The organism is Rhizobium croatiense, from assembly GCF_019793465.1.
GTDB lineage: Bacteria > Pseudomonadota > Alphaproteobacteria > Rhizobiales > Rhizobiaceae > Rhizobium > Rhizobium croatiense.
Genome location: NZ_JAILYJ010000020.1, coordinates 56916 through 107876, shown reverse-complemented (window position 1 = coordinate 107876; position 50961 = coordinate 56916). Strand labels below are relative to the sequence as shown.

The following is a 50961-nucleotide window of genomic DNA, read 5'->3' as shown; positions in this document are numbered from 1 at the left end:
AACCGGCTCCAACGCTGCGCATGATGAAAGCTTCGCGTTTCCGCCGGTTGCTCACACCGCGCCATTTGGCGTATCCAAAACTGCCGAGGCTCTAATCGTCGCCGGATGAAAGTTCAGTGGCAGGTCATAGGCTCAACGAAAAGTCGGCCGGTTCGCATTTGAGCGGCTGTTGCAGCTTGATGCTGTATCACTTCGGCGACACCGCCCACGCTGGTCGAAGGCAAAATCGGCAGGTCCTCAGCTCCAGTTTCCTTTTGTCGGCCTCTACCGCCGCCCCTACAAAAGAGGGGTTTGCAGAAAAGCGACTTTTTAGTCCACGATTCACCGTTTACGCTTGCCCGCCGGCCAATGTGGGCCCATTCTTAGGTTGGATCCTGGCGTGCGGTAAGCGAGAGGTCAGGCCAACGCTCAATCCCGACCTCCAAACACCTAGCGTGGCGCCTTTTCTCGGCTGATCCCCGAGCGAGGAGATGTCCATGTCCACGCGCTATGCCGACCATCCGCTACAACCGGGCGACCCGGTCCCGAACGTTGTGTTTGACGCGATCTCGCGCGAGGGGAAGATCGCACTTGATGATTTTCGTGGCCACAGCCCATTGTTGATCGGTTTGTTTCGAGGCCTGCATTGTCCGTTCTGCCGGCGCCATGTCGCGGCCATGGCCTATCTCAACCCGATGCTGCGCGAGAAAGGCGTCCAGTCCCTGGCTGTTGTAAACACCCCGGTTGAACGCGCGCGGCTCTATTTCCGTTACCATCCGATACCCGATCTTCTTGCGGCTTCCGACCCGGTAAAGGCTTCACACCGAGCCTTCGGCTTACCCGAGGTCGGCATCGACACGGTGATGGCGATACGGATCGATCTTCCGGGCGAGTTGCCCGAGCCCATGAACCCGATAGCAATGGATGAATTTATCAACGAGAAGGAAGGATATCCAATTACCGAGGCCGATCGGCAGATGATGACGGCCGACAAGGGGCAACTTGTCGGTCAGTTCCTCATCGACCGGGAGGGCATCGTACGCTGGAGCTTCACGGAAGTTCTGGAGCCTGGGGTCCAGACGTTCAAGGCGCCGAATTCCCAGGAATTGATATCGGTCGCTTCCCAGGTCGCACTTTAAGCTGTCATTGTCATAGCAGCAGTCGGTGGGGCCTTTTGCGGTAGAACACTCGGCATCACCCGTCTATAACGGTGATGCTGCGTTGGCTTTTTTAGCGGTAACCGATGCCCCATTCTCCCGAATCCACAGGTGAAAGCGTTAGCGGTTCGAGCTCGGGTCGCAATCAGATACTGGATCCGGCAGCGCCAGCGGCCACCTCGGATTCACCAGGAACCAGCCAAAGCGACGACCCGCACCCGCCCCATGGATCATTCGATCAAACCAGGCAGGCCGCCAGAACTCTGTTCCGTGCGATACGCCAAGATTTGCAGGCAAATTCTGCCTTGGCGAAGATCAAGACCGCCGTATTGTCTTGGAGCGCGAAGCTGAGGAGGTCGACGCGGCCTGGAATCGCCTCGGCTCCCCGCACATGGATGACGACTGCCTTGGTCAAGGCGGGGCGCGGCTTTCGCGATCGGCGTTCAAAGCCGCGTGAAAGTCGACAGAGCGGATGGCTCATCGCGGGCTGGCGGAAATTCGCGGTGGGGTTCGCCCTTCTTGTTTGCCTCCTCGTCGGCAGCGTGCTGGTGTGGGCATTGAAAGACGTGCCCTGGAGCGAAATCCGCGATGGAACGTTAAAGCCGGTCGTCGTTCTGGAAACCGCCGATGGTGCGCCGTTGGTAAGGCAGGGACCTTATCAGGGTCCATATGCCCGTTACGAGCAGTTTCCGCCCCATTTGATCGATGCCGTCCTTTCGATCGAGGATCGCCGGTTCATGGATCATTTCGGCGTCGACCCCAGGGGCATCGCGAGGGCGCTTCTGCGAAATTTGGAGGCTGGCTCGGTGGTGGAGGGTGGCAGCACGATCACCCAGCAGCTCATCAAGCTGCAATACCTCGACAGCGACCGAACCATAAAACGAAAGATCCAGGAGGTCGTCATCGCGTTCTGGCTGGAGTGGAAGCTCGGCAAGGAGGAAATCCTGACGCGCTATCTCAACAGCGTCTATCTTGGCGCCGGCGCCACCGGCATGCCTGCCGCCGCGCGCATCTATTTCAACAAGGACATCGGCGCCCTCAACCTGCCGGAGTCGGCGATGCTGGCGGGATTGCTGCGGGCGCCGAGCCAATGGAATCCCATCGACAATTTCGAAGGCGCCCGGCAGCGCACCATGGTCGTCCTCGACGCCATGGCGGCCAATGGCAAGATCACTGCGCCACAGGCGGCGGAGGCCAAGACGAGCTTTACCAGCCTGCACCCAACGACGCCGACGCCGCGCTCCGGAAGCTGGTTTGCCGACTGGATTTCGCCGCAGGCAAGCGAAATCGCCGGCGCCTCGCCAGGTTCGACTTCGGTGCGCACCACGCTGGTGCCGCAGTTGCAGCAGATCGCCGAACGGGTCGTAACAAGAGCCCTGGACGGTGAGGGAAAGACGGTCGGCGCGTCGCAAGCCGCCTTGGTAGCAATGACGCCGGACGGGGCGGTCGTAGCGATGGTAGGCGGGCGCGACTACAAGGCGAGCCAGTTCAACCGTGCCGTCACGGCGATGCGCCAGCCGGGTTCCACCTTCAAGCTGTTCGTCTATTACGCAGCGTTGAAGGCTGGGCTCACTCTGTCTGACTCGGTTCTGGACGCGCCAATAGACATCGACGGCTGGTCGCCGGAAAATTCCGGCGGCGACTTTCGCGGTTGGGTAACGCTTGCCGAAGCCTTCGCGCGATCTCTCAATGCCGCGTCAGTGGCGCTTGCCGAAGAGGTCGGTGTGGACAATGTGATTGCCGCAGCGCGCGAACTCGGCATCGATGCGCCACTGGCCAACACGCCGTCTTTGGCACTCGGCACCTCCGAAGTCAATCTGCTCAACCTCACCAGCGCCTATGCCTCCGTCCAACTCGGCAGGGCACCCGTCAAGCCCTGGGGCATCATCGACTTCCAGGCGGCAGGGCAGCCGAACACGTTTCGTGTTGGCCAACAATCAAAGCCGAATGTCGATCTTTCACCCTACCAGTCCGACCTTCTCGGCCTCCTGCAGTTGGTGGTCGAGCACGGCACTGGACGTGGCGCAGATCCCGGCACCTTTGCGGCCGGTAAGACCGGCACGAGCCAGGACAATCGTGATGCCTGGTTCGTCGGCTTCACGGACGCGCTCGTCGTCGGTGTCTGGGTTGGCAATGATGATGACGCGCCGATGAAGGGAGTGACGGGCGGCAGCCTGCCAGCGCATATTTGGCGGGACTTCATGCGTGAAGCGGCGAGCGAACGGACGCTGAACGGCGTGCGATCGACCGAAGCAGTGGTCGACGGTCAAGGCGCGCCGCAGTCCTGTAACATCACCGCCTGCTCGCGCAGTTACCGCTCCTTCCGGCCATCCGATTGTACCTATCAGCCATATTCCGGCAGCCGACGGCTTTGCGAAAAGTGATGTGGCTCGGCAGAGATCGAGCACCGGCCATCCTCGCCTCACGCGCGCTGTTTCCGATCCGCCGCAACGAACTGCCGCCTGGGCACGCCGCCACTTATCCATAAAATGGCATTATCTTATGCATTTCATCCGTCTATAACCATCGTTCCTGTTTCGATAGTCTTCTCACCGTCGAGGCAGGGCAATCGGCCTGGACAACCCGCCCTCCTTGTAAAGACGCCTGCCGTCCTCTTCGGCGGCGAAGCAACAGGAAAGGATGAAAGCCATGTCTACAGACACCAAGCCGTTGATCGCGGTTACCGGTGCAACGAGCAAACAGGGGCGCAGCGTCGTTGCGACTCTTCTTGAAAGCCAGCGCTTCCGCGTCCGTGCTTTCACGCGCAGACAGGATTCGCCGGAAGCTTTACGTCTGAAAAAACTCGGCGCTGAGATCGCCGCCGTGCCTCTCGAACTCGGCCGTCAGGAGGATCTCGTTGCCGCCTTCAAGGGCGCGGATGGCGCGTTTGTGATGACGCCGCCGATCGCCGCGCCGGAGGCAATCGAGGCGCCTCTCGGCCGGCAATTGGCGGATGCGGCCGTGGAGGCCGGCGTCGGGCATATTGTGTTCAGCACGCTCGAGAATGTCGACAAGATCACCGGTGGGACGAAATATGCCCCGCATTTTACCGATAAGGCCAGCGTTGCAGATCACATTCGCGGCCTGCCGGTCTCGCATTCCTTCATCATGCTGGCATTCTTCTACACCAACCTAATCGAATATTATGCGCCGCGCATGGAAGGCGACACCCTGCTGTTGCCGATTTATCTTCCTGAAGATTTCGCCGCACCTTTTGTCGATCCGCTGACGGCGACCGGGCCTGTTGTCCTCGAGATCTTCTCAAACCCCGAGCGCTACAACGGCAAAACGCTGCCGGTCGTCGGCGAGATCATTTCTCCGCGGCAGATGGTCGAAACCTTTCAGCGCGTGACCGGCCGCAAGGCCGAGTATCGGAACGCTTTCGAGAGGGAGGGCTTGCTCAACTATTTTCCGGAGTTTGCCGCCAACGAATTTTTCGTGCGAGAGCTTCTCGGGATGGTCGAATATGCCGTCGAGTATGGCTATTTCGGCAAGGAGCACGATCTCGAATGGAGCCGGCGCCTGGCTCCCGAGACGCTCAACTGGGAGCAGTTTCTGCGGACGTCGGGGTGGCGCGGCGACAAGCGATCTTTCGCAGCTTGAAGCCCTTCTCGCGATAACGACATGCTTGAAAACAAAGACTTACGATGGCCGGATGCCCGGCAGCTTGGCGATCTCGGCGGCAAGAAAGTCGACGAGGAGCCGAACGCGGGCAATGGCTGCACGCTCCGGCACAATCAGCAAGCTCACCGGAACCGGCGAAGGCCGATAGTCTCCAAGCACGACCTCGAGCCGGCCATCGTCCAGAAGATCGTGAATCAGCCAGAGATGTGTAGGACCAATGCCGCGTCCGGCGGCAAGGGCTTCGCGTGCCGCAAGCCCGTGATCGACGCGCAACCGACCACTGACCGGGATCATCAGGCTGGTGCCATCGGGAGAAAAAAGGTGGAGCTGGTTGCTGCCCGCGACGTTGGACATCACCACGGTTTCGTAGCGTGACAGATCGGCCGGACGCTCCGGCCGTCCCCGGGCGGACAAATAAGCCGGAGCGCCGACCAGCAGCCGCTGGCTCTCTCCGACCGCATGAAGTTTCATTGAGCTGTCGGCGAGCGGTCCAAGACGGAGCGCGACGTCAACGCCTTCGCGAACAAGGTCGATACGCTCGTCGGTCAGGTTGAGGTCGATGCGGATATCAGGATGCCTGTCCTGGAAGGCAAAGATCATTCGCGTGACATGCATGACGCCGAGCGCTGCCGTACATGAAAGGCGAACGGCGCCGGCCGGCGCCTGACGCGCATCTCTGGCTTCTTCGGCAGCCTGTTCGACCAGGCGCAATATCTGAAGGCAGTTGGCATAATAGCGACTGCCTTCCTCCGTCAGGGTGACGCGACGCGTGGTGCGGCTGAGGAGGGCCACGCCAACAGCCTCCTCCAGCTCTTTGAGGTGCCGCGTCACGGTGGATTGGCCGACGCCCAGCTCCTTTGCGACCATCGACAGGTTGGCGCGCTCGGCGACGCGAACAAAGGTGCGCATTCTGTCAAAAGACACGCCTGCCTTATCCATTTATCAGCACAGTGATCGTCATTTTGTCCATATAAGGAATATTCGGAACGATGCCTAGGCTGGCTTCAGCAAGGCTCGGGCTCCACGCCTATTGTCGCGTTGCCTTAACAGATTACCGTGTCGAGCCGCGCGGGATGATCGAAAAGCCGCAATCGACCCTGTCTTTGTCAGGCGGTTCGTCGCGGATGGCGCGCAGCAGCATGTCGGCGACGCGGTAACCGATGTCCTGGCGCGGGATGTACACCGTCGTCAGCGACGGCTCGATGAAGGCGGAGAATTCCAGATCGTTGAAGCCGCAGATGCCGACCTCCTCCGGCACGCGGATGCCGCGCGCCTTGCATTCGATAAGGACGCCGAGCGCCAGTTCGTCGCTCTGGGCAAAGACGGCATCGACATCGGGCACGCGTTCGATCAGCCGGGCAAACAGTTCCCGACCGAGGCCGGTGCGGCTTGTCGCATCGCCGCCGATAATGAGAGCGGGGTCGAAACGCCCGGCTTCGCGCATCACCGCCTCATAGCCTTCTATCCGCCGGCGCGAGCGGACATCGGCGCCGCGGCCGAAGAAGGCGATCCTCTTGTAGCCCCTCGACAACAGGAAGCGGGTGGGTTCGGCGCCTGCCGTATAATGATCGAGGCCGACGACCAGCTTCTGCGGCTCCTGGCTGAGATCGGTGACATGGGCGATGGGACAGGCGGCATTGTCGATCAGCGGCAGAAGATCTCGGTAGGATTCGGCGCCGGCAATGATGACGCCGGCCGGCTTCTGCGTCAGGAAGGATTTCAACAGGCCGGCCTCGCCCTCGGCATGGCGCAACGTATTGGAATATTGCACGGTGAGATCGGTGTCGCGGAAACGATCCTCGATACCGACCATCAGGCTGGTAAAGCCGTATTGGTGCAAGGCGGGCGTGATGACGGCGACGATGCCGTTGTGGCGGCCGGCCAGCGCCCGGGCGGCGAGATTGGGAATATAGCCCATCTCCTCGACCGCGCGCAGGATCTCCTCGCGCAGATCCTCCGAGACGATTTCGGGATTGCGCAGCGCGCGCGAGATGGTGATCGGGCTGACACCCACCTTCTTCGCCACATCGCTAAGCTTCACAGGCGCGCCGCGCCTCGGCTTCCTCCCCCGCTCCACCGACTTGCTCATCGCCTCCCCGTCTGCCGCTGCGGACTCGGCGATTCTCCGCCTTTACTTTCTGAAGAAGAATTAATTTAGAGTCTACTAACATCTTATGGTGGCGACATATTCCGGGCAGGCGGCCGGATGGTCTGCCGGCAATAAGCCTATTGTTTTCGATGGAAATCCGAGCGGAAGCGATGACGCCGGATAGAAACCAGCCGGCCTTTGCCGATGCGCCGCAGCCGCCTTGAGCAGCAGACGGAAATGAAGGTTAAACCCAAGTGAAACCTTACAAATCGGCAATATAAACATGATCAATATTTAATTTGTAAATCGGTTCGACGGGATCATTATCGATAAGCGAGCGCGAATTCTTCCATTCGCCAGGCCGCCGCCCCCGACGACTGCGCGTGTCCCCAAGAATTGGCGCCATACGCCATCCGACGCCAGGTCCCATGACGGGGAACCACGACGCCAACACAAGCCAATCTTCTTCCAAAGGGCGACCGCCCAAGGGATTACCGCCATGTCACATATCCTCCGCCAACACCGCACCGCAGCGCTCGTCGGAGCCGCCATCATCGCCGGCGCGGCTTGCCTGCCCTTTGCGATCAATAGCTCGACCGCGCTGGCCGCCCCTTCGGATACGGGCGGCATTCTCGCCGCAGGCGGCTCGTTCGCGGCGATCGTCGAGGCTGACAAGCCGGCCGTCGTCACCATCACCACGACGATGAGGACGACCGATGTCAGCGCCGATCAGCAATCGCCAATGGACGAGCAGTTCCGCCAGTTCTTCGAGGATCAGGGCATCCCCCTGCCCCGGCGGGCGCCGCACAATCAGCCCTCGCAGCATGCGATGGCGCTCGGCTCCGGTTTCATCATCAGCCCCGACGGCGTCATCGTCACCAACAACCATGTCATCGACAATGCCCTCGACATCAAGGTGACGCTCGACGACGGCACCGAACTGCCGGCCAAGCTGATCGGCACCGATCCGAAATCCGATGTCGCGGTCCTGAAGATCGCGGCCGGCAAGCCGGTGCAGACCATCGCCTGGGGCGATTCCGACCGGCTGAAGCTCGGCGACCAGATCCTGGCGATCGGCAATCCCTTCGGCATCGGCACGACGGTGACGGCGGGCATCGTCTCGGCGCGCGGCCGCGACCTGCACAGCGGACCCTATGACGATTTCATCCAGATCGACGCGCCGATCAACCACGGCAACTCCGGCGGCCCGCTCGTCGACCGCGACGGCAAGGTGGTCGGCATCAACACCGCCATCTATTCGCCGAACGGCGGCAGCGTCGGCGTCGGCTTCGCCATTCCCTCCGATGAGGCCAAGGCGGTCGTCGCCAAGCTTGAGAAAAACGGCTCGATCGATCACGGCTATCTCGGCGTGCAGATCCAGCCGGTCACCAAGGACGTCGCCGATGCCGTCGGCCTCGACAAAACCGGCGGCGCGCTGGTGGCCGCCGTTTCCGCCGATACGCCGGCCGCAGAGGCCGGCCTGAAACCCGGTGACATCGTCACCTCGGTCGGCGGCGAGGCCGTCAAGACGCCGAAGGACCTGTCGCGGCTCGTCGCCGATCTGTCGCCGGGCACGCGGGAATCGCTCGTTGTCTGGCGCGACGGCAAGACGATCGATCTCAACGTCACCGTCGGCGCCAATGCCGACGGCCAGAAACAGGCCGCGGCGACAAGCCCGGAAGCGCAGGGCCAGGCCTCCGGCCAGCCGAGCCTCGGCATCGGCCTTGCCGACCTGACGCCCGAAGTGCGCCAGCAGCTCGACCTGCCGCGGTCGTTGAGCGGCGCCGTGGTCGCCAGCGTCAAGCCGGACAAGTCGGCGGCCGCCGCCGGCATCCAGTCGGGCGACGTCATCGTCTCGGTCAACGACCGGCCGGTGCACAATCCCCGCGATGTCAAGGCCGCGATCGCCGAAGCCGGCAAGGCCGGCCGCAAATCGGTGCTGCTGCTCGTCGAGCGCGACGGCAACAAGACCTTCGTCGCCGTGCCCTTTGCCGCGGCCTGAAGCGGCTGCGCGTTGCGACATCCGAAATTGGAGATGGGAAGCCCGTGAGACGGGCTTTTCCTGTCTCCGTCCCGCTCCGGCACAAGGCTGCGGCCTCCGGGCCATTCCTGCCGCCGCGCATGGTAAATTTCGATACTTCCGGGCAAAATCCGGCGAGACCGGCGGTTTTTCGTGCCGGAAAGCGACAGGGAAACAAGAGGTTGCGCCATTGCCTGACAGGCGGGCAGACTGTGACCGGCTGCCGCCGGACGAATTAACCCTACCAGCTTACCTTAATATCAGCATCAGCTTGAATGCGTGCCGCCCTATGCCATCGTATTTTCACGATTACTAATTGTCCGGGATGGCTCACCGGACCCGCAGCCCCTCTTTCCCTGGGAAGACCGGCTTCATGCATCAAGGGCGTAACATTTCAAACGGAGAGTATGCCATGAGCAATGTCGTGGAATTTCGTGCCAAATGCCCGCATGTCAAAACCCTGTCCGACTGCCGCGAGGCGCTTGAACCGCATGTGATGAAGATTGTCGCCGAGGCTGTCGGCTGGGGCTTTCCGCCGGCGGAAGCGGCCATGGTGGTCGCCGATATTGCCGATGATTACATTCTGATGCTGTCGCGCGAGCTGCGGCATTAAAGGCGTGGCGCGCGGGCACCCGCACGCCACCGTCAGCCAGGAATTACTATATGTCTCAGTGGGCCGCGCAGCGCCTGCAGGGGTAGCAGGGGTACACAGGAGACGAAAACCTGCCACGCGGCCCTGCGATCAAAACACTGGCTCGTGCCGGAAGTTCCCGGCGGAGATACTTGAACGACGGAGTATTTCCTAACTTATTTCTCGATGCGGAAATATTCCGTTACCGATAGTCGCGCGCTCCGAGTAAACCTTCGTCGCACAATCTATTCTGGCCGTCTTTTCTGCTTCCGCCTTCGGAAATCAGACAGCTCGGCCGCATGCATTCACCGCCATTTCGGCTGGCGCGGCGGCGCATTGGCCTGGATCTCATGCAACGGCGCGTGAGACCCGAGCAGCTTCTTCAGCTTCTTCTCCTCCGCCGGCCCAATTCCAAACTTGCGGCAATGCTCTGCAACATCATGCTCCCGCGGACCGGGAACGCGAACTTGGCGATTGTTCATGCTCTTCATGTCTGTTTCCTCCTGAGAGGGATAACAAACAGGCGCCGGTTTGGTTCGTTAGCAAAGTCTAAAATTTAGAGAGCTTATCTAGTCCGTGATGGCGCCAATATATCAGGCGGAGTTTGCCTGGAATTGCTGTCGATCGGCGCCCCACGTCAACTGATCTTCAACCAATGCCTGAGCGCCGCCACCGCCCCGTCGCTGGCATAGGCGATGATGCCGCCGGTCGTCAGCCCGGCAAAGGCGATCAGCCCTGAAATCCCGTAGCCGATCGATTTCATCCGTTTCCACTCCTCGAGCGCCGGGCCGACCGTCTCCTGGTTCTTCTCGACGGTTTCCTTGAGCGTCCTGAACTCGGCGCGGATCTGCGCATCGGCGCCGCCGCTGATCGCCACTCTCGTATCGAGATGGGCGATCTGCCTTGTCTGCTCGTCGAGGCGCTTGTGGATCACCGCGCTGAAATCATGGGCATTGGCCTTTTCGTCGCTCATCTCCTGGCGCAGCAGCGCGACATTTTCCTCGATGCCGGTCAGCCTTCCCTCCACGCGCCCGAGAGCGCGCAGGATATCGTCATTCGATGTCATATCGGCACCCTATTACGAATTGAATTTCAGCTTTTCGGATTGCGGAATGCCGCCGGCAATGCGGTCGATCATGATGGGTTGCGGGTGAATGAAGGACACCGGCGAAAGCTCTCCGACCGTCGGCGCCGGACGCACCACCGAGCCGACCGGCAGGATCGCGGCGCTCGCCCCCTGGTAGGTGATGACGTTGCCGGCGATGCTGCCGACGACCTGGGTGCTGAGGCGAGCGACGCCATCCGGACCCGAATATATGTGCAGCGTCTGCTCCGGCCTGAAGAGGCTGGCATCGGCGACGACGATCGTGTTGTAGGTGGTCACGCCATCCGTTCCGGCCTGCGCGGTCAACGTCGTGCTCGGAAGCTCCAGCATGCCGGGCCAGACGCCGCCTCTGGATGGCGAGACCCACGCTCCATAGGTGTCGATCGCCGCGTCGCAGCAGGCCGATGTCTGCGCCATGATATCATCGTGCAGCCGCCATTTGCCCGAAGCGTCCGTCCCGTCCGAGGGCCAGGTGTTGTTGGCGCCATAGACCTGATATTCGGCCCGCAAGCCGAGATCGCTGCAGGTAATGGATCCGGTTGCCGGCGACGTGCCGCCGGCGAACTCGTAGGTGAAGGTATTCGCACCGGTGACGGTGATCACATAGTTCCCGTTGTAGGCCGTCGGAGTTGCGTTTGAAATACTGACCGTCTGCCCCGTAGCGAGCCCGTTCAGCCCGCTGGATATCGTCGCGGTCGCAGTGGTTCCGACCGACGTCAGCGTAACGTTGCGCGTGATGGTCGTGCGGCCGAGCGGCGGGAAGGCCACGATCCTGACGCCGGCATACTCCGTGCGCAGGCGCCCGACCAGGCCCCGGTAATTGGTGTTGAACCAGGTGCTGTAGGATGTCGAGGTATCGTTCTGTCCCATCTGGTTGGCGATGACGGTGAAGGGCAGCTTGTTGCCGTTGAACGTCTTGATCTCGCGGACGATATCCCTTCGCCGGGTTGCGATGGATGACCCGGATCCGGTGTATTCGCGCACCGATCCGGCACCGGGCATGCCGATCAGGCAATGCGGAATTCGTCCGGCGCCGCCGTCCTTGTCGAGCCAGCGGCGAAACCAGCCGAGATTGCCGCGGCTGTCGGCGGCGGAAGAATATTCCTGGCGCGCCTCGCCGATGCTGTCGACAAAACCGAGGGCGACCGGCCTTCCGTCCCAATCGCCCTTGGCGACCATGAAATCGGCCCCCCAATATTGCGGCTGCGCCTGCTGGCCATAACTCACATCGAGGGCGGCGGTGCTGTCAGCGAGCGGCGTGTCCTTGAAAGCAAGCAGAGTGGCGTGATCGCTCGCACCCCACACGCGTTCGCCGCGATGCTTCTGGATGCGGTAGACCGGCCAGATCTTGTCGCCGACGGCCGTGTGATAAAACAGCCAGATTTCGATTTCGCTTTCCGGCGCGACGTCGGGAATGGTCAATTCATCCGTCCAGGCGCCGTTCGTCTGGTCGGCGACCGTCACCGTGTTCGAGCCGGCGAAGCTGCATTGATAGAAGATGCCGGCGACGCGGATGAACATGGCATCGGCAATCACCGAATTGCCTGAGGTGCCGATCGTGCCGGTGACGATGGTTTCCTGCGGCGAGTTTCCGCCCTCCGTCGAGGCGAAGCCGGAAAGGTGGAAGCGGAAGGTCCGCGTCTTATATTGCGGCGTGTTGACGACGATCTTGCTGCAGACATAATTGGTGCCGGACGCGGCGGTGACGATGCCGCCCGACGGCATGCGGTTGCGGGTCGCGAAGAACATATAGCGGTCTGGATCTCCGGCACTGCCGCCCCTCCCGCTCAGCAGCGGATTGGCAAGGGCAAGCGAAATGGCATTCATCATCGGCGTGTTCCATATCGGCTGGTGAGGTCGTCGTAGAATTCTACCGTGCGCCCCTGGCGGGCGTTGGCGCGGTCGAGCGCCTGGCGCTCGCGGGCAAGGATCGCGATCAGCGGCTCGCCTTCGAGGACAGGCGCATGCGCTTCCTGTCTTCTGAGGTCGTCGGGCAGCGGCGGCAGCACGATGCCGGCCGCCGCCTGCCCTTTGGCGCTGGCTGCCCTGTCCAGCCGCTCAGTGGCGGAGCAGCCACTGACGATCAGCAGCAGTGACAGCGCAAGCGCGGTTCTTTTGCGAAAGCTCGAGTTCATAGGATCGGATCTCGTTTTCCAATGTGTCCCTGGCGGCCTGCTCGGCGGCCTTGGCCGCCTCCAGCCGCTTGCGATGCTCTTCGCCGGCGTGGGCCGCCGCATCGCGCTGGCGCTCCATCTCGGCCGCCTTGGCGTCGGCCGCAGCCTTCTCGGCCAGCACCACATAACCGGCGCGCGCCTGGCGCTCTGCGGAGGGATAGCCGATCGCAACGGCATAGAGGTGATAGAAAAGCAGCCCGGCGGCGATGCCGGCGCCCATCTTCAGCGTATCGAGGAGGGAGAACATCAGTTGCTCTCCAGGCAGAAGGCGCGTTCCTTCTGCCGGCGGCGCGTCAGGCCAGGAAAGGTGATGCCGGCGGCGCGGTTCCACTTCAACAGCGCCTCGCAGCCCTCGGCCGTCCTGCCCTGATTGATCAGCCGGATCGCGCTCGACCCGCAGGCCGCCTTGACGCCGACATTGTAGGCAAACGAGGTCAGCGCCACGAAACGCGCATCCGGCAAGGGCACGCGCACACAGCTTTCGATGCCACGCGCATAGGTCTGAAGCTCCAGCGCCAGCAGCGCCTTGCACTGCTCCACCGTCCTGCGATCCCCAGGCTTGACCCCATTGGTGCTGCCATAACAGATGGTCCAGGGCGGCCCTTTTGTGGCTGGATCGGGATAGGCATTCTGCCGCAGCCCCTCGAAACTGCCGACGAGCGCCACGGCCATGGCGGCCGCAGCGCTACCCCTCTGAAGGCGGTTTGCCATTCAGTTCTCCTGAGATTTGCTGTTGAAAGACGATGCGCGCGACGATCGCCGCAACGGCGAAGAGGCCGGTGATCGCCGACATGGCGAGCTGGATGTAGATGTTGCGGGGCACCCAGGTGGCGGCGACGAAGCTGTAGATGGGCTCGACTATGATGAGGAGCAGCGCCAGCGCCATAAGGCGGACGCTCCAGGCGCGCCTCAGCACCGCGCGCCAGTTGTGGACGAGCATGGGAGGCTCCGGGGTGTGTGGACATAGCGAAGCACCCGCCTCCTGGGTGGAGACGGGGGCGAGCCGAAATTTCAATGTTGCGGGGTAATGTTCCGCCTCAACCTAGAGGACGGGAAATGCCGTCAAATACCGCTCTTGCATTGACGAGGCTGAGGTCGCCTAGGCACCGCTTGAAGCCGCCCGGCAATCGCCAGTCTTAGATATAGCAAGACAGCTGCCCCTCTAGAGGCGGCGTCTGTTGCGAGCCGGTCCTTTCGATGTTGCCGTCTACGGACCAGCATAAAAGTTTCCATATATTTCCTCGCCATAGCGATCACCTGTTTCACCGTCAGACTTGGTGCGCAGATAGATTGCCCTGTATTCTCTATGCCAACCAGATCTGGCAATCATCGCGTCATTGATGCCCCGCACGGCCATGGATCTGATAATCCCCTGCAATACGAAGGAGAGGTAGATGTTCAGATGTGATTTCCTGCACAGATAGCACTTCTCATCGGTGACCATGAAAACGCACAGGTCTGTTCTGTTTGTGTAAATATACTTATAGATCGCCGGTATTATCTGCGAATAATTGAGGTTGGTGAAGTCATCGAACACCGCGATTCCTTCTGGCGACAGAAGCTCGTCACACAGCCTCATTTCGCTATAGGTATCCCGATACGAATGGCTCGTATCGACGTGAACCAGACGGCTTTTCTTCCTTATGCTGCGGAAATCCGGGTATTTGCGCCGAAACTCCCTGGACGCGCATTGGACGAAATCGACGCCAGGATTGATCGCGCGAATAGCCTGCAGATCAAGATAATCGGCGATATCGACCAGAATGAATTTTTCATCCGGTGCGACCCGGTTTGCAAGGATTGCGGCCGACCGACCCTTGTACGTTCCGAACTCGACAACTGCGCCTTTCGCCTTCTGGAGCGAAAGCAAGCTATCCATGGCCGCCATTGAGAATGTCGACAACATACCATCAATGTTTTCGGCGGCGCGCTGGGACCTGGAAAATACCGCTGCGTCGGCTGCAAGACCCTCATCGTTCCACGGTGTCAAATTCGAAGGACTTGGGCCTAATCTCTTTGAGATTATCCGCTTCACGAATTGGGGCGTGATACTCTTAGCCACCGAAATTACCCCAGCCATCCCTGAATTTCCCCCGCTTACGATTACTTTCCGCAGGGGTATACAGCATGGACGATGCTCGCATAAAGCATAAACTGCTGCTTGATAACTGCGATCCGAGTGCCGGTATTGGTGTATCAATTCGTTGAGCGGATTTCACGACGACCGGGCGGTACGATTAGGCTTCCGACGCCAAGAGTTCGTCTGCGCGTTGGAGACAGGCAGCTCGTAAGCGTGCCCCGCAGCCCAATGAGGACCATTCGACTCCAGACAGGATGCGGCATTATAGATCGCCAGCGAGCAAGCACCCCGCTTCCATGGCTGACGTCACCGTTTCCGCTTCTGTGGGGGTCATGCAATTTCAACGGGGTATTTGACTACTTTCTACATCGCCGCCATCTGCAATAGCGGCCTAGTGCCAGTTCGTGCCGAGTGTCGCGGTTGCGGTCAAGGTCACGATCGCGTCGCCGGATCGGGATAGGCGTTCTGGCGCAACCCCTCCAACGATCCGACGAGCGCCACAGCCATGGCCGCGGCGGCATCACCCTTCTGCAGGCGGTTTGCCATTCAGTTCTCCTGAGATTTGCTGTTGAAAGACGATACGGGCGACGATCGCCGCCGCGGCGAATAGGCCCGACGCCACCGACATGGCGAGCTGGATGTAATGGTTGCGGGGCACCCAGGCGGCGGCGACGAAATTGGTGACGGGCTCAAGGACAATGAAAAGCAGCGCCAACGCCATAAGGCGGACGCTCCAGGCGCGCCTCAGCACCGCGCGCCAGTTATGGACGAGCATGAGGTCGGCTCCGGGGTGTCTGGGGGGTGCGGCTCACGCATGGGAGACGCGGCGCGAGTTGGGGTGTCCTGTCCAACGAAAAAGGACACTAGAGGGCGTGCGTTGAACGCGGAACGGCTTGAAGATTCCGTTTTTACGCGACTTCTGATCCCATTGCCTCCGTTGGCGATTTCGTCGGAGGTAATATGACCCGCGCTTTTAGCGATAATCTTCGCAGTCGCGTTCTAGCTGCGTCACATGATGGAATGTCAGCGCGATTGGACGAGCCGTGTCTGACGGCTATTCGCGATATTTGACAACCCTTGCCGGCGAACCGACAGCGATTGCATATTCCGGGATGTCGCTTATCACAACGGCGTTCGCTCCAATCACGGCGCCATTGCCGATTTTGACGTTCATCAGGATCTTCGCTCCGGCGCCTATCCAGACATCGTTACCGATCTCAACTGCACCGATCTCAGCCTTCTGAAGCCTGATCGGCGTATCGCGCCTCATGCCGTGACCGTGATCGATGATCTGGACATCGGAGCCGATCAAGACATCGTTGCCGATTGATATCCGGTTCTTCGCTGTGATGATGTTGCGCCGGCCGATTACGGTGTTGTTGCCGATGAAGACTTTGGGCTCTGGCATTGTAAGTTGAAAGAACGACTGATCTTGGATGGTGACGTTATCGCCGACCTCAAGGACGGCATGACCGACCAGGCGGAACTCAGCGCTGCGCTTCACCACGAGATTTTCGCCGGCTGCGGTGAAGTAGCGGAAGCGCTTATAAACAGTGACGAGCCGCTGGATTACGCCGCCTCGATTGCGATATGATGCCTTATCGACCTGTGCCATTTCTACTCCCGGCGTGATGGCAGCATGTCAAACACAGGTGTGGAGCTTATTCAAGAGATCCTTCCGCAAGGGAAATGGAAGCCATCGTTCCAGATCCAGATGCTGCCGGTAGAGCCGCCCAATGCCATGCGAATTTGCCGACTTGTATTTGTCCATATCTCCTGCGATCCCACTGCGAAACCGCTCGCTACCTGGATAGTGCCGACGTTGGCGCCATCGCTGCCGGCGCCGGCAACAAGCGCACCTTGTGCAGGGTCGGATAGCAGAGCTGCGTTAGTCGTTGCCGACGATGTAAACTCGAAACGCAGCTTCGCTTTGACTTTCATCCCATTTGGCACGGTCAGCGCCAGAAGCGTCGAGGTTGTAGAGATAGCGGCACCGACAGCATCCTTGACCGGCGTCACGAAGGTATATTCGTCCCTCGGATACATCACGAACTGCCGGATTAGCGAACTTCCATCCGTCAGCACCACGCCGATGCATTTGACGACGGTATAGCCGCTGAGCAGCGTTGTGGTGATGCCGCCGATCGTCGCCGAGCTCGAGAGCACTACATCGAAAGACAGGTCGGCGTCCTTGCGCAAAGCATAGGCGAAGTATGTCGCATTTGCTGCGACGGCACCGGCATCGAGGCCGCCCGCGCCTGTTCCTGCCGCAAATGTTCCCGTCACCCGCTTTGTGAATGAGGCGACGCTGGCAACGAAGCTCGCACCCGATCTGGCGGAGCCTGCGGCGAAATCGACGTGGGTGTTTGGGCTGCTGGCGTTATTGGAAAGGACGAGCCCGACGACGAAATCGCCGACGGCCGAACTATCCGCTTTGCTCTGGATCCTGGCGAAGAGCTTGTTGGTGAAGAAGGCGGCGCCGGAACAGATGATTTCGACGCTGTAGCCGTTCTTGAGGACAAGTGTGGCCGCGCCGTCGATTGTCTCCAACCCGTTCGGGTCAATCGTCACATCGCCGCCATCGGCGATGACGCAATAGTGCCAGTTTGCGCCGAGCGTGGCCGCTGTGGTCAGGGTGAGCGTGGCGGCCGCGGTGAAGCGGTGGACGGCGTTGTCGTCGGATGCGAGCGCGGTGTAATCGCCTGACTTCGCCGTATAGGCCGACGCTTTATCGAAAACGATGTCGATGCCGTTCTGGGTGAAACCCAGCTGTCCGCCGCCCTTGAGATAGATCCCGGTCTGCGGGTTCGAGGCGAAGCCGACGCCCGGCGCCGAAACCGTGCCGGTTGCCGCCTTGAGCGGCGCGGCCATCGGCGCCGAACCGTCGCGCGGCAGCGAATTGGTGATTTCGTTGCCAAGGTCGGTGGTCAGCGCGTTCCACGGGGCCGGATCGATGACCTGGCCGACGGATGGTGTCGTTCCGGCGGGTTTCGAATAGACGCCGGTTGATGGGTTTCTGGGCATTGTTTTCTCCAAAAAGGCCCCACGAATTGCGATGCCTTGAATCGTATAGTATCGGTTGCGGCATGCAGACCGATCATCAGCCGCACAAGCCTTCGAACAAAGCGATCAAGATCGCCGCAATACTCGCCGCCGTCGTGGCGCTTGCCTCATGGTCACCGCTCAAGAAAGGTCCCGTCGAGTGGGTGCTTGGTCAATTTCCGACCGAGTTGACCATCTTTCTTGCCGGCGTTTTGACGGCAGGACCGATCTGTTTCTTGATCGGACGATGGGATGCGCTTGGCATGTTCCGGCCATCCGAACTTTCGATCGGCCGGAGTCAAAACGATGTTCCGGGCGCTTTAAAACATGTCGCCCACATCCTTGTCAGGGCGCCGCTCGCGGTATTCCTGCTGCCGATCCGTGGATGGAAGCAGGCGCGAGCGAACGGCGAGGGAATCGTCTTCAGCGTCATCAACTGCCTCTTGGGCGGCGCGCTCGGTTTGATGATCACGCTCGCAACATTGCTGCTGGTCGCCATACCGATCCAGATCGCCTTTGAGGGTGGCTGATATCGTTCAGCGGATCCTGCCGGCAGAAGCGAGAAGCCGCCTTTCCGGTACTGCGGCAAGAGGTCCCGAGTCACCGCGAGCTCATCGGGCCGGACATCCCTCACGACATGGTTGCAGGACCTTCTCCACACCGCAACGGCCAAAGCGCAGCGTTCCTAACGTCCGCGTACTTTAAGAAGCGCGCGCGCAAGAGCCTTGGCGCCAGCTTTACGACCAGCTTCGGCGCCTGCTTCCACCGGCATCATACCGAGCCCGGTCAAAGCCTCCACCACAGCGTCATGAACGGCCTGCTCGGCTCGGTTCCCTAAACCACCTTCCCCATCGCCGAAACCTTCAACAGCACCCATTCCCAGATTTGAGGCAATGGTTGCAGCAATACGAGCCGGCAGTCCCTTGCCAACGTTGCCAAGCACGACCTTGCCAATGCCTGGCGCACTCCTTTGCAAGGCAAGGGTAGAGGCCACCTCTCCAACGCCCTGCAGCCCTTCGGAGATATAGGGGTGCTGCTCATCAAACGCCTCATCCATGCCGCGCTGCATAGCAAGCGAGGTATTATATCGCTCTTCATAGGTGTCGCCGGGCAGTCTCCAGCTGTCAGGCAGTAACGGATTGATGGCTGGAGCTATCGCCGCATTTGTCGCCGCGTTCATCTCATCGAGGTAGGGACCTACCCCGAGCACACCGCGGCCGATAGAGCGCACGACATTGTTGATCGAGAGATCACCCGACTGCCCCGCATGGGGGGCAGCGCCAAGGCGCGACATCTTCGGCGCTGCGGCAACGGGCGTTCCATCATAATTTGGCATCAAAGCCTCCTGTAGACTTGTGGGAATCGGGTTGGGATAAGGACTTGTGGACAACAGCTCGCGGACGCCTGCCTGAGGCACGAGGACGAGCCGATTGCGCAGGAACGGCGGGGTTACTGCATGCCTTCTCAGTCCGGAGCCCTCTCAGAAGGAGTTTCCCCGGCTGTAAGCGGGATGCTTCCCGCGGGCGCTAGTAGCTAGCTACGCCTGGTTCATGGAGCATTGTTCCTACGGCCGAACAACAACGGCAGGAAAGCCCGGAGACTTCGCCGGCGGAGTTGAAGACGTCGGCGCGGTGCGAGCCTGAGGAGTTCCCGCCTGCTGCTCCTGATCCGCTCGCCTCATCGCCAGTCCACCCATCAGGGCCTGCGCCAGCCGCGCCGCGCCCTGCCATGGCGACTGCACCGGACTCATATCCATACCCTGCTGCAGCATGGCGTAAGCCAGCCGCTTGCGCTGGTCGTTGACGCTCTGCGTCTTGCCGGTGTCGCCGCCGAAAATATATGCCATCAGCCCACCGCCCTTTGGTAATCGACGCGGTCGAAGCCGTCGGCATGTTCGAACACCGCGTCCGGATGCGTCTTGCGCACATCGTCGGACATCAGGCCGAGCTGCATCGAGCCGCCCTCTTTGTAGCGGAAGGCGTAGACCGGCAGGCCATTGTCAAGCGTGCCGACGCATCTGATGTCTTCCTTCAGCCGCCGGTCGGATTTCGCCCAGCCGCCAAGGAGTGTTCCGCCGAGGCCGAAGAGGCCGCCCATGGCGGCGTTGGATTGTGCGAGCTGCTGGTTGTAGATGCCCATTTTCTGATTGAAGTTTTCGTTGATCAGCCCGGCTTGGTCGACATTCGGCAGCTGCGTCGTCGGCGTGTTGACGTAGTTCGGCTGGTGCACCTGCGAGCCCGACATCAGCGCCGAAATCTCGTTCAGCGGTTGGTTGCGCTCGGTCAGGATCGAATTCTGCGCATTCGAATACATGTCGCCGAGATATTGGTCGGAGGCGGCCTGCTTGCGGGTGGAAAAATCGCGCATGGCGTTGTCGTATGCCGCCGAGCCCATCGAGATGCCCTTGTCGGCCAAGCTCTGCTCGAGGCTCGCCTGGTCGCGGTCCCACTGGTTGTTGAAGCCGGACTGCCAGTGATTGTTGACATATTTGTCGACATTGCCGGCGCTGAGATCGACATTGGTTCCGAGGATGCCGGAGATCTTGCCGGTCTGGTCGTTGGCGAGCCTGGCAAGGCCGAGCTGCGTCTGCTGCGTCTGGTCGTAGATCGCCTGGTTCTCGGGCGAATAGGTCTGATAGGCCGAATAGGTCGGCAGCTGGTAGCTCTTGCCGTTCTGATCCTTCATCGTCTGGTAGCCGGTGACCTTGTATTCCAGCGAACCATCCGGCGTGTATTGGTTGGTGTGGCTAAGCCCCGCATTGGCGATGGCGGTGTCGACGTTGGTGGCCGTCTGCGCCGCTGCGGTCTGGGTCGGATCAGGCGCCTTCGGGGCCTTTGGCGTGGAGACCATAGGGAAAATCCTCTTTGATGATTCCGTAAAGCAGGCCGTCGCAATCGCCGAAATAGCCGCGCTGGCGGCCTTCCGGCTCAGCGCCGAGCTTGGCGAGCAGCCTCTGCGCGTTGCTGTTGTCGGCGCGGGTGCGGCAGGTGACGCGGCGGCAGCCGAGCTGGCGGGTGACATAGTCGAACACCGCCCGCAGCAGCGTCAGCGACAGCCGGTCGGCGGCGAGCGAGATCTCGACATCGTGGCCGGTCCAGACATTGAAGACGAAGCCGGCGATGATCCGGCCGCGGTCGACATGGGCCAATGCGGTATAGGGCGGGTGGAATTCCACGCCGATCCTGGCCCCGAGCCAGGCGGCGATCTCGGCGCTCGGTTCGCTGACGATCAAATCGGCGCGCCCCTCTCGTAAAGCACCGAGCCTCCGACGACCGCGGCTTCCGAGACGGAGCCTGACGAGCCGGAGATCAGCGCCCGGATCGTCGGCGCTAAGGCCGAACCGGCGCCGCCGGCGGAGGCGAATTTGCGCACCAGCGAAATGCCGGGGAATTTCGCGACACCCCAGACCGCCGTTCCCCATTTCGCCGCCGCATTGTTCTCGACTGATGACAGCAGCGCCGTCGGCACCTTGGTCTGGTAGTCGACCGAAATGCCGCCATACATCAGCGTCGAAACGCCGATCTGCGCCGTCACCCCGATCAGCTTCGAGAGCTTGGTCGAAAGCCCGTCGCCGAAGCGGCTCCAGGCGCCGACCATCAGCGCGTCGATTGCCGCGCCATTGTCGTTCGCCCCGACCTCCGCCTCGTAGAGGGTGCCGTCGGCCGCGCCGAAGAACAGCCGGTCCTGCCACGTCGCCCAGCAGGAGGCCGGCATGCCGACGAAGCGGCACCAGGCGCCGGTTTCGGTGTTCATCACATATTGATAGGGGCCGTAGGAGGACGGCAGGTTGACGATCGCCATCTGCCGCGCCGGGAAGCTCGAAAGCTGCCATTCCTGCGAGCTCGTGCCGGCCGCCGCCACCGTCTCGCGCCAGGTCGGGCCGATTCTTGCGGTGATCGCCCCGAGGCTGGTGGCGCCGCGATCGAGCTGCACCGCCTTGGTGATCGGCACGATCCCGTCGGTCGTCATGATCGCCAGATCGGCGCCGACCGACAGCAGGCAGCGGTCGCTGCCGAGCGGCCGGCCGAGCTTGAAGGTGCCGATCAGGCCCCAATTCGCCGCGCTCGAGGGGTCGGATCCTTGGAAGACGATCACCTCGCCTTCCGAGGAGATCAGCACCAGGCATTGCTGCAGGCCTGTCGCAACCGGGATCGTCCAGACATTGATCGCCACCAGCGTGCCGCCATATTTCATGTTGCCGCCGACCGGCAGAACGGTGGCCGCGCCGCTGACGGCGTCGGTCGCGAGGTACCAGACATTGGTCGAGTTCTTCTCGATGAACCACAGGCGCGAGCGATAGGCGGTGACGGCGGCAAGCAGCGAGGCGTCCGATATGCCTGTTATCATCGTCGAGGCGACATAGGGCGTGGCCGCCGCGCCCTTTTCGAGCTGCGCATTGGTGACCGTTCCCGTCACCGTGACGACAAGCGTGCCGGCGGCCGGCGTGAAGGCGAGCGACACGCGGTTGCCGGCGCCGGTGCCGTTCAGCGTGCCCGAGAAGGCGCCCGAAAGCGTGACCGAGCCGGTGCCGAAGAAGCTCAGCGTGTAGGCCGTGTTGCGCACGGCGACATTCTGGGTGGCGAGCGCCGCCGTGCCCACCAGGAAATTATTCGTCCACGAGGTGCCGTTGAAGATCAGCGGCGTATCGAGGCCGTTGACGAGGCGCAGGAATTCCTGGCCGGCCGGGTTGGTATATTGCTGCACCGACCAATGGGCACTCGCCAGGCCCGAGACGACGGGCGCGCCGGCAGCACCGCCGACCGTGACGTCGAAGATCTTGTCGCCGGCGGCGGCAAACAGCCGGTTGGTCACGCCGGAATAGGGAATGACCGTCTGCACGTCGGCGCCGAGCCCGGTTGAAAAGGCGAGAAAACCATAGCGGGCGCGCACCCGGTTTGCCTCGGGAAAGAAGTTGTCGAGCTGGAAGGCCGCATCTTCGGGCATATCGGCCATCTCGACATCGGTTCGCCAGCCGCCGATCGGCGCGATCCAGTCCTTGCCTGGCGAAACGCGGCGGGTGCGGCCGTTCGGGGGAAAAGCTGTGCGGGTCATGGGGTCTCAACCGTGATCGTGCCGGGCCAATAAGTCTCGAGCGCCTCCCCCCGCGCCGGCAGCGAGAGATCGACAGGGCTTGCGGCGCGATCGGCGCCGATGGCGGCTTCCTTGGTTCGTTCGAAGCTGGCGAGCTCCTCGCCATAGTCGAGGCCCTTGGCCCGCTTCCAGCGCCAGATCAGCGACAATTCGAGAAGCTCTTCGGGAAAGCGGGCGGTGTCGGTGTCGTTGGCCCAGTTGCCGGCGGTGGTGGCGCCGCCATTCACCGCCACCCAGAAGCCGGAGATATAGGCGTATTCCATCGTCTCGCCGGCAACGTTCGGGTAGATGTCGAGCTTGCCGCCGGCCATGCGCCAGATCTGCGGCACCGGGTTGGCATTGAGGATCTGATGGCGCTGCCAGATCTGCGGCTCCACCGGGCCGTTCAGCGACCAGAGGCGCGAGACGTTCCAGATCCTGGCATTGGCGGCGAAGCGGTCCCAGTCGCCGGGCGGCTCGTCCAGCTCCGGGTTGGCGCCGGTCGCCTGGAATTGCCGCCGCACCATCAGCGCCGACCAGTCATGCGCCCGCATCAGGTCGCGGCCGGCGCGGGTGGAAAGGATGCGCAGCTGCATGATCTGCGGATCCGCCGAGGACATGACGGCCGTCGGCGGATCGAGGTCGATCTCCGCGCAGACGTTCTGAATGATGGTCAGGAGCGACATGCGGGGGATCTCCGGTTCAGGGTCAGGTGAATTTGCGTGAGGGTTGTGCCGTGTGGCCCCCTCATCCGCCCTACGGGCACCTTCTCCCCGAGGGGAGAAGGGGTTATGCCGCGAGGTCTCGATTCCCTCTTCTCCCCAGCGGGGGTCCGAAGGACGGGTTGAGACCCGTGGCTCAACCCCGGTCGGTGCCCGTAGGGCGGATGAGGGGGCGGCTTGCGTCAGGCCTTCTTTAGGCCGCCGGCCGGCTGCGGCTCTTGCCGCTTTCGCTTTCGAGCGCCTCGAACCGCGCAGCCATCTCCTTCATCTGCGCCTGCAGGCGGCTCACCTCGTCCTTCAGCCGCTCGTTTTCGGCGGCGAAGGCGGAAGCGGCGCTGGAGTTTTCGGCGGTCGCCAGATAGGCCCGGGCGGCGGCGGTAAGCTCGTTGGCACCCATGCCGATCTTCTGCTTGGCGGTATCGGAGAGCGCCGCCAGCTGCTCGACGGTATAGATATTGACCGCCTCCAGCTCCTTGATCTGGCTGGGCTTCAGATAGGGCCATTGCGAAAGCGGCGTGCCGGTCAGCTGCTCGCGGGCAGCAGCTCCCTCCTTGAAGCGCTTATAGGCGTCGGCGAAGCGGATTTTGTCGTTGTCGGTCACCTCGCGATAGACTTCGGTGTGCTTGTCGCCTGCGATGAAGATGCGGACGAATTCCTTGTCGGCAAAAATCGGCCGACCCTCCTTCTCGGTCAGAAAGGTCTGTTCGACCGGTTCGAGGCTGAAGGAGGCATAGATTCCGGTGTTGTCGGGCATTTGCTGGTCTCGCTGTTGATGGCGGGGAGATGAGGAATGGGCGTGGGAAACATCTCCTCTCGTCATCCTCGGCCTTGTGCCGAGGATCTGCTACGCATCGACCGGCAGCAGATGCTCGGTACAAGCCCGAGCATGACGGAAGAGAAGTTTGCAAGCGTTGAAAGTAGGCATAGCGGGCGCCGAAACGCCCGTTGATTTTTTGGCTTAGTTCACCTTCGACAGAAACGGCCGCATCAGCGTCGCTTCGAGCACGCCCGTCGCCGTGATGGTGACGCCGGTGCCGTTGGCCGTCGCATTGGCCGACAGCGTGATGCTCTGCACGACGCCGTTCGGGCTGTAGGTGATGCCTGCAATCGTCGTGCCGCCTGATATACCCGTGCCGGAAACGGCCGCGCCGATGAACGGGCCGGAACCGGCATTCAGACCGGCGAGACCAGTCAACAGGCTGGAGCCGTTGACGGTGGTGGCCGTAAACGTCTGGTTGGCGGCGGCGAAGTTGACGTTGGCGATCGCCTTGGTGCCGACGGTCGCCGAGGCAGGCGCACTTGCCTGGCCTGCCGTCGTGGTGGTTTCGGCAACGACGAGAGCCGCCGTTGCGCTCGTCACCTGCGACGGCGCCTGGCCGTTGCGCTGCAGCCAGATATAATAGGTGCCGGCGGCAAGGGTGATGGCACTGAGCGGGCCGCCGGTCAGCGTCGGCGGCTGGGCGGCACCGGAAAAGACGCCGCAGCGCTGGCCGACGACGGCGCCCGCCGTGGTCAGCAGCGAGGCGACATAGTCCCTGGTCCACTGGAACCACTGGCCGGGCTGAAGGGTCGTCTGCGCGGCCAGCACCAGCTGGCAATAGACCCATTCGGATTCACGATCGCCGCCGGCGACCGCCCCGAGGGCGAAGTTCGGTCCGGGAATGCCGGAGCCGGAGACGATCGGGCCTTCGACGACGAACGGGTTCGCGCCAAGACGATCGGACTGGATGGTTGCGATCGACATTTGCTTGTTCCTTTCGTTCGATCAGGCGAACAGCACGCCCTGCAGGAAGGCGTTGTTCATGGTGAGGTTGCCGGCAAAGCCCATCAGCTGCACGAAGGCATCCTGATTGGTGTTCATGCGCTCGTCGCCGATCGGCGCCATGTCGCGGTCGCGGTGCGGGCGGTAGAACAGGTATTTCGTGTTCAGGAAGAACATCTGGTTGGAAGGCGCGCCGCCGCCGAAGCCGCCGTCGAAGATCACGTCGGCGCCCATGTATTGCAGCGACTGGAAGCCGGCCATGCCCTTATCCGCCGAGGTGATGCGCTGGATCGCCTGCAGCGATTCCCAGTAGAGGCGGAAGAAGTTGTTGTCGGCAACGACGAGATCGGGGGCGTCGGAGCCGCGCACGCAGGACATATAGAGCCGGTTCATATAGCTCTGGATGTTGGCATTGGTGGCCGCCGCGCCGCCATCGGCCGAGGCCGAGAATTTCTGGTTGCGCCAGAAACCCCAGGTGGCGCGCGAGATGCCGCCGACGGTGCCCGAGGTCGGCGAGGTCGAGATCAACAGCTGCAGGCCGCCGATCTGACGACCGCCATCGGCTGTGCCGTCGGAATAGCAGTCGAGCGCGATATTGTTCTTCAGCGTCGTCTCGGCATTCTCGATGCGCTGCTCCAGCAGGTCGAGGATCGCATCCTCGCCGGAGTTCTGCAGCTGTTCGAGGCCGGACATCGAGACGGCGACCGCCGCCTGCTTCAGGTCGTATTCGGCGGCGGTGATGACGTCGGAGGGCTGCACGTTCAGGATGTCATAGCCGGAATAGCGCTTGAAGGTGCTGTTCTCCTGGTACTGCAGTTCCTGGACGATGGTGCGGCCGCCGGAGACGGGCTTCTTGCGGCCGCGGCTGTTGAGACGGGTGAGAAGACCGTTGTTCTTCGTCACGTCGTCGGCGACCGTGCCGCTGCGGTTGCGCAGCGTCGTGGTGACGATTTCAGAGAGATTGGGCGAAATGGGCATCGATCGTTCCTTTGATCAGACTTGGCCTTTGATCAGACTTGGCTGCGCGAAAAACGCATGGCGTCGCGCAGCGAGTCGCGGATGGAGGTGGGCTGGCCTCTTGCCGCATCGCGGGTCGGGCCCGGCGCGGAAGAGCCAGAGATGGATCGCGAGGCGCGGCGGGCTTGATCTGCCGCTGCGGCCCTCTGGGCATGCTGTTCTCGGACGAAGGCCGGCGCAGTCTGGCTGATCAACTGCTGGCGAATGTCCGGTCGCATCCAACATGCGGCGTCGTAGGCGTCCTGAAGTGTCGATGCCCGCCCCGCATTGATAAGGGCGACCATGTCGTCGAGAACGTCTTCGGCATGCGCATTGGCCGGATCGGAAAGAAAGGCATCGACTTGAGTTTCGGTGTCCCTCTTGCGCAAAACATGTTCGACCGTGGCCTCGACATTGATCGGGCCGGTCTGGCGTTGAGGCTCACGCCCTGCCTGCTGGCGCTGCAGGGCCTCTCCCGCCTGCCCATTGACCAGGGCGTGAAGATTGACCCCGGCCACCTTGGCGACGTGAAGGACGGTGTTGACGGGATCGCGGATCAGCGCGTTTTCCCAGTCGATCGCCCGGCGCATGACATCGGCATGGGTCATGCCGGCCCGGCGGACGATCGGGGTGAATTCCTCCAGCCCCTTGTAATCCTGCAGCACGCGGAAGCCGCGATCGACCTCCTGCTCACGCTTGGCGATCGCCGCCTGCACTTCGCTCGGCAGGCTCGTGAAATGCGCCTTGGCCTCCGCCGACCAGCCGGGCGGAACCCGGTTGCCGACGGCGGCCGGCTGTTCGCCGCCCTGCTCCCGGCTCTGCGCCTGCGGCGTCTGCTGGGCGACGGCCTGCTCCTGCCCTTTGGCCAGGAAGCGGCCGTTTTCGCCGTCGCGCGGCCGGGCCGGGATATCGTCCGGCCCTGTGCCTTCGACGGTGTCGATCGCCGCCTTCAGGCTGTCGCGGATGCTGACCGGCTTCTCGCCGGACACATCAAAATCGTCGCTGCCGTTGCCGGCCTCGTTGAAGTCTTCCATATCCATGGGGAAAGTTCCTATTTCGGGGATTGATGCCCGTTTAAGCCTTTGTGCATGTCGTTGTCCCGGAACCGCTGCACACTTCCGGGCGACATGCGTCAGGCATTGTATTCGGCGTAGACCCGCCGCAATTCGTTGCGGATCGCCTTCCGGTCCGCCTTGGGTTTTTCGATCGGCTGCGGCTTCTCATTGCCGATCTCGATCACCCCGGCTGCCCGGTAAGCGGAACGAAGCTTGGCTTTCGAAGTGTAATGCCGGCCGTCATGCATCGACTGGATCTCGATGCTGTCGCTGACGAAATGCGGCGCCGGCAGATCCGACCGGGCCAGGTTCTGCGCCGGCATGCAGTTGTGCGGCCATTTGTCGAGTGCGTGCCAGCCGCCGCAGACGCGGCAATAACGTTCTCTCATGCCTCAACCCCGTTCATTGATAGCCCGGCTGCGCTTGGATCTGCTGCAAAGCCTGCGCTGCCATCTCGCCGCGCGCCTGTTCGACCACGGCGCGATGCTCGATCTCGGCCTGCGCCACGCCGAGTTCGGCCTTGCGCTGTTCGGCGCCGGCCTTCACCTCGGCCGTCTTCAGCTTGAGCATCTCGGCCGGCGAAGGCTGCGGCTCCGGTTTTGGCGCGCTGGCAGCCTGGGAGAGCTGGCCCCCCACCTGCTCCAACATGCTTTCCAGCTGACGGCCGGCCCTGAAGCCGCGGGCGGCAAAGAGCAGCGTCTCGACCATAACGGGCACCAGCATCGGGCTCTGCTGCGCCATGGCGCCGGCCTGCTGCATGAAGCCGCCGACCATCTGCACGAATTCCATGCGGCGCTGCTTTTCGGCGTCCTCGTCCGGCTCGATCGTCGAATCCGTTTCGATCTCGATCTGGAAGCCGCGAATGCTGTCATTGCGCAGGAGCTGCACCACCTCGTCGATCGTCGGCTGCCCCATCATCTGCTGCAGCTGCGGCGGCAATTCGGGCGGCGCCATTTCGGGGGACGACTGGGCCGGCTGGCCCATCTGCTCGGCCCGCATCGCCGTCTGCTGCGCCGCCATCTGCATCTGCTGCATCTGCATTTCGACCTGCTGCTTCTGAGCCATCGTCGGCAGCTTGATGCCGCTGACCAGCATCAGCGTCTCCGGCTGGAACTGGTCGCAGATGATTTCGCCGGCAAGCCGGATGATGTCACGGGCAAAGCGGGCCAGCTCGGCCTGGCGGTCGCGGATGCGGATCGAGCCCCACTGGCTCTTGATGCGCTGCGCCGTCGCCGTCTCCGACGCCTGCGTATCGCCGCGCACGATGTCAGAAATGCCGGTGATCTGGTAGACGTCCTCGATCAGCTGCTTGCGCGCCGCCATGCAGGCGACGATGACCTTCTGCACCTCGTCGATCGGCAATGTCACGACCGCTTTCGAGCCGCCCTTGTCGGTGAAAGCCGCCCATTCCGGGATCGGCACCATGACCATGTCGTTTTCAGGCCGCATCGCCTTCTCGATCGCCGGCGAGATCGCGCCGTCGCCGGAGGGATAAAAGACCTTCAGCCGCAGCTGATCGGTCAGCTTGTTGATGCGCTTGGTCAGAAGATCGATCTCGTCGCATTGCTGCTGGTAATAGACATAGTCGGGAACCGGGATCAGCGAGCTGGTCGAGACCGTGCCATAGGCCGGGCGCGGACAAGGCCAGAAATGCGCCAGCTCCAGCGGTGGCTCGGAGACTTCGAGCGCCACGGGCGAACCCTCGGCGATCCAGACGGTATAGTTCTCGCCCTTGCACCAGATTTCCCAGACATGGGTCTTGCCTTCGTTCTCGGCGCGCTCGGACTGGCTGGCGCCTCTGCCGCTCGCCGCCGCTTGCGCCGCCCCCGAGGCCATCGCCTCACGGCCGAAGCGTTTTTCCATCTCCTCGTCGGTCATCGGCACGCGCCGCGCCACCCAGGTGACATCCTTCCAGCGGCGCGCCGGCGAATGCAGGAAATCCGACCAGTGGACGTAATCGATGCAGACGCGCTCGTCGGCGATCACCTCCAGCGACGGGCCGCCGATCTCGCCGGACAGGCCATCCGCCCGCGGATCCGAGGGCGCCACACCCATGTCGAGCGGCTCGAAATCGGCCTCGTAGCGCAGCCAGACCGTGCCGCGGGCGCAGAGCAGGAAATCGTCGCGCACCGCCCGCATGATCGAATCGAGATCGGCCTCGTCGCCGGCATAGGCGAGATTGCGCTCGACGAGCTCGGAGGCGATGCGCGCCACCGGATCGGCATCCTTGAAGCGGCGCTCGACGACCGGCTGCGGCACGCGGGCATAGACGGCCGGCTGCAGCACCGCGGTATTGGCCCAGAGCATCGGAAAGCGGCGCTTGGCCGCGCTCGTCTGGTCCGATTGCTGGTCGAGATAGATCTTCTCGATCTTGACGCAGCGGTCATGCCAGGATTTGAAATAGCGCTGAGCGCGTTCGAGCTCCTGCTGCCAATGGGCGCCGACCTTCGCCGGATCCCAGCGCTGCTCGCCCTCAAAAGCCGTTATCTCGTCTTCCATCAAACACGCTCGCTGGATCTGGGGGTGGCATCGGCAAATTCGTTGAAGGTCATCGTCTGGAACGTCGGCAGCCGCTTGGGCTCGGGCTTCAGCGGTTCGGGCGCCAGGCCGGTGAAGATGATCGCCAGACCGCCGAAAGCATCCGCCCCATGCGAGGCCCAGTTGTGCAGCGGCTCGTTGCGGAAGACGCCGAGATCCTCGTCCCAATCCTTGCGGTAATTGCGCAGGCATTTGATGCCGTCGGCGCAGCCGGCCTGGTCGAACTCGACCTTTGCCAATATGCGCCGGGTGCCGTTGATGCGGTCATGGACATAGGCGCGCTCGACCTTGCGCACCGTGCCGAGACCGCGCGCCCTCACCTCTTTCAGCATGATTTCGATGCGGGTCATGCCGCCGCGCGTCCATTCCCGCACCTTGATGTCGTGCGGCATGTTGTGGACGCCATAGACATAGCCATTGTCGGCCGCGCGCCGCTCGAGCTCGTCGAGCATGCCGTCCATGCCGGTGCCGGTATGCTCGAAATAGCCGATCATCCTCACACGGCCGGGCAGCACCTGGAACAGCCAGACGCTGTTGGCATCGTCCATGCCGATATCGGAGATGGTGTGGACCGGATATCCGTCGACATGCGGGAAAACCCCGATGCGCTCCTCAGCGTCCGCCACCGCCATCTGATCGGCGTAATAGGCGCCTTCGACGCTTGCTTCGAAGGCTTCGGCCGGCGTCGAGGGATATTCGCGCTTCATGTCGCCGAGCTGGATCTCGGCCTTCTTGACGTACCAGGCCTTCTGGCCCTCCGTCAGTTCGATGCCCTGCTCGGCAAGCTCACGGAAATATTTGGCGAAACCGTCGCTGATGATGACGCCCTCGGGCGCGATCGCATAGTGCGGCTCCTTCCACCAGGGGAAGAAATGGAACTTGAAGTCGAGCTCGGTCAGCTTCGCCGCCTGGCGATGCTTGACCTGGGCATCCTCGCAGAGCGAGTAAAAATGCCCCTCCTGGCCTTCCGCCGTGCTCTCGACGAAGACCAGCTGGCCGGCCTGCACCGTATTCAGCGCGCCAGTCCTAACTTCCCGCGCCTTGTCGGGATATTTGGCGCAGAGCTTTCCATATTCCGAAATGTGAAGGTACTGCAGCGTTCCCGAGCGCAGCGAAGTGCCAACGCGGATGCTCGAATTGTTGGCGAGCAGCAGTTCGGTCTGGTTGGTCCTGACAACAGGCACGGCATTGCGGATGCCTTCCGGCAGATTGTCATAGGGATATTTGATCTTGTCCCGGAAAATCGTCTGCACGTCGCCGAGCGTATGGGCGATGGTGCCCGCCCTGATGTCCCGGTTGAAGACGCAGGCATCGAGCATGAAGATCTGGATGAAGGTGGTCAGACCCAGCTGGCGGGCCTTCAGGAGCACGTTGAGATAATGCATCTCCTCGAAAAAGGTCATCTGCATCAGGTTCATTTCGAACCGGACGCGTTTGCCCGCCTTGTCGGTGATCCAGTAGAGATTGTTCAGCCGCCAGCGCCAGTCGGAAAACCGGTCAACCGCCGTTTGGAAGTCCGCGCGTCTTGCCATTGATATCTTCCAGCAGTTGCGAGACTTCGCCAGTGACACCCTGTTCGGGCTCGATCTTGGCGCCGTATTTCTTCGGCCGCAGCTTCTCGGCAACCCACTGGCGGGTGGCGATGCGCAGCTGCGAGCGCCTTATCGCCTCGCCATTCTCCTGCCAGCCGGTGGTTTCGCCGCTCGCATTCTTCTTCTCGATCCAGTCATCGCTGCTGTTGTCGGCAATCTCGACCAGTTCATCGACGAAGCCGTCGGCGAGGATCTCGCGGGCCAGCGCATAACGCGCCCGAAACGCCGCCTTGTCCTCGTCCGCCAGCCAGGAGAGCACCGTCGATTTCGCCGGCATAGCCTCATCCCGGCAGATCGACCGCAGGCTTTCCCGGTCGGCAATGCGATCGCAGATCTTCTCGGCCAGCGCCTGGCTGAACTTGATCGGTCTGCCCATGGGATCCGCGTCTGAACGTTCAGAACAGCGCGACGATATTGGACGCCGTCGTCCCGGTCAGCGCCACGATCGCCGCATGAACCGGCAGGATCGTCCCGGCCGGCACGCTCTTGAAGATGACAGGATCCATGTCGCGGCGCGGCGCAATCGCCACATCGCCCGCCGTGCCGATATAAAGCGCACGCGCACCGACAATCGCACCGTCATTCGGTGTGACCACCGCTGCCCGCGAGGCCGGAGCAATCGAGGCGTCCATTGCAGTTCTCCTTGTGAGGGTGTCCATGCCGATGCGGCTCGATCCCGATATGATCGAACATGGGGGCTCAGGCGGACAAATATGGCGGGATCAACGATGATCTGAAGAGGCGCGAGACCGAAAGTCGACGCCGACTTGAGCGTCGACATCACCTCTCGATTAAAATTTCGCAGCTTGGATTTACGGCAGTGATAAATGATCTGCCGGGGGGTGATCAAGCGCTGATTGTCGGTCTCGCGCCAGGGTGAAATCGAGCCTTCTCGACCAGGTGGACGCCAGAATTCCATGGGCTGCGCCGGCTGCGGATTTGGTGAAACGCCACCCTACCCTCCGTCATCCTCGGCCTTGTGCCGAGGATCCATGCCCGGTTCTGATGGGGGCCAACGTGGATCCTCGGGTCAAGCCCGAGGATGACGGAGCAAGGGGTGAGCTCTGTGGCAAACCCACTGTGGTGGCTCAATGACGCTGGCCGCCTCGCAAGCCTTGACGAAAGGCGCCTTCGACCGGAGGACGACAAATCTCGCAGCCTGGATTTACAGTAGTGTTAACTGACCTGCTTGGGGGTGATCAAGCGCTTTCAAGCGCGGAATTCGCCTCGATATTACTTCAAAACCGGTGTAGTCACGCACCAGTGTAAAATCGAGCCTTCTCGACCAAGCGGACGCCAGAATTCCACCCCCTGCTCCGGCTGCGGATTTGGTGAAATGCTCCCCCACCCTCCGTCATCCCAGGCCTTGAGCCTGGGATCCATACCCGCTCCTGATGGAGGCCAACGTGGATCCTCGGGTCAAGCCCGAGGAGGACGGAGCAAGGGGTGAGCTCTGAGGCAAATCCGGGTGGTGTATGATGGCGCTGGCCAGAAAGTCTTGGCGAATGACTCATGCGATCGAAGAGCGATACCGACTGATCGCCGATATCACCTCTGGATTCAATATTCGCAGCTTGGATTTACGGTAGTGATAAATGATCTCTCAGGGGGTGATCAAGCGTTGATTATCGGTCTCACGCCAGTGTAAAATCGAGCCTTCTCGACCCAGGTGGACGCCAGATTCCACCCGTTGCTCCGGCAGGTTTGGCAAAACGCCACCGCCCCACTCTCCGTCATCCCAGGCCTTGAGCCTGGGATCTATGCCCAGTCCTGATGGAGACCAACGTGGATCCTCGGACGGCAACCGATACCATCCATGGTCATCGAGGATTATATTAGCAGCAGGCCGTCGATAACACGGGTGGAGGAGCCTGTGAAAACCGCGAGACTTTTTCTGAGCTTCTTCACTTTTCTTGGCGTCACGCTGGCTGAAAAGCCGGCTGATGCCGAGGAATTGGTGCGGTTCGAAAGCGTGCCGGTGAAGCTGAGCCCGTTTCGAATCCGCAAAGCCCGGGAACTGGGGGAAATTCTCCCTCAGCCGCAAGGCACGCCGCTGCTCGGATATTTGACCCGGCCTCGGGGCGATGGTCCCTTCCCGGCGATCGTCGTCATGCATGGATGCGATCACCTGCGTTCGAGCGTCAGGGAGCTTTGGCCGAAACGGCTGGTCTCATGGGGTTACGTGGTGCTGATTGTCGACAGCTTCACCAGCCGCAACATCAAGGACGCGTGTCGAAGCCATGTTCCCGATCGCGTTTTCGACGCCTATGGCGCTTTGGAATTCCTGTCGGAAACAGGCTTTGTCGATGCCCGACGCGTAGCCTTGATGGGCTTTTCGGCGGGCGGCACGGCAACGCTGGATGCCACGAAAATCGACGGATACGAGCAGCTTGTGGAGCGCAAATTCCGGGCGGCGATTGCCTATTATCCCGCCTGTGACGCAGACCGGGGCGATGCGACGGTGCCGACCCTGATTTTAACAGGCGAACGGGACAATTGGAGCCGGCCCGAACGATGCCAGAAGAGGCTCGCCGGCCTGAGCGACAATGGCCCGCCGATCGAGCTCAATATCTACAAGGGCAGGTATCACGGTTTCGATGCCCCGGAGTTCACCGGGGGAAAGCGGGTATTGGGCCATATCGAAAAATACGATCGTGACGCCGCAGGAAAATCCATCCGCACGGTGTACACGTTTCTTCGCAAGCACTTGGGAAAGTAGAGCTCTTGGCGTGTCAGGGCAGACCAAGGCCGGTCGCCCGATGTCATGTTCGCATCCGGCGGTGTCTGGCACCCACGCCACCCCACCTTCCGTTATCCCAGGCCTTGAGCTGGGATCCATACCCAGTGGCCTGGGAGACGTGCTTGGATCCTCGGGTCAAGCCCGAGGAAGACGGAGCGTGGGGCGACCTGTACGGCAAATTCAGCGACGCATGAGGGAAAACTCGCCCTCGCCGTGCTCAGCCCGCATCTTCCCGACGGCTCTAGGTCATGTTCGCGTCCCGACCGTGTCTGCCACCCACGCCCCCCACCCTCCGTCATCCCAGGCCTTGAGCCTGGGATCCATGCCCAACGGCGGTGGAGACGTGCTTGGGTTCTCAGGTCAAGCCCGAGGAAGACGGAGCGCGAAGCGATCGCTGCGGTTCAAACCTGAGAGATGGTGGCGATCTCGCAAGGGCGTTTCAGCGATGCCCGCGGGACGGCCGAATGAAAGCGCCTAGACGCCGCTCGGCCGCCCGGAACTTGTCGCATGGCTCGCCGAAGACAGGAACGCTTCCTCTTCGCTCGGCACCTTCCCTTCCGGCGTCAGATCGTCGACGGCCTTGGGCAGATCGCGGCGCAGCCGGCCGAGGATCTCCTCGTGCGACAGGCCGGTATTCCTGGCGATCTCGTTCAAAACTTCCGGACCGAGCGCTTCGGCAAGCTCGCCGTCATTGATGTCGGCATTCTGGCCGGGGCGGACCCAGGATTCCATCTTGTCGCCGTGGCCGTTCTGCTGAAACGTCTTCAGGAGATCGCCGAGACCGCCGCTGACGATGCCGCCGGAGGTCAGGCCGCCGAGAAGGCCACCCAAGCCGCCGGAACCGCCGAGCCTGCCGAGAATACCGCCGAGCCCGCCCGGCTGCTGGCCTCCCGCGCCGGCTTGCTGCGGGTTCTGCAGGCCGCACAGGAGCTCGCCGATCTTGTCCCTGTTCTGGTAGCCGGCAACGGCAAGAACGGCGAGAAGCGCCTTCAATTGACCACTCATCATGATGAATTCCTCCGGTGATTGTCAGCGCGGTTCAGACGAACCGCTCCATCTGTTGTTCGGTAATAAGACGGGAAAACCGCTTCCGTCCACGCTCGGCCAGCCGACGTTGCGAGAAGCAATGTCGCGCTGAGGCGTCCGGGCGGCCGGTTTCATTTTCGTACGGTCAGATTTCCGGGCAGCCGCGCCGGTTGGCGAAGACCATCCGTTCCGGCCCGCGGCGCGTCATTCCCTGGACAACGATGCTGCGCGGTGACATGCGGACGATCTGGGCGCGGCGAAGGCCTTCGCTGCGGGCAATGTCGAGCGCGTCATCGGGATCGCAGCCGCGCGGCCGGCGGCGGTCGTAGCGGTCGTAACGGTCGCGGTCTCGGTCTCGGTCGTAAACACCGACCCCACCGGGGCCGATTCGCAACTCCATATCCTGCGCGGCGGCAATGGTCGGCGCGATGGTCAGCCCGCTCATGGCGGCCAGGCCGACCAGTATGAACTGAAGAGACTTATGCATGGTTTCCTCCCATGGTCTTGAGCTTATCGCCATACCAACATCGCCATGGGGGATTTTGTTCCGTGATCAGGAGAAGCCGGCGGAAGCGAAAGCCGCCGGTCACGGGCGCAAATTCCCTTTGACATCTCGCCGCCGAGAATATATCCATATGGCTATATAGCTAGATGGTGATATATGGATGACAAGCTCGATGCGATTTTTTCCGCACTCGCCGACCCCACGAGGCGGGCAATTCTCGGGCGTCTTGCGAAGGGCAAGGCGACCGTGGCCGAACTCGCTGATCCCTTCGCGTTGTCTCAGCCCGCCATATCAAAGCATCTCAAAGTCCTGGAACAAGCCGGTTTGATCCGCTCCGGCCGTGAAGCGAATTCGCGTCCGCGCGTCCTCGAGCCGGCCGCGCTGAAGACGATTGCGGATTGGATGGCCGATTACAGACGCTTCTGGGATCAAAGCTTCGATCGTCTCGATGACTATCTGTCCAAGGTACAAGGATACGAAAATGACTAATCCGGAGACCGACCCCGACAACAGCCGCGACCTGGTTATTGTGCGGAGGTTTGATGCCCCATGCGATCTCGTTTTCAGGGCATGGACCGACCCGCAGGCCATGGCCCAATGGTGCGGTCCTCACGGTTTCAAGGCGGTGGGCGACAGACTTGAAGCCTGGCCCGGCGGTAGACACCGCGCCTGCCTGATTGCACCAGATGGAGAGGAGCATTGGGTGAGTGGAAAATATCTGGAGGTCGAGCCGCCGCACAGGCTTGTCTTCACCCATGCCTGGGAGCGCGGAACTGGCGAAAACAGCCCGGAAACACTCGTCACCATCACCTTTAGGGAAAGCGACGGAGGCACGGAAATGACCTTTCGCCAAAGTGGGTTTGAGAGCGCATCGTCGCTTGAGGGACATGAAGCCGGCTGGTCGCAAAGCTTCGAGCGGTTGAGCGTTTTTCTTCGAACCGAATCCGAGAGGACGAACCATGCATAAGGCGGCGATGAAGCTCTACTATTGCGAGACGCTCAATCCCCGGAAGGCCTGCGCCGCCGCGCGTTTTCTGCAAGCCGACGTCGATTTCGTCCGGGTTGACCTGGCAGGCGGCGAACAGCGCACCGCAGAATTCCTGGCGCTTAACCCGAACGGCAAAGTCCCGGTGCTGCAGGATGATGCCGGAACCTTATGGGAAGCGAACGCCATCATGTGCAGGCTGTCCGACAGCGTCGCATCGGATTTCTGGCCGCATGACCACCGGCAGATCGACGTACTGCGCTGGTTGAGCTGGGATGCCAGTCATTTCACCCTGCACGGGGCAACGTTGTGGTTTGAGACCCTGATCAAGCCGTTGTTCGGCGGCGAGCCTGACGTGGCGGTGATCGAAGGCGCAAAGGCGAGTTTTCGGCTGCATGCTCGCGTGCTCGACGGTCATTTGGCCACCAACAGCGTCGCCGTCGGAAAGACGCTGACCGTGGCGGACTTCGCATTGGCCGCCGCACTTCCTTATGCGACCGCCGCCGGGATTCCCCTCGCCGAGTTTCGGCACATCCAAGCCTGGTACGGACGGCTTGAAGAACTGGATGCCTGGCAAAACCCTTTCCCGGCCTGACCACGCCTTGACAGATATGAGCTGACGCGCCGCGGGCGAAAACATGCGCCGGACGCCAATGCGCGTGGGTGACGTCGGTGGCGAGCGCGCCGTCTTCGTGCGAGCGGATGGTCACCGCTTGGCCCCGGATTGGTTCATCTGCGCCGATCAGGCCCCAATAGAACGGCGTCAGCTTGTACGGTGGGAACGCCGAACTTTCATGCGGACGATTGCCGCGTCTCGGCCTCTTCTCCATCGGAAGACTTTGTGCAAATATCGCCGCTACGCTGAGCATACCACGCCGGCATCGAGCTTGGGTCGCTGCAACGCGTTCCCGGCATTGGCAAACTGCGGGTCCATTTGGTCGTGAGCGCTACAAGGTACCTGCTGATCCTGCCGCTGATGGCGGTCATCGCCTACATGGCGATCGTCGCTCTGGTCTACCTCTCTCAGCGATCCCTGCTTTATCCTGGAGCCGGGGCCGCACCACTTCCGGAGCCCGCGACTTGGGGCGAGACGGCGCACATTAAGACGCCCGACGGCGAGCTGCTTCACGCACTCTACAGCCAGGGCGACAGCGACAAGCCCTGCGTGCTGCTCTTTTTCGGAAACGGTGACCGCGTCGACAATTACGCGTTTCTCGCACGGGCGCTGGCCGCGCGGGGGATTGGATTGCTGGCGATTTCCTATCGCGGCTATCCCGGATCGACCGGCTTACCCAGCGAGAAGGGGCTGCTGACAGACGGCATCGCCGCATTCGACTGGCTTTCTGCACAGGCCGCAGGCGGGATCGTCGTGCTGGGCCGGTCACTCGGCACCGGCGTTGCCGTCCATACGACCGCGAACAGACCGGCCGTGGGCGTCATCCTCGTCTCTCCGTACCTGTCGGTTCTGTCGGTTGCGCAGATGCATTACCCATTCCTGCCGGTCGAGTTTCTTCTCAAGGATCCCTTTCGCTCGGACCTCAACATAGCCAAAGTCAGACAACCGAAGTTGTTCCTGCACGGCCGGCTTGATGACAGCATCCCGCTTTCTTCAGGCGAGGCGCTGTACCGCCTCGCACCCGAGCCCAAGCGGATGGTGATCTATGACGGTGCGGGTCACAACGACATCTTCAACGATAGCATGGTCGGTGACGTGATCCGTTTCGTGGAAGCGCTAAAAGCAAACGGGCCTTGAATCCGTCACGGACGGCACCCGATCCGAGGGCGAAGATCATCGCAGTTTGCGAACTTCCGCATCAAATCCATAAGCGCGTTGGACGAGCGCGACACGGATTTCATAACGCCTGTACCAGTCGGCCCGGCCCCGGCGTTGCGCTTCGACGTGATCGACGACCGCTTTCCATGCCCGGATGCTTTCCTCGTCCCGCCAATAAGAGTTGATGATGCCGAATCCGTCGGCACGGCGGGCGCTTTCGAAACCCAGAAATCCGGGCTGCTGTTTGGCCAGTTCCACCATCGCAGCGCCGATGTCACCATAGCCGTCTTCGACCTCGGTTCGTTGCGATGAGAAGCAGACAACGTAATAGGGTGGTGCAGGTAAGCTCGCGATAGACATGCCAACCCCTCGTTGCCGACAGACGGAGATCCTTGCAACCATCCGCCGTGCGGTCAATCCCGCAACGTCAAATCAACCGGGCCAGCCGCGGGAAACATCACGTCACCTTGCGTCTTACGAATGCGCCGGGCGCCAATGGGGATAAGTGACATAGGCGGTGAATGCGCCCTCCTCATGCGAGCGGATCGTCACGGTCTCGCCCTTCGGCATATACACGATCTCGCCCGGCCCGGCGCTCACCGTCCCGGCCTCCGTCGAAATCGAAAGCCGCCCTTCCAGAACGATCACGACGTCGTCAACCGCCATCGTTTCGGTCAGGCTCTGGCCGGGGGCGTAGCGCCCGTAACCGATGGTGATCGGCCCGCCATGCCGCTCGTCGATGAGATTGCCGACGAAGATGTCGCCCTCCTGCCCGGGGGAGCGCTCCAGCGCGACGTCGGCTTTCGTGAATTTCCGGATTTTCATTCGTCTTCCTCCATGCCTGCTGCAGAGTTAGAGCGGAGAAAGGGCGCGCCAAGGCGGGATGTCTTGCGCCATGCACGACGCCGGTGGTGCCTTCGGCGAAGCCCCCTTCCCAACCTCCGTCATTCCAGGCCTGAGCCTGGAATCCATGGCCACAGCCGGGGCGCGGCACCCGCCACGGGGCAACGCTGTGGTTTGAAACCTTGACCAAGCCGTTGTTCGGCGGGAAGCCTGATGTCGGCCTGATCGACAACTCGAAGACGAGTTTTCGGCTGGTACGGACGGCTTGAAGAACTGGATGCGTGGCGAAACCCATTCCCAGTCTGAAGGCGGGTGAATCTATCGAGAGCGGCCAACGAGGAGCGACCCATTCGCCGTCAACCCTGCGCCGGCTCCCACAGCTCGACCGGGTTACCTTCGGGATCGTGAATCCGGGCAAAGCGGCCTACCTCCGAGTTCCACTCATCCCGTGTTTCCACCGCGATCCCGCTTGCCGTGAGCTTTGAGATCAGCCCGTCGAGATCGTCCACGCGGAAATTGACCATCCATTGTTGTTCCGCTCGACCGAAATAGTCAGTGTCCTTCGAGAAAGGCCCGAATTCGTCATCCCGGCCTCCTGCTGCCATACCGACTTGTGCAGGTCGTCAATACCGAGATGCTTTTGATACCATTCAGCCAGGCCGGCCGGGTTCGCCGCCCTAAAAAACACACCGCCGATTCCAACGGCCTTCGGCATAGAATTCTCCTCATCTCGAACACAACAATGCAATCGATCGGGCACGCGTGCAACCGCCGAGGGCAAACACGCGCTCTCAATTTCCAGCCATCGCTTCTGCCACCGCAGCGTCGGAGACTTCCTTTGCCACCTCTGATATCAATGACCTCAGCCACCGGTGGGCGGGATCGTTTCGGTAGCGGACATGCCATGCCAGTTCGACCGGGAAGCTGCCGAGATCGACAGGTGCGGGGAGGATTTTGAGGCGCGGGTCGCGGGCAAGGCGATGGCAGATTAGTCGGGGCAGTGTCGCGCAATAGTCGGTGATGGCCACCATTTCCGGGACTGCCAGGAAATGAGTGACGGAGACCGAGACGTCGCGCCTGAGACCGGCCTGCTGCAGCATCTGGAACAGGCCGACGCGCATCCGACCGGGCGGAAGCACGTTGACATGCCGCATCCGCTGGTATTGTTCTTCGGAGATGCTTTCGGTGATTTCGGGATGATCCCTGCGGACGACACAGGCCAGCCCATCATCCATGAGATGCTGCACGACCATGTTATCAGGCGGCTCGACGATCCTTCCGATCACCATTTCCGTCGCCCCTGATATCGCGCCGGTCTCGGCCAGATCATTGCCGAAGGGCGTCAGGCGCAGCCTGATCCCGGGCGCGCATTCCCGCAGCCGCGCCACGATCACCGGCATCAGGACGAACTCGACGTAACTGTTCGGGGCGATGGTGAACTGCCGTGTCGCCCGCGCCGGATCGAACGCCTGCTGGCCGAGAATGACGTCATCGAGACTCGCCAGAGCCCCGCGGATCACCGGAGCAAGTGCCTCCGCCATCTCGGTCGGCCTCATGCCGTAGCGCTCGCGGATGAACAGCGGATCGCGCAGCGTCTCGCGAAGGCGGTTCAAGGCGTTTGAGACGGCCGGCTGCGTCATGCCCAGTTGTTCGGCTGCGCGCGTGACATTCCGCTCTTCCATGAGCGCCACAAAGACAGGCAGGAGGTTGAGGTCGTACTTCATCCAGATATATTGCCGAACGCATAACTGAAATCAAAGAAATAAATTTCCGGAATGAGAAAGACCGAGGCATGATCCCCTCATCGAAAGCAACCGATCACATCTGCCTCGAAAGGATCTCCAGATGAAAATCCTCATGGTTCTCACCTCGCACGACGAACTGGGCGACACCGGCCGGAAGACCGGCTTCTGGCTCGAAGAGTTTGCGGCCCCCTATTATGCCTTCCTCGAAGCCGGCGCCGACATCACCGTCGCATCGCCCAAGGGCGGACAGCCGCCTCTCGACCCGAAGAGCGACGAACCCGGCTTCCAGACCGACCAGACCCGCCGCTTCCATGCCGATCCTGATGCGCAGGCCGTGCTCGCCTCGACCGTAACGCTCGCTTCGGTCTCTCCCGAAGATTACGACGCCGTGTTTTATCCGGGCGGCCATGGCCCGCTTTGGGATCTGGCGGAAGACAGGAATTCGATCGCCCTCATCCAATCGCTCTATCAGGCCGGCAAGCCCGTCGCCTTTGTCTGCCACGCACCGGGTGTGCTGCGCCACGTCAAGTCTGCCGACGGCACGCCGCTGGTTCAGGGCAGACAAGTCACCGGTTTCAAGAACTCCGAGGAAGGCGGCGTCGGCCTGACCGAAGTGGTGCCGTTCCTGGTCGAGGACATGTTGAAGCAGAATGGCGGCATCTATTCCAGCGGCGGCGACTGGTCGTCCTATGCCGTCCAGGACGGCCTGCTCATCACCGGGCAGAATCCCGGTTCATCGGTGGAGACCGCCGGCATTCTGCTCGCTGCCGTGACCGCGGCAAGGGCCGCCTGATCAACCAGTTCGGCGATGAAGCCGAAGGCGCCGGTGGGAAACCGGACCCCTTGGCTCGCCTCGCAGAAGCGTTTCAAACGCTTCCCTTCAGGATCCACAGTATCTGACACACGGCGGCTGGTCGAGGATAACCCATGACCAGCCGCTCTGTCGTTTGTGTTGCGGCGATGCTAGAGCTTTCCCTCTGCCAGCAGTTCGCGGGTCCGCTTCAGGGTCGACAGCAGGGCCGCCTTGTAGCCCGTTTCGCCATCGAACTGTGCCTGCTCGGCCTGCTCTTCCGGGCCGTTCGGCTGTTTGCCGCGCAGCCCGATGTAGCAGTAGAAGCGCAGCTGAAGCTGGCCATCTTCATCCTCGAAAAGCTCGTTGACGATCGCTCCCTCGCGTGGGCCCGTCGCCTGAAAGAAGGTGACCTTGCTTTGCTGGTCCAGGGTGATGATCTCGCGCAGATCCTGTCCGGCAATCGTCGCCTCGCGCACGAAGTGGGTCGGGCTTTCCCCGACGACATCGCAGCGAGTGCAGAGACCGGCGGGAAGAAAAAGCCGGGCGTCGCGCGCCTTGCGTTCCAGGCCCTGCCAGGCCTCAGCGCGGGTCAGCGGGATTTCGCCCTCCGGGTTCACCGGAACTGTGGCTGTCGAATAGATCATGATAATGCCCCTTCTGGTTAAATCGTTGTTGCGTTTGCCTCAGCGGAGGCAGCGGTTTGCGAGGCAAAGACACGGTAGGAGCGCAGCGGGCGGCCGAGCAGCTTTGTCAGGCGCTCGACATCGCCGGCCTCAGGCAGCATTCCGTCGGTCAGGAAGCGCTCGCCCATCAGCCGCATGTCGTAGGCCATCCAGGCAGGCATGAACTGCTTCAGATTCTGCTCGAAGCCTTCGGTATTGTCGCCGCCATAGGCGATCGGGCGGGCGAGCACATCTGACCAGATGGCGGCAATATCAATTCCGCTCAGTGTCTCCGGACCGACGAGGTTGATCCGCTCGAGCGCCAGCGGTTCTGCCGCCTGTTCGCGGCGCAGCAGCTCGAGGGCGGCGATCTCGGCGATATCACGGATGTCGATCATGGCGAAACCCTTGGCGCCGATCGGCATCGGGTAGGCGCCGTAGCCGGTGATGACGTCCTTGACCATCAGATCGTTCTGGATGAAGTAGGCCGGGCGCAGGATCGTCGCCTTCAACCCCATCTGCTCGATCATCCGCTCGACGCCGAACTTGCCGGCGAAATGCGGCACGTTCACATAGATGTCGGCGTGGATCACCGAGAGATAGACGATCCGCTCGATGCCGGCCGATCGGGCGACGTTCAGCGCAATCAAAGCCTGGGTGAATTCGTCCGGCACCACGGCGTTGAGGAGGAACAGCGTCGACACGCCCGACATGGCGTTGCGCAGGGAGTCGATGTCGAGGAAGTCGCCTTGGGCGACGCTGACGCCAGCCGGGAATTCGGCCTTCGACGGGTCGCGGACAAGAGCGCGGACATCGGCGCCGCGCTTGACGAGGTGTTCGACGACTTGGCGGCCGACATTGCCTGTGGCGCCGGTAACGAGAATGGTCATGGTTTTTCTCCGTGTCGGGTTGCTTGACACGGCGAATATGTGTGGTTCACTGGCAGTCCGATAGACAGCAATTTTGGACACACCGTCTCACCTGTGGAACGCTTATGGACCTTCTTGCGCTTGCCGATTTCAATCTCGTTGCCCGCCATGGTGGCTTCGGTAAAGCGGCCAGGGCCACCGGCCGGCCGAAGGCAACCCTGTCCCGGCGCGTCGCCGAGCTGGAAAGCAGCCTCGATCTGCGGCTGTTTGAACGGGGTGCGCGTAACCTGAAGCTCACAGAAGAAGGACGGGCGCTCTTCGAGCGGACGGCGGCACTGCTTGCCGAACTCGACGAGACGGCTTCGGCGATTGCCTCCGGCGGTCAGAAACCAAAGGGGAAATTGCGGATCAGCGCGCCGTTGCATTTTTCCCAGACCGCCATGGGCAGGATCGCCGCCGGCTTTGCCCTCAAATATCCCGAGGTGAGGCTTGAGGTGACGAGTGAGGACCGGTCCATCGATATGATCGAGGAAGGCTACGACCTGGTCATCCGGGTCAATCCCGATCCCGACGAAAGCCTGGTCGGACGGGCCTTTCTGCGCGACCGGCTGGTGGTGGTGGCAAGCCCCGACCTTCCCCGCCCGACCGGCGGACGTGCGGCTCCAGGCGTTGCGCGTGGCGCAGCCGAAGCGCAAACATGGCAGGTGAAGACATCAGGCGGCCAGTCGACGATCAGGATCGAGCCCGTGCTCACCTTGTCCACGCTCATCACCATCCGCGATGCGGTGCGCGCCGGCGTCGGTGCAGGACGTCTTCCCATATCGCTGGTGAGCCACGACCTGGCGGATGGCACATTGGTCAGTTGGGGGGACATCGACGCCCCGGAGATCGCTCTCTGGACGCTCTACCCCTCCCGACGGCTGCTGAGCGCGCGCGTGTCGGCGTTCCTGGACTTTTTGAAACAGGCCTTCCCCAACGGGACGCCTGATGAACTCGCCGCCTATATCGGCAGGTGATGACCGCGCTTTGCCGGCGCATGGATGAGCTCCGGCATTGACTTTGTAAGTTTCGTCAATGCGATCGTCATGGCCGGGACGCGCACAATCGCGAGCGCTGCGAGAGCATGATACCGATAAGCCTGAGCGGCTTTCTGACGGATCATGCTCTTGCTCTTTTATTCAGAACAGGATCGAGGTTTCAGGCCGGCGCCGGCCTGAACACCTAAATCCGTGATCCGAAGAGAGCGGAAATGCCCTCAGCGGAAACCGCCGCTGGCGGCCAGCCGTTCGCCGGTCATCCAGCGGGCGTCGTCGGACGCGAGGAAGACCGCGACGCCGGCGATATCGTCCGGCTGGCCGATGCGGGCAAGCGGCGTCTGGGCGACGACGGTCTGCTCGAGATCCGAGCCGATGACGCCGGCCGTGTGCGTCCCCTCGGTCTCGACCATGCCCGGCAGGATGGCGTTGACGCGGATCTTGCGCGGGCCGAGTTCCTTGGCGAGCACGCTGTTGATGCCCTCCACGGCGCCCTTGGTGCCGGTGTAGACGGCGGAGGACGGCGGCGCCATGCTGGTGACCACCGAGGAGATGTTGATGACGCTGCCGCCTTCACCGAGGTGCTTGACCGCCGCCTGGGTGGTCAGGAGAACGCCGAGCACGTTGACGTCGAAGATGCGGCGATAATGTTCCTCGCTCACTTCCTCGATCGAGGCGAATTCGTAGACGCCGGAGTTGTTGACGAGCACATCGAGCTTGCCGAATTCCTTGACGGCAGCATCGACCAGCCCCTGCGCCTGTTCGGCCTTGGAAACATCGCCCTGAACCGCGATGGCCTTGCCGCCGGCCGCGCCGATCGCCTCGACCACGGCGTCGGCTCCCGCCTTGCTCGAGGCGTAATTCACCACCACCTTTGCCCCTTCGGCCGCGAGCGCCTTGGCAATCGCCGCGCCGATGCCTTTGGAGGCCCCTGTGACCACTGCGACCTTTCCGGTAAGCTTCGCCATTTTGAATTCCTTCTGATCCGGACAGCCGCCGTTATTGGCAGCTTGTTCCGTAGTTCAGAAATTCGGAACTGTTGATCTCGATGTCAAGGGGCGCTATATAAAATTCATGCGACCGCTCTTTCACCCAGCCCTGGAGGACATACGGCCGGAGGCGATCCTTTATGCGCTGTCCGATCCCGAGCGCGTCGCCATCTTTGCAAAGCTTGCCACCGCCGGCTGCGGCGGCACGTGCTCGGCGCTCGCCGACCTCGGCGACCGTGTCATTCCAAAATCGTCCCTCTCCAACCATTTCAAGGTGCTGCGCGAATCCGGGCTGATCCGCAGCGAGCGCCAAGGGGTGGAGATGCGCAACCAGACCCGCTGCGCGGAACTGGACGAACGCTTCCCGGGGCTGATCCGATCGATTCTGGTGGCTTACGGACAGCTTCCCGGGCAGCTGGAGACGATGTCGCGGGAAAAAAGTCGTGACGGGCAATGAGCCGAAGCGGCGTTGGCCGAGGCTTTACGCCAGACCGATAAGACGGAAATCCGCCCCTGCCCTTAAAGGTCCGGCTGGCTTTTGACGCATCCGCCACGTCAAGGTTTCCCGGGCGCCTTGAACACGAGATGACCACGCCTCAAGCCACGCTCGCGCGCGGCAGGAGTGCGTGAAGAAGGCGGCCGGTTTGGCGGCGCCTCCTGTGTCGTCAGGCCGGACGTCTGATCATTCTTGCAATAGCGATCAGGATGCAGGCTCCGATGAAGCCCGCGATCAGATAACCCAGCCATCCGCCAAGGGCGACGCCGAAGAGCGACAGGATAAAGTTGGCGACGATGGCGCCGACAATACCGAGCAGAATGTTCATCAGCATGCCCATATTGCTCTTCATGAACATCTCGGCGAGCCAGCCGGCGATGCCGCCGATGATGATTGCGGCGATCCAGCCGATACCTTCATTTTCCATAGGATTTCCCCATTGTGAATTATTGAGCGCCGGCGCCGGCCATCATGTCCCGCAGATCGAGCGAAACCGATGACCAAGCGACGAGACTATAACCTTCTGCGACGCGAGTTGGTTCCGTAAGGCCCCGCCCCAAGGCGGTGCGTACTCTTGTTGATCCGATTCAGGTCACTTGTCGGCCGCACGCCATCATTCGCCGGCTCCTCTGCCACGGCAGCGTCGTCGTCCGCACGGTCAGGATCGCGCGCAAGGGCGACGCGCAGATCGCCAACCTCCCTGATGATCGCATCGAAGACCTCCTGATGCCTGGCCCTCCCCACCCTCCGTCATTCTAGGCCTTGAGCCTGGAATCCACGGCCGGGGCCGAGGGGGCGTGCATGGGTCCTCGGGTCAAGCCCGAAGACCGGAGGGTGGGGTAAGCTCCGTGGCAAATCCAGCGATGGTTCGCGATAGCAGCAGCCTTGCGCCTCTTGCCGATGCCCCCGCCGCCCTCCGTCATTCCAGGCCTTGGGCCTGGAATCCATGGCCGCCGCCGCGACCTTCGGCGCGCCACGCCAGCCTGTCCCCCGGACACGTTCAACCTGCCCCATGACGCTCGATTGCGTCGGCGAGGCCGATCCAGTGCGGACGGTTGTTCCACCAATGGACATGATCCGGCGCAGGAAAGGATGGATCGGCGAATGTGCCGCCGGCGATGACGACGGAGCCGGGAAAATAATCTCCGGATTTCGAGAATCCACCGCCGCCGCAAATCCGGCAGAAGGCTTTCATCACATCGGGCGTGTTTTCGCCTTGCTGAAACCAGGTCGAATGGTCGCCGGAAACGATCCGGACATCTTCCTCGCGGAACCAGACATTGTGTGACAGCGCGCTGCCGGATGCACGCTGACAACGCGCGCAGGTGCAGATGTGGTTGTGCAAGGGGTCGCCATCGACCTCCAGGCAAAGCGCGCCGCAGGGACACTTGGCATGAAAGATGGGCATGTCGATCCTCCGGTGCTGACAAACGCTTGTCGATCTCACGGCTGCGGAATCGACACGCTGCAGCATAAGTTTGCCCTTGCCGAAAGCGATACCGCCGGGACAACCATCTGCAAAGATCACTCTGTGAATGGAGTACCTTCCGTGACTCGCCGCCGTGTCGCACCACAGCTCACCCCACGCTCCGTCGTCCTCGGGCTTTGACCCGAGGACCCGCGCGGCCCTCCTCGGCTGCGGCCGTGGATCCCAGGCTCAAGGCCTGGGATGACGGAGGACGGGGCCGGCGCGGCGGATGGATGCCGGATTGCATGATGGTGGCTGGGGCAACGTCGCGTCACATCACGCGAATTCTCTGCTGCCTCCCGCCGTGCTGCCGGACACCGTCTCTCAGTTTTCCGCGCACATCGTGGACGAGGATCCGCCGATTGACCTGGCGCGCTCCTTCGGCAGCCCGGTCAAATCCGCCGGCGCCTTGATCGGCCTCTTTTCATGCAAAGCGCATCGCTGATCGCGCACGCGCCTTCGCCGCGACTTCGGCACGGTCGCGAGGCGGCTGCGAGGTCTCCAGCGAATGAAGCAGCTCGTGGGCGCACTTCGCGATGGAATTGACCGCCTCCTCGAAGGCGGCCTCATTGCGTTTCGAGGGCTTGTTGGTCCCGCTCAGCTTCCGCACGAACTGCAATGCGGCATCATGGATCTCCTCGTCCGTCGCCGGCGGATCGAAATTGAAGAGAGGCTTGATATTTCGGCACATGACTTGCTCCCGTCGTCTCCCCTCCCATTCGGGAGGATTGCTTGCCATAAACTAGTCGCACGAGCGCAAATGACAAATGCCCTGGTCGTCAGCAACTCAATCGGCAACCACGCGGCAAGGCGAAGTATGGCAGCAACAGCACCCCACCCTCCGTCATCCCAGGCCTCGAGCCTGGGATCCACGGCCGCAATCGCCGGAGGACGACGGAGGATGGGGTGGAAGTCCGGCCCTCAGTCGCCGGTCTGGTCAGAGGCGGGCTTCGAGGATCAGGTTGAAGGGCGTCTGCATGGCCTTGCGGAAGCGGGTGAATCCCGCCTTGCGAAAGACGTGCTTGAGCCTTGCCTCGCCGGCCTGGGCGCCGAGCACGATGTGACCGCCATCGGAAATCGCATGGGCGCAGCAAATCGTCGTCGAAGCGGCATAATAGAGCCGGCCGACCGGCGAGATATTGTCCTCCACCCGGTCATTGGCGAAGGGCTCGACCAGCATCACCGTGCCGTCCTTGGCAAGGGCCTTGGCCGCATGCGTGGCGGCTGCCACCGGATTGCCCATGTCATGCAGGCAGTCGAAGAAGCAGATGAGGTCATAGCCCGTCCCCGGATAGGTCTCCGCCCGTGCGGTCGAAAAGCTCGCGCGATCGGAAACGCCCGCCCCGCCCGCCACCTCTCGTGCTTCGTCGACCGATTTTTCGTGCGTGTCGAAGCCGTGGAATTTCGATTTCGGGAAGGCCTGCGCCATCAGCACCGTCGAATGGCCGTGGCCGCAGCCGACATCGGCCACCAGTGCGCCTGCCTTCAGCTTCTCCACCACGCCGTCGAGCGCCGGCAGCCATTCCGGCACGAGGCTGGCGCGGTAGGCGTTGCGGTAGAAGGACGCGACGCCGCAGAAGAGCCGGCCATCATGGTCGCCCCAGGGAATGCCGGCGCCGGTGCGGAAGGCCTCGACCGCCTTTTCCTCGTCGGCCCACATGGAAGCCGGCGTTGCCCAGGCATTGGGGATGAAGACGGGGCTGTCCTCGTTCGCCAGCACGAAAGCCTGTTCCGGCGTCAGCTCATAGGTGCCGCTGACGGCACGATAGGTGACATAGCCGCCGGCGACCTGCGAATTCAGCCATTCACGCACATATCGTTCGGCGCAACGGGCGCGACTGGCGATCTCGCGCGACGTGAGCGGACCGCGGTCGGCCATCGCCTTGTAGAGACCGAGGCGGTGGCCGAGGCTGACCATGACCCCGCCATAGCCGGCGGAAAGATCGCTGACGACGCGGCCGACCAGCGTGTCGAGCTTGGCACTGTCGATGGTCTTGCTTTGCATGGTATCCATGATGTTTCTCCCTGGTTGGAAACCTCCGTTCGAGGTCCAGGGAAGGATCGCAGACCGGGAGCGTGAGCGGCAGAGCGGTGCCGGCCATGATCGGGCCATTCGCGCCACGCAAGAGAAGCTGTCGCGTCCGCAGTGGCCCCGGCTGCGCTCCGGGGTTATCATTGCGGCCAAGGGGGAACCGATGATGACGGGAACGCAGCAGGAGGCGGAGCGGGCGCCGGGGCCGCAGCCGCTCCATGTCAGCCTGGTGGCGCTGCCGGAGGCGGCAGTCTCGACCTTGAGCGGCATCTTTGATGTCATGAACGCCTTTTCCATCGTACCGCCGGACGACGGCATCACCAAGACGCCTCCCTTCCACGTCGAGATCGTCGGCGAACGGGCCGGCCCGCTGACGCTCGCCAGCCGCGTGCCGCTGGTGGTGCAGCGGCCGGTCGCCGACATCGAACGGACCGACATCGTCATCGTGCCGTCGGTCGTGCTCGGGCCGGAAGGCTGGGTGAAGCGCCGCTATCCTGAACTGGTGGATTGGTGCCGGAGGATGCACGTGAGGGGGGCGCTGATCTGCTCGGCCTGTTCGGGCATCTTCCTGCTTGCCGAGACCGGGGTCTTCGATGGCGCCGATGCCACCGTCCATTTCGGCTATGCCCAGACGTTCCGCGACGCCTATCCTGAGGTGCCGATCCATCCGGAGCAGGTGCTGGTGGTCGCCGGCCAGCGGGACGAATTGATTACCTCAGGCGCCTCGATGACATGGCACGATCTCGTGCTCTACCTGATCGCCCGTCATGCGGGGGCGACGGCGGCGCAGACGGTGGCGCGCTATTTTGCGCTGCAATGGCACCAGGACGGGCTGGCTCCCTACATGGTGTTCGAGGGGCGGCGCGACCACGGCGACCAGGCGATCCAGACTGCACAGGACTGGCTTGCCGCCCATTTTTCGGTCGCCAATCCGCTGGAGGAGATGGTCAGGCAGGCGGGGCTGACGGAACGAACCTTCAAGCGGCGGTTCACCCGGGCGACCGGCATGAGCCCGATCGCCTATGTCCAACGGCTGCGGATCGAGGAGGCGAAGCGGCGGTTGGAGCGAACCGAAGCTTCCGTCGACGAGATAAGCTGGCAGGTCGGCTACGAGGAACCCGCCTTCTTTCGGCGCTTGTTCAGGCGGATAACCGGCCTGGCTCCGGGGAACTATCGTCGCCGGTTTCAGGTGCCGGCCTATGACCGCGATGATGGGTGAGCTTCCCGGATATGCGGAGAAGATCGATACCGGCCGCCACGGCGTCAATGTCGCGTCGAATCTGGCGATGCAGACCGCAGCGCTCAAAAACATCCTCACTGCCACCCGCGAGCAGGGTGTCGCCACCGATCTGCTCGACCCGATG

The 50961-nt window shown here is 62.2% G+C and carries 57 protein-coding genes and 3 pseudogenes (1 of these 60 cut by a window edge); 18 read left to right on the top strand and 42 right to left on the bottom strand.

Annotated features, from left to right (window positions below):
- Positions 1-476 precede the first annotated feature (476 nt).
- The 3 genes from K6M89_RS26665 (at position 477) to K6M89_RS26655 (ending at position 4739) form a co-directional block, all read left to right on the top strand.
- Positions 477-1118, top strand: coding sequence for a peroxiredoxin-like family protein (locus tag K6M89_RS26665; protein WP_222141596.1), 642 nt, complete (start codon positions 477-479; stop codon positions 1116-1118).
- Between the two features lie 104 nt (positions 1119-1222).
- Positions 1223-3520 (top strand): PBP1A family penicillin-binding protein, encoded by a 2298-nt coding sequence (locus K6M89_RS26660; protein ID WP_222141595.1) that lies wholly within the window; start codon positions 1223-1225, stop codon positions 3518-3520.
- 265 nt (positions 3521-3785) lie between these two features.
- Complete coding sequence (locus tag K6M89_RS26655; protein WP_222141594.1) at positions 3786-4739, top strand: NmrA/HSCARG family protein; 954 nt, start codon at positions 3786-3788, stop codon at positions 4737-4739.
- A 39-nt stretch (positions 4740-4778) separates the two neighbouring features.
- On the opposite strand, the gene K6M89_RS26650 is transcribed toward K6M89_RS26655, so the two are convergent.
- On the bottom strand, positions 4779-5699 hold the full coding sequence (locus K6M89_RS26650; protein WP_222141593.1) for a LysR family transcriptional regulator: 921 nt from the start codon (positions 5697-5699) through the stop codon (positions 4779-4781).
- Between the two features lie 112 nt (positions 5700-5811).
- Positions 5812-6849, bottom strand: coding sequence for a LacI family DNA-binding transcriptional regulator (locus K6M89_RS26645; RefSeq protein ID WP_222141592.1), 1038 nt, complete (start codon positions 6847-6849; stop codon positions 5812-5814).
- Positions 6850-7348: 499 nt separating this feature from the next.
- On the opposite strand from K6M89_RS26645, the gene K6M89_RS26640 reads away from it, so the two are divergent.
- Both K6M89_RS26640 and K6M89_RS26635 read left to right on the top strand, forming a co-directional pair.
- A complete protein-coding gene (locus tag K6M89_RS26640) occupies positions 7349-8851 on the top strand; it encodes a DegQ family serine endoprotease (RefSeq protein WP_222141591.1) in 1503 nt (500 codons plus the stop codon).
- A 430-nt stretch (positions 8852-9281) separates the two neighbouring features.
- Positions 9282-9482: a hypothetical protein gene (locus K6M89_RS26635; RefSeq protein WP_010028409.1), complete on the top strand. Its 201-nt coding sequence runs from the start codon at positions 9282-9284 to the stop codon at positions 9480-9482.
- Between the two features lie 323 nt (positions 9483-9805).
- On the opposite strand, the gene K6M89_RS26630 is transcribed toward K6M89_RS26635, so the two are convergent.
- From K6M89_RS26630 to K6M89_RS26575, 12 genes and pseudogenes are all read right to left on the bottom strand, one after another.
- Positions 9806-9991, bottom strand: a complete 186-nt coding sequence (locus K6M89_RS26630) for a hypothetical protein (RefSeq protein ID WP_183841058.1) — start codon at positions 9989-9991, stop codon at positions 9806-9808.
- Positions 9992-10137: 146 nt separating this feature from the next.
- The gene (locus tag K6M89_RS26625) at positions 10138-10566 is read right to left on the bottom strand and encodes a DUF1515 domain-containing protein (RefSeq protein ID WP_222141590.1); all 429 of its coding nucleotides are present in this window, start codon (positions 10564-10566) and stop codon (positions 10138-10140) included.
- A 12-nt stretch (positions 10567-10578) separates the two neighbouring features.
- Positions 10579-12435 carry a hypothetical protein gene (locus tag K6M89_RS26620; protein WP_222141589.1) on the bottom strand — a complete coding sequence of 619 codons (1857 nt, stop codon included), beginning with the start codon at positions 12433-12435 and terminating at the stop codon, positions 10579-10581.
- Positions 12432-12614 (bottom strand): hypothetical protein, encoded by a 183-nt coding sequence (locus K6M89_RS26615; RefSeq protein WP_016734478.1) that lies wholly within the window; start codon positions 12612-12614, stop codon positions 12432-12434. Before K6M89_RS26615 ends, K6M89_RS26620 begins: the two co-directional genes overlap by 4 nt.
- Before the next feature lie 49 nt (positions 12615-12663).
- Positions 12664-13026 carry a hypothetical protein gene (locus K6M89_RS26610; RefSeq protein ID WP_222141588.1) on the bottom strand — a complete coding sequence of 121 codons (363 nt, stop codon included), beginning with the start codon at positions 13024-13026 and terminating at the stop codon, positions 12664-12666.
- Positions 13026-13490: a lysozyme gene (locus K6M89_RS26605; RefSeq protein ID WP_222141587.1), complete on the bottom strand. Its 465-nt coding sequence runs from the start codon at positions 13488-13490 to the stop codon at positions 13026-13028. The genes K6M89_RS26610 and K6M89_RS26605 overlap by 1 nt, the downstream gene beginning before the upstream one ends.
- Complete coding sequence (locus tag K6M89_RS26600; RefSeq protein WP_222141586.1) at positions 13465-13719, bottom strand: DUF7940 domain-containing protein; 255 nt, start codon at positions 13717-13719, stop codon at positions 13465-13467. Before K6M89_RS26600 ends, K6M89_RS26605 begins: the two co-directional genes overlap by 26 nt.
- Positions 13720-13986: 267 nt before the next feature.
- On the bottom strand, positions 13987-14859 hold the full coding sequence (locus tag K6M89_RS26595) for a class I SAM-dependent methyltransferase (protein ID WP_222141585.1): 873 nt from the start codon (positions 14857-14859) through the stop codon (positions 13987-13989).
- Between the two features lie 438 nt (positions 14860-15297).
- A pseudogene (locus tag K6M89_RS26590) lies at positions 15298-15405 on the bottom strand (lysozyme); the annotation flags it as partial.
- The gene (locus K6M89_RS26585) at positions 15380-15634 is read right to left on the bottom strand and encodes a DUF7940 domain-containing protein (protein WP_222141584.1); all 255 of its coding nucleotides are present in this window, start codon (positions 15632-15634) and stop codon (positions 15380-15382) included. The gene K6M89_RS26585 and the pseudogene K6M89_RS26590, both read right to left, overlap by 26 nt.
- 279 nt (positions 15635-15913) lie before the next feature.
- Positions 15914-16474, bottom strand: coding sequence for an acyltransferase (locus tag K6M89_RS26580; protein WP_222141583.1), 561 nt, complete (start codon positions 16472-16474; stop codon positions 15914-15916).
- A 50-nt stretch (positions 16475-16524) separates the two neighbouring features.
- Positions 16525-17883, bottom strand: coding sequence for a hypothetical protein (locus K6M89_RS26575; protein ID WP_222141582.1), 1359 nt, complete (start codon positions 17881-17883; stop codon positions 16525-16527).
- On the opposite strand from K6M89_RS26575, the gene K6M89_RS26570 reads away from it, so the two are divergent.
- Entirely contained in the window at positions 17868-18431 is a 564-nt protein-coding gene (locus tag K6M89_RS26570; RefSeq protein ID WP_222141581.1) for a hypothetical protein, read from the top strand. The two genes, K6M89_RS26575 and K6M89_RS26570, sit on opposite strands and share 16 nt — an antisense overlap.
- A 155-nt stretch (positions 18432-18586) precedes the next feature.
- Here K6M89_RS26570 and K6M89_RS26565 read toward each other — a convergent pair whose 3' ends face one another.
- The 15 genes from K6M89_RS26565 to K6M89_RS26495 form a co-directional block, all read right to left on the bottom strand.
- A complete protein-coding gene (locus K6M89_RS26565) occupies positions 18587-19237 on the bottom strand; it encodes a hypothetical protein (RefSeq protein ID WP_222141580.1) in 651 nt (216 codons plus the stop codon).
- A 228-nt stretch (positions 19238-19465) separates the two neighbouring features.
- On the bottom strand, positions 19466-19747 hold the full coding sequence (locus K6M89_RS26560; protein WP_246642700.1) for a hypothetical protein: 282 nt from the start codon (positions 19745-19747) through the stop codon (positions 19466-19468).
- The gene (locus K6M89_RS26555; RefSeq protein ID WP_222141579.1) at positions 19747-20751 is read right to left on the bottom strand and encodes a tail fiber domain-containing protein; all 1005 of its coding nucleotides are present in this window, start codon (positions 20749-20751) and stop codon (positions 19747-19749) included. The genes K6M89_RS26560 and K6M89_RS26555 overlap by 1 nt, the downstream gene beginning before the upstream one ends.
- A complete protein-coding gene (locus K6M89_RS26550; protein ID WP_222141578.1) occupies positions 20717-21133 on the bottom strand; it encodes a GNAT family N-acetyltransferase in 417 nt (138 codons plus the stop codon). The genes K6M89_RS26555 and K6M89_RS26550 overlap by 35 nt, the downstream gene beginning before the upstream one ends.
- Positions 21130-22953: a hypothetical protein gene (locus K6M89_RS26545; protein ID WP_222141577.1), complete on the bottom strand. Its 1824-nt coding sequence runs from the start codon at positions 22951-22953 to the stop codon at positions 21130-21132. Before K6M89_RS26545 ends, K6M89_RS26550 begins: the two co-directional genes overlap by 4 nt.
- Complete coding sequence (locus K6M89_RS26540) at positions 22950-23657, bottom strand: phage adaptor protein (RefSeq protein WP_222141576.1); 708 nt, start codon at positions 23655-23657, stop codon at positions 22950-22952. The genes K6M89_RS26545 and K6M89_RS26540 overlap by 4 nt, the downstream gene beginning before the upstream one ends.
- 229 nt (positions 23658-23886) lie before the next feature.
- On the bottom strand, positions 23887-24447 hold the full coding sequence (locus tag K6M89_RS26535) for a hypothetical protein (protein ID WP_222141575.1): 561 nt from the start codon (positions 24445-24447) through the stop codon (positions 23887-23889).
- A 204-nt stretch (positions 24448-24651) separates the two neighbouring features.
- Positions 24652-25437 carry a hypothetical protein gene (locus tag K6M89_RS26530; protein ID WP_222141574.1) on the bottom strand — a complete coding sequence of 262 codons (786 nt, stop codon included), beginning with the start codon at positions 25435-25437 and terminating at the stop codon, positions 24652-24654.
- Positions 25438-25458: 21 nt separating this feature from the next.
- A complete protein-coding gene (locus tag K6M89_RS26525) occupies positions 25459-26433 on the bottom strand; it encodes a phage major capsid protein (RefSeq protein WP_011424439.1) in 975 nt (324 codons plus the stop codon).
- A gap of 32 nt (positions 26434-26465) precedes the next feature.
- On the bottom strand, positions 26466-27491 hold the full coding sequence (locus K6M89_RS26520) for a hypothetical protein (RefSeq protein ID WP_222141573.1): 1026 nt from the start codon (positions 27489-27491) through the stop codon (positions 26466-26468).
- Between the two features lie 92 nt (positions 27492-27583).
- Positions 27584-27895 carry a hypothetical protein gene (locus K6M89_RS26515; RefSeq protein ID WP_222141572.1) on the bottom strand — a complete coding sequence of 104 codons (312 nt, stop codon included), beginning with the start codon at positions 27893-27895 and terminating at the stop codon, positions 27584-27586.
- A gap of 13 nt (positions 27896-27908) precedes the next feature.
- Positions 27909-30005: a hypothetical protein gene (locus tag K6M89_RS26510; protein ID WP_222141571.1), complete on the bottom strand. Its 2097-nt coding sequence runs from the start codon at positions 30003-30005 to the stop codon at positions 27909-27911.
- Positions 30005-31576 (bottom strand): terminase large subunit, encoded by a 1572-nt coding sequence (locus K6M89_RS26505; protein WP_222141570.1) that lies wholly within the window; start codon positions 31574-31576, stop codon positions 30005-30007. Before K6M89_RS26505 ends, K6M89_RS26510 begins: the two co-directional genes overlap by 1 nt.
- Complete coding sequence (locus tag K6M89_RS26500) at positions 31542-32012, bottom strand: terminase small subunit-like protein (RefSeq protein ID WP_097582701.1); 471 nt, start codon at positions 32010-32012, stop codon at positions 31542-31544. The genes K6M89_RS26505 and K6M89_RS26500 overlap by 35 nt, the downstream gene beginning before the upstream one ends.
- A gap of 19 nt (positions 32013-32031) precedes the next feature.
- Positions 32032-32268 carry a spike base protein, RCAP_Rcc01079 family gene (locus tag K6M89_RS26495; protein WP_222141569.1) on the bottom strand — a complete coding sequence of 79 codons (237 nt, stop codon included), beginning with the start codon at positions 32266-32268 and terminating at the stop codon, positions 32032-32034.
- Positions 32269-33452: 1184 nt separating this feature from the next.
- On the opposite strand from K6M89_RS26495, the gene K6M89_RS26490 reads away from it, so the two are divergent.
- On the top strand, positions 33453-34355 hold the full coding sequence (locus K6M89_RS26490) for a dienelactone hydrolase family protein (RefSeq protein ID WP_222141568.1): 903 nt from the start codon (positions 33453-33455) through the stop codon (positions 34353-34355).
- Between the two features lie 495 nt (positions 34356-34850).
- Here the strand turns inward: K6M89_RS26490 and K6M89_RS26485 are convergent, their stop codons facing one another.
- Together K6M89_RS26485 and K6M89_RS26480 are read right to left on the bottom strand one after the other, a co-directional pair.
- Positions 34851-35384: a YidB family protein gene (locus K6M89_RS26485; protein ID WP_222141567.1), complete on the bottom strand. Its 534-nt coding sequence runs from the start codon at positions 35382-35384 to the stop codon at positions 34851-34853.
- 163 nt (positions 35385-35547) lie between these two features.
- Positions 35548-35889: a hypothetical protein gene (locus tag K6M89_RS26480; RefSeq protein ID WP_222141566.1), complete on the bottom strand. Its 342-nt coding sequence runs from the start codon at positions 35887-35889 to the stop codon at positions 35548-35550.
- A gap of 174 nt (positions 35890-36063) precedes the next feature.
- On the opposite strand from K6M89_RS26480, the gene K6M89_RS26475 reads away from it, so the two are divergent.
- The 4 genes from K6M89_RS26475 to K6M89_RS26460 all read left to right on the top strand — a co-directional run bounded on the left by K6M89_RS26475 (position 36064) and on the right by K6M89_RS26460 (position 38645).
- A complete protein-coding gene (locus K6M89_RS26475) occupies positions 36064-36396 on the top strand; it encodes an ArsR/SmtB family transcription factor (protein ID WP_097582693.1) in 333 nt (110 codons plus the stop codon).
- Positions 36389-36874 carry an SRPBCC family protein gene (locus K6M89_RS26470; RefSeq protein WP_222141565.1) on the top strand — a complete coding sequence of 162 codons (486 nt, stop codon included), beginning with the start codon at positions 36389-36391 and terminating at the stop codon, positions 36872-36874. Before K6M89_RS26475 ends, K6M89_RS26470 begins: the two co-directional genes overlap by 8 nt.
- Positions 36867-37487, top strand: coding sequence for a glutathione S-transferase family protein (locus K6M89_RS26465; RefSeq protein WP_222141564.1), 621 nt, complete (start codon positions 36867-36869; stop codon positions 37485-37487). Before K6M89_RS26470 ends, K6M89_RS26465 begins: the two co-directional genes overlap by 8 nt.
- 345 nt (positions 37488-37832) lie before the next feature.
- Positions 37833-38645 (top strand): alpha/beta hydrolase, encoded by an 813-nt coding sequence (locus K6M89_RS26460; protein WP_222141563.1) that lies wholly within the window; start codon positions 37833-37835, stop codon positions 38643-38645.
- A gap of 36 nt (positions 38646-38681) precedes the next feature.
- Here the strand turns inward: K6M89_RS26460 and K6M89_RS26455 are convergent, their stop codons facing one another.
- Together K6M89_RS26455 and K6M89_RS26450 are read right to left on the bottom strand one after the other, a co-directional pair.
- Entirely contained in the window at positions 38682-39026 is a 345-nt protein-coding gene (locus tag K6M89_RS26455) for an antibiotic biosynthesis monooxygenase family protein (protein ID WP_222141562.1), read from the bottom strand.
- Positions 39027-39140: 114 nt separating this feature from the next.
- The gene (locus K6M89_RS26450) at positions 39141-39491 is read right to left on the bottom strand and encodes a EutQ-related cupin domain-containing protein (RefSeq protein ID WP_222141561.1); all 351 of its coding nucleotides are present in this window, start codon (positions 39489-39491) and stop codon (positions 39141-39143) included.
- Between the two features lie 137 nt (positions 39492-39628).
- Between K6M89_RS26450 and K6M89_RS31220 the strand changes: the two are divergent.
- Positions 39629-39815: pseudogene (locus tag K6M89_RS31220) on the top strand (glutathione S-transferase family protein); the annotation flags it as partial.
- A 50-nt stretch (positions 39816-39865) separates the two neighbouring features.
- Here the strand turns inward: K6M89_RS31220 and K6M89_RS26445 are convergent.
- Positions 39866-40224, bottom strand: a pseudogene (locus K6M89_RS26445) (VOC family protein).
- A 76-nt stretch (positions 40225-40300) separates the two neighbouring features.
- Positions 40301-41233: a LysR family transcriptional regulator gene (locus K6M89_RS26440; RefSeq protein ID WP_222141560.1), complete on the bottom strand. Its 933-nt coding sequence runs from the start codon at positions 41231-41233 to the stop codon at positions 40301-40303.
- A gap of 121 nt (positions 41234-41354) precedes the next feature.
- Between K6M89_RS26440 and K6M89_RS26435 the strand changes: the two genes are divergently transcribed.
- The gene (locus K6M89_RS26435) at positions 41355-42047 is read left to right on the top strand and encodes a type 1 glutamine amidotransferase domain-containing protein (protein WP_222141559.1); all 693 of its coding nucleotides are present in this window, start codon (positions 41355-41357) and stop codon (positions 42045-42047) included.
- A 170-nt stretch (positions 42048-42217) separates the two neighbouring features.
- Here K6M89_RS26435 and K6M89_RS26430 read toward each other — a convergent pair whose 3' ends face one another.
- Together K6M89_RS26430 and K6M89_RS26425 are read right to left on the bottom strand one after the other, a co-directional pair.
- A complete protein-coding gene (locus K6M89_RS26430; protein ID WP_222141558.1) occupies positions 42218-42691 on the bottom strand; it encodes an AtaL-like protein in 474 nt (157 codons plus the stop codon).
- Between the two features lie 17 nt (positions 42692-42708).
- Positions 42709-43599 carry an SDR family oxidoreductase gene (locus K6M89_RS26425; protein ID WP_222141557.1) on the bottom strand — a complete coding sequence of 297 codons (891 nt, stop codon included), beginning with the start codon at positions 43597-43599 and terminating at the stop codon, positions 42709-42711.
- Between the two features lie 104 nt (positions 43600-43703).
- Here K6M89_RS26425 and K6M89_RS26420 point away from each other — a divergent pair, with 104 nt between their 5' ends.
- Positions 43704-44594 (top strand): LysR family transcriptional regulator, encoded by an 891-nt coding sequence (locus K6M89_RS26420; protein ID WP_222141556.1) that lies wholly within the window; start codon positions 43704-43706, stop codon positions 44592-44594.
- 239 nt (positions 44595-44833) lie between these two features.
- Here the strand turns inward: K6M89_RS26420 and K6M89_RS26415 are convergent, their stop codons facing one another.
- Positions 44834-45580, bottom strand: coding sequence for a glucose 1-dehydrogenase (locus K6M89_RS26415; RefSeq protein ID WP_222141555.1), 747 nt, complete (start codon positions 45578-45580; stop codon positions 44834-44836).
- A gap of 106 nt (positions 45581-45686) precedes the next feature.
- Between K6M89_RS26415 and K6M89_RS26410 the strand changes: the two genes are divergently transcribed.
- Positions 45687-46058 carry an ArsR/SmtB family transcription factor gene (locus K6M89_RS26410; protein WP_222141554.1) on the top strand — a complete coding sequence of 124 codons (372 nt, stop codon included), beginning with the start codon at positions 45687-45689 and terminating at the stop codon, positions 46056-46058.
- Positions 46059-46266: 208 nt separating this feature from the next.
- On the opposite strand, the gene K6M89_RS26405 is transcribed toward K6M89_RS26410, so the two are convergent.
- Positions 46267-46524, bottom strand: coding sequence for a GlsB/YeaQ/YmgE family stress response membrane protein (locus K6M89_RS26405; protein WP_222141553.1), 258 nt, complete (start codon positions 46522-46524; stop codon positions 46267-46269).
- 573 nt (positions 46525-47097) lie between these two features.
- Positions 47098-47505: a GFA family protein gene (locus tag K6M89_RS26400; RefSeq protein ID WP_222141552.1), complete on the bottom strand. Its 408-nt coding sequence runs from the start codon at positions 47503-47505 to the stop codon at positions 47098-47100.
- A gap of 289 nt (positions 47506-47794) precedes the next feature.
- On the opposite strand from K6M89_RS26400, the gene K6M89_RS26395 reads away from it, so the two are divergent.
- The gene (locus K6M89_RS26395) at positions 47795-48010 is read left to right on the top strand and encodes a hypothetical protein (RefSeq protein ID WP_222141551.1); all 216 of its coding nucleotides are present in this window, start codon (positions 47795-47797) and stop codon (positions 48008-48010) included.
- On the opposite strand, the gene K6M89_RS26390 is transcribed toward K6M89_RS26395, so the two are convergent.
- Positions 47990-48256, bottom strand: a complete 267-nt coding sequence (locus K6M89_RS26390) for a DUF2277 domain-containing protein (RefSeq protein WP_222141550.1) — start codon at positions 48254-48256, stop codon at positions 47990-47992. The genes K6M89_RS26395 and K6M89_RS26390 overlap by 21 nt on opposite strands.
- 246 nt (positions 48257-48502) lie before the next feature.
- Positions 48503-49579: a class I SAM-dependent methyltransferase gene (locus K6M89_RS26385; RefSeq protein WP_222141549.1), complete on the bottom strand. Its 1077-nt coding sequence runs from the start codon at positions 49577-49579 to the stop codon at positions 48503-48505.
- A gap of 181 nt (positions 49580-49760) precedes the next feature.
- Between K6M89_RS26385 and K6M89_RS26380 the strand changes: the two genes are divergently transcribed.
- Positions 49761-50816 carry a GlxA family transcriptional regulator gene (locus K6M89_RS26380; protein WP_222141548.1) on the top strand — a complete coding sequence of 352 codons (1056 nt, stop codon included), beginning with the start codon at positions 49761-49763 and terminating at the stop codon, positions 50814-50816.
- Positions 50797-50961: the 5' portion of an imine reductase family protein gene (locus tag K6M89_RS26375; protein ID WP_222141547.1), read on the top strand. Its footprint extends 99 nt past the window's final position; the window shows 165 of its 264 coding nt (coding positions 1-165); it begins with the start codon at positions 50797-50799; the stop codon falls past the right edge of the window. The genes K6M89_RS26380 and K6M89_RS26375 overlap by 20 nt, the downstream gene beginning before the upstream one ends.

Coding starts and splice junctions, on each gene's coding strand:
- K6M89_RS26440 (WP_222141560.1), bottom strand. CDS start 41,233: ATGAAGTACGACCTCAACCTCCTGCCTGTCTTTGTGGCGCTCATGGAA.
- K6M89_RS26565 (WP_222141580.1), bottom strand. CDS start 19,237: ATGCCAAATTATGATGGAACGCCCGTTGCCGCAGCGCCGAAGATGTCG.
- K6M89_RS26640 (WP_222141591.1), top strand. CDS start 7,349: ATGTCACATATCCTCCGCCAACACCGCACCGCAGCGCTCGTCGGAGCC.
- K6M89_RS26410 (WP_222141554.1), top strand. CDS start 45,687: ATGCGACCGCTCTTTCACCCAGCCCTGGAGGACATACGGCCGGAGGCG.
- K6M89_RS26635 (WP_010028409.1), top strand. CDS start 9,282: ATGAGCAATGTCGTGGAATTTCGTGCCAAATGCCCGCATGTCAAAACC.
- K6M89_RS26425 (WP_222141557.1), bottom strand. CDS start 43,599: ATGACCATTCTCGTTACCGGCGCCACAGGCAATGTCGGCCGCCAAGTC.
- K6M89_RS26415 (WP_222141555.1), bottom strand. CDS start 45,580: ATGGCGAAGCTTACCGGAAAGGTCGCAGTGGTCACAGGGGCCTCCAAA.
- K6M89_RS26610 (WP_222141588.1), bottom strand. CDS start 13,026: ATGTTCTCCCTCCTCGATACGCTGAAGATGGGCGCCGGCATCGCCGCC.
- K6M89_RS26620 (WP_222141589.1), bottom strand. CDS start 12,435: ATGATGAATGCCATTTCGCTTGCCCTTGCCAATCCGCTGCTGAGCGGG.
- K6M89_RS26555 (WP_222141579.1), bottom strand. CDS start 20,751: ATGGTCTCCACGCCAAAGGCCCCGAAGGCGCCTGATCCGACCCAGACC.
- K6M89_RS26650 (WP_222141593.1), bottom strand. CDS start 5,699: ATGGATAAGGCAGGCGTGTCTTTTGACAGAATGCGCACCTTTGTTCGC.
- K6M89_RS26660 (WP_222141595.1), top strand. CDS start 1,223: ATGCCCCATTCTCCCGAATCCACAGGTGAAAGCGTTAGCGGTTCGAGC.
- K6M89_RS26585 (WP_222141584.1), bottom strand. CDS start 15,634: ATGCTCGTCCATAACTGGCGCGCGGTGCTGAGGCGCGCCTGGAGCGTC.
- K6M89_RS26500 (WP_097582701.1), bottom strand. CDS start 32,012: ATGGGCAGACCGATCAAGTTCAGCCAGGCGCTGGCCGAGAAGATCTGC.
- K6M89_RS26485 (WP_222141567.1), bottom strand. CDS start 35,384: ATGATGAGTGGTCAATTGAAGGCGCTTCTCGCCGTTCTTGCCGTTGCC.
- K6M89_RS26430 (WP_222141558.1), bottom strand. CDS start 42,691: ATGATCTATTCGACAGCCACAGTTCCGGTGAACCCGGAGGGCGAAATC.
- K6M89_RS26515 (WP_222141572.1), bottom strand. CDS start 27,895: ATGAGAGAACGTTATTGCCGCGTCTGCGGCGGCTGGCACGCACTCGAC.
- K6M89_RS26390 (WP_222141550.1), bottom strand. CDS start 48,256: ATGTGCCGAAATATCAAGCCTCTCTTCAATTTCGATCCGCCGGCGACG.
- K6M89_RS26575 (WP_222141582.1), bottom strand. CDS start 17,883: ATGCCCAGAAACCCATCAACCGGCGTCTATTCGAAACCCGCCGGAACG.
- K6M89_RS26380 (WP_222141548.1), top strand. CDS start 49,761: ATGATGACGGGAACGCAGCAGGAGGCGGAGCGGGCGCCGGGGCCGCAG.
- K6M89_RS26505 (WP_222141570.1), bottom strand. CDS start 31,576: ATGGCAAGACGCGCGGACTTCCAAACGGCGGTTGACCGGTTTTCCGAC.
- K6M89_RS26400 (WP_222141552.1), bottom strand. CDS start 47,505: ATGCCCATCTTTCATGCCAAGTGTCCCTGCGGCGCGCTTTGCCTGGAG.
- K6M89_RS26420 (WP_222141556.1), top strand. CDS start 43,704: ATGGACCTTCTTGCGCTTGCCGATTTCAATCTCGTTGCCCGCCATGGT.
- K6M89_RS26385 (WP_222141549.1), bottom strand. CDS start 49,579: ATGGATACCATGCAAAGCAAGACCATCGACAGTGCCAAGCTCGACACG.
- K6M89_RS26510 (WP_222141571.1), bottom strand. CDS start 30,005: ATGGAAGACGAGATAACGGCTTTTGAGGGCGAGCAGCGCTGGGATCCG.
- K6M89_RS26655 (WP_222141594.1), top strand. CDS start 3,786: ATGTCTACAGACACCAAGCCGTTGATCGCGGTTACCGGTGCAACGAGC.
- K6M89_RS26560 (WP_246642700.1), bottom strand. CDS start 19,747: ATGGCATATATTTTCGGCGGCGACACCGGCAAGACGCAGAGCGTCAAC.
- K6M89_RS26580 (WP_222141583.1), bottom strand. CDS start 16,474: ATGGCACAGGTCGATAAGGCATCATATCGCAATCGAGGCGGCGTAATC.
- K6M89_RS26450 (WP_222141561.1), bottom strand. CDS start 39,491: ATGAAAATCCGGAAATTCACGAAAGCCGACGTCGCGCTGGAGCGCTCC.
- K6M89_RS26495 (WP_222141569.1), bottom strand. CDS start 32,268: ATGGACGCCTCGATTGCTCCGGCCTCGCGGGCAGCGGTGGTCACACCG.
- K6M89_RS26600 (WP_222141586.1), bottom strand. CDS start 13,719: ATGCTCGTCCACAACTGGCGCGCGGTGCTGAGGCGCGCCTGGAGCGTC.
- K6M89_RS26480 (WP_222141566.1), bottom strand. CDS start 35,889: ATGCATAAGTCTCTTCAGTTCATACTGGTCGGCCTGGCCGCCATGAGC.
- K6M89_RS26570 (WP_222141581.1), top strand. CDS start 17,868: ATGGGTTTCTGGGCATTGTTTTCTCCAAAAAGGCCCCACGAATTGCGA.
- K6M89_RS26530 (WP_222141574.1), bottom strand. CDS start 25,437: ATGTCGATCGCAACCATCCAGTCCGATCGTCTTGGCGCGAACCCGTTC.
- K6M89_RS26665 (WP_222141596.1), top strand. CDS start 477: ATGTCCACGCGCTATGCCGACCATCCGCTACAACCGGGCGACCCGGTC.
- K6M89_RS26395 (WP_222141551.1), top strand. CDS start 47,795: ATGGATGCCGGATTGCATGATGGTGGCTGGGGCAACGTCGCGTCACAT.
- K6M89_RS26645 (WP_222141592.1), bottom strand. CDS start 6,849: ATGAGCAAGTCGGTGGAGCGGGGGAGGAAGCCGAGGCGCGGCGCGCCT.
- K6M89_RS26535 (WP_222141575.1), bottom strand. CDS start 24,447: ATGCCCGACAACACCGGAATCTATGCCTCCTTCAGCCTCGAACCGGTC.
- K6M89_RS26630 (WP_183841058.1), bottom strand. CDS start 9,991: ATGAAGAGCATGAACAATCGCCAAGTTCGCGTTCCCGGTCCGCGGGAG.
- K6M89_RS26455 (WP_222141562.1), bottom strand. CDS start 39,026: ATGTCTATCGCGAGCTTACCTGCACCACCCTATTACGTTGTCTGCTTC.
- K6M89_RS26475 (WP_097582693.1), top strand. CDS start 36,064: ATGGATGACAAGCTCGATGCGATTTTTTCCGCACTCGCCGACCCCACG.
- K6M89_RS26540 (WP_222141576.1), bottom strand. CDS start 23,657: ATGTCGCTCCTGACCATCATTCAGAACGTCTGCGCGGAGATCGACCTC.
- K6M89_RS26470 (WP_222141565.1), top strand. CDS start 36,389: ATGACTAATCCGGAGACCGACCCCGACAACAGCCGCGACCTGGTTATT.
- K6M89_RS26405 (WP_222141553.1), bottom strand. CDS start 46,524: ATGGAAAATGAAGGTATCGGCTGGATCGCCGCAATCATCATCGGCGGC.
- K6M89_RS26465 (WP_222141564.1), top strand. CDS start 36,867: ATGCATAAGGCGGCGATGAAGCTCTACTATTGCGAGACGCTCAATCCC.
- K6M89_RS26625 (WP_222141590.1), bottom strand. CDS start 10,566: ATGACATCGAATGACGATATCCTGCGCGCTCTCGGGCGCGTGGAGGGA.
- K6M89_RS26545 (WP_222141577.1), bottom strand. CDS start 22,953: ATGACCCGCACAGCTTTTCCCCCGAACGGCCGCACCCGCCGCGTTTCG.
- K6M89_RS26525 (WP_011424439.1), bottom strand. CDS start 26,433: ATGCCCATTTCGCCCAATCTCTCTGAAATCGTCACCACGACGCTGCGC.
- K6M89_RS26520 (WP_222141573.1), bottom strand. CDS start 27,491: ATGGATATGGAAGACTTCAACGAGGCCGGCAACGGCAGCGACGATTTT.
- K6M89_RS26595 (WP_222141585.1), bottom strand. CDS start 14,859: ATGGCTGGGGTAATTTCGGTGGCTAAGAGTATCACGCCCCAATTCGTG.
- K6M89_RS26435 (WP_222141559.1), top strand. CDS start 41,355: ATGAAAATCCTCATGGTTCTCACCTCGCACGACGAACTGGGCGACACC.
- K6M89_RS26605 (WP_222141587.1), bottom strand. CDS start 13,490: ATGGCAAACCGCCTTCAGAGGGGTAGCGCTGCGGCCGCCATGGCCGTG.
- K6M89_RS26490 (WP_222141568.1), top strand. CDS start 33,453: ATGGTCATCGAGGATTATATTAGCAGCAGGCCGTCGATAACACGGGTG.